This is a genomic window from Rhizobium aouanii, assembly GCF_037002925.1.
In the GTDB taxonomy this organism is placed as follows: domain Bacteria; phylum Pseudomonadota; class Alphaproteobacteria; order Rhizobiales; family Rhizobiaceae; genus Rhizobium; species Rhizobium aouanii.
The window spans coordinates 1-56724 of record NZ_JBAMYD010000004.1 but is presented as its reverse complement, the minus strand read 5'-3'; the positions used below and the strand labels follow the sequence as shown (position 1 = coordinate 56724).

General features: G+C 62.0%; 55 protein-coding genes and 1 pseudogene (1 of these 56 only partly in view). 29 read left to right on the top strand and 27 right to left on the bottom strand.

The window, feature by feature from the left end:
* The 7 genes from V8P77_RS08355 to minE all read left to right on the top strand — a co-directional run.
* Positions 1–2 carry a 2-nt sliver of a PDR/VanB family oxidoreductase gene (locus V8P77_RS08355; protein ID WP_335911657.1) on the top strand. It extends 964 nt beyond the left edge of the window, so a 2-nt sliver of its 966-nt coding sequence is all that appears in the window; the start codon falls outside the window, past its left edge; its stop codon straddles the left edge of the window (only 2 of its three bases are visible, at positions 1–2).
* Positions 3–33: 31 nt separating this feature from the next.
* The gene (locus V8P77_RS08350) at positions 34–1074 is read left to right on the top strand and encodes a heme-dependent oxidative N-demethylase family protein (protein WP_335911655.1); all 1041 of its coding nucleotides are present in this window, start codon (positions 34–36) and stop codon (positions 1072–1074) included.
* Positions 1075–1114: 40 nt separating this feature from the next.
* Positions 1115–2452: a trimethylamine monooxygenase gene (locus V8P77_RS08345; RefSeq protein ID WP_335911653.1), complete on the top strand. Its 1338-nt coding sequence runs from the start codon at positions 1115–1117 to the stop codon at positions 2450–2452.
* Positions 2453–2577: 125 nt separating this feature from the next.
* A complete protein-coding gene (locus V8P77_RS08340) occupies positions 2578–3180 on the top strand; it encodes a methyl-accepting chemotaxis protein (RefSeq protein ID WP_062940228.1) in 603 nt (200 codons plus the stop codon).
* 209 nt (positions 3181–3389) lie between these two features.
* Positions 3390–4109 (top strand): septum site-determining protein MinC, encoded by a 720-nt coding sequence (gene minC, locus V8P77_RS08335; RefSeq protein ID WP_168268094.1) that lies wholly within the window; start codon positions 3390–3392, stop codon positions 4107–4109.
* Positions 4110–4194: 85 nt separating this feature from the next.
* A complete protein-coding gene (gene minD, locus V8P77_RS08330) occupies positions 4195–5010 on the top strand; it encodes a septum site-determining protein MinD (protein WP_025397600.1) in 816 nt (271 codons plus the stop codon).
* Positions 5007–5267 (top strand): cell division topological specificity factor MinE, encoded by a 261-nt coding sequence (gene minE / locus V8P77_RS08325; RefSeq protein WP_003548116.1) that lies wholly within the window; start codon positions 5007–5009, stop codon positions 5265–5267. The genes minD and minE overlap by 4 nt, the downstream gene beginning before the upstream one ends.
* A 41-nt stretch (positions 5268–5308) precedes the next feature.
* Here minE and V8P77_RS08320 read toward each other — a convergent pair whose 3' ends face one another.
* The 4 genes from V8P77_RS08320 to V8P77_RS08305 form a co-directional block, all read right to left on the bottom strand.
* A complete protein-coding gene (locus V8P77_RS08320; protein ID WP_020052803.1) occupies positions 5309–5689 on the bottom strand; it encodes a DUF6481 family protein in 381 nt (126 codons plus the stop codon).
* A gap of 246 nt (positions 5690–5935) precedes the next feature.
* A complete protein-coding gene (locus V8P77_RS08315) occupies positions 5936–6160 on the bottom strand; it encodes a hypothetical protein (protein ID WP_163880880.1) in 225 nt (74 codons plus the stop codon).
* Positions 6161–6289: 129 nt separating this feature from the next.
* Positions 6290–6499: a cold-shock protein gene (locus tag V8P77_RS08310; RefSeq protein WP_003548109.1), complete on the bottom strand. Its 210-nt coding sequence runs from the start codon at positions 6497–6499 to the stop codon at positions 6290–6292.
* A gap of 337 nt (positions 6500–6836) precedes the next feature.
* On the bottom strand, positions 6837–9206 hold the full coding sequence (locus V8P77_RS08305; protein ID WP_335911614.1) for a trimethylamine N-oxide demethylase: 2370 nt from the start codon (positions 9204–9206) through the stop codon (positions 6837–6839).
* A gap of 248 nt (positions 9207–9454) precedes the next feature.
* On the opposite strand from V8P77_RS08305, the gene V8P77_RS08300 reads away from it, so the two are divergent.
* Complete coding sequence (locus tag V8P77_RS08300) at positions 9455–11239, top strand: trimethylamine N-oxide permease (RefSeq protein ID WP_335911612.1); 1785 nt, start codon at positions 9455–9457, stop codon at positions 11237–11239.
* Between the two features lie 109 nt (positions 11240–11348).
* Here the strand turns inward: V8P77_RS08300 and V8P77_RS08295 are convergent, their stop codons facing one another.
* The 6 genes from V8P77_RS08295 to V8P77_RS08270 all read right to left on the bottom strand — a co-directional run bounded on the left by V8P77_RS08295 (position 11349) and on the right by V8P77_RS08270 (position 17785).
* Entirely contained in the window at positions 11349–12380 is a 1032-nt protein-coding gene (locus V8P77_RS08295) for an aldo/keto reductase (protein WP_335911611.1), read from the bottom strand.
* 90 nt (positions 12381–12470) lie between these two features.
* Entirely contained in the window at positions 12471–13295 is an 825-nt protein-coding gene (locus V8P77_RS08290; RefSeq protein ID WP_335911610.1) for an aldo/keto reductase, read from the bottom strand.
* A gap of 64 nt (positions 13296–13359) precedes the next feature.
* Entirely contained in the window at positions 13360–14328 is a 969-nt protein-coding gene (locus V8P77_RS08285; protein ID WP_335911609.1) for an aldo/keto reductase, read from the bottom strand.
* Between the two features lie 52 nt (positions 14329–14380).
* Positions 14381–15277, bottom strand: coding sequence for an NAD-dependent epimerase/dehydratase family protein (locus V8P77_RS08280; RefSeq protein WP_335911607.1), 897 nt, complete (start codon positions 15275–15277; stop codon positions 14381–14383).
* A gap of 119 nt (positions 15278–15396) precedes the next feature.
* Complete coding sequence (locus V8P77_RS08275) at positions 15397–16299, bottom strand: LysR family transcriptional regulator (RefSeq protein ID WP_335911606.1); 903 nt, start codon at positions 16297–16299, stop codon at positions 15397–15399.
* A gap of 535 nt (positions 16300–16834) precedes the next feature.
* Positions 16835–17785, bottom strand: coding sequence for a LysR family transcriptional regulator (locus tag V8P77_RS08270; RefSeq protein WP_335911605.1), 951 nt, complete (start codon positions 17783–17785; stop codon positions 16835–16837).
* A 95-nt stretch (positions 17786–17880) separates the two neighbouring features.
* Here V8P77_RS08270 and V8P77_RS08265 point away from each other — a divergent pair, with 95 nt between their 5' ends.
* The 9 genes from V8P77_RS08265 to V8P77_RS08225 are packed head-to-tail and all read left to right on the top strand — an operon-like array spanning position 17881 to position 27211.
* On the top strand, positions 17881–18744 hold the full coding sequence (locus V8P77_RS08265) for a dioxygenase family protein (RefSeq protein WP_335911604.1): 864 nt from the start codon (positions 17881–17883) through the stop codon (positions 18742–18744).
* On the top strand, positions 18741–19799 hold the full coding sequence (locus V8P77_RS08260; RefSeq protein ID WP_335911602.1) for a maleylacetate reductase: 1059 nt from the start codon (positions 18741–18743) through the stop codon (positions 19797–19799). The genes V8P77_RS08265 and V8P77_RS08260 overlap by 4 nt, the downstream gene beginning before the upstream one ends.
* 47 nt (positions 19800–19846) lie before the next feature.
* Positions 19847–21127, top strand: coding sequence for an ABC transporter substrate-binding protein (locus tag V8P77_RS08255; RefSeq protein WP_335911600.1), 1281 nt, complete (start codon positions 19847–19849; stop codon positions 21125–21127).
* Between the two features lie 52 nt (positions 21128–21179).
* Complete coding sequence (locus V8P77_RS08250; protein ID WP_335911599.1) at positions 21180–21899, top strand: ABC transporter ATP-binding protein; 720 nt, start codon at positions 21180–21182, stop codon at positions 21897–21899.
* A complete protein-coding gene (locus V8P77_RS08245) occupies positions 21899–22618 on the top strand; it encodes an ABC transporter ATP-binding protein (RefSeq protein WP_335911598.1) in 720 nt (239 codons plus the stop codon). The genes V8P77_RS08250 and V8P77_RS08245 overlap by 1 nt, the downstream gene beginning before the upstream one ends.
* Positions 22605–23468 (top strand): branched-chain amino acid ABC transporter permease, encoded by an 864-nt coding sequence (locus tag V8P77_RS08240; protein ID WP_335911596.1) that lies wholly within the window; start codon positions 22605–22607, stop codon positions 23466–23468. The genes V8P77_RS08245 and V8P77_RS08240 overlap by 14 nt, the downstream gene beginning before the upstream one ends.
* 9 nt (positions 23469–23477) lie before the next feature.
* On the top strand, positions 23478–24563 hold the full coding sequence (locus V8P77_RS08235) for a branched-chain amino acid ABC transporter permease (RefSeq protein ID WP_335911594.1): 1086 nt from the start codon (positions 23478–23480) through the stop codon (positions 24561–24563).
* Positions 24556–26310 carry an FAD-dependent monooxygenase gene (locus V8P77_RS08230; protein WP_335911593.1) on the top strand — a complete coding sequence of 585 codons (1755 nt, stop codon included), beginning with the start codon at positions 24556–24558 and terminating at the stop codon, positions 26308–26310. The genes V8P77_RS08235 and V8P77_RS08230 overlap by 8 nt, the downstream gene beginning before the upstream one ends.
* Before the next feature lie 7 nt (positions 26311–26317).
* Positions 26318–27211, top strand: a complete 894-nt coding sequence (locus V8P77_RS08225; RefSeq protein WP_335911591.1) for an intradiol ring-cleavage dioxygenase — start codon at positions 26318–26320, stop codon at positions 27209–27211.
* A 222-nt stretch (positions 27212–27433) separates the two neighbouring features.
* Here V8P77_RS08225 and V8P77_RS08220 read toward each other — a convergent pair whose 3' ends face one another.
* The 7 genes from V8P77_RS08220 to V8P77_RS08190 are packed head-to-tail and all read right to left on the bottom strand — an operon-like array spanning position 27434 to position 33805.
* On the bottom strand, positions 27434–28087 hold the full coding sequence (locus V8P77_RS08220; RefSeq protein WP_335911589.1) for an HD domain-containing protein: 654 nt from the start codon (positions 28085–28087) through the stop codon (positions 27434–27436).
* Between the two features lie 17 nt (positions 28088–28104).
* Positions 28105–28770: an HAD family hydrolase gene (locus tag V8P77_RS08215; protein WP_335911588.1), complete on the bottom strand. Its 666-nt coding sequence runs from the start codon at positions 28768–28770 to the stop codon at positions 28105–28107.
* Positions 28767–29882 (bottom strand): ABC transporter ATP-binding protein, encoded by a 1116-nt coding sequence (locus V8P77_RS08210; protein ID WP_335911586.1) that lies wholly within the window; start codon positions 29880–29882, stop codon positions 28767–28769. The genes V8P77_RS08215 and V8P77_RS08210 overlap by 4 nt, the downstream gene beginning before the upstream one ends.
* An 8-nt stretch (positions 29883–29890) precedes the next feature.
* Positions 29891–31171: an extracellular solute-binding protein gene (locus V8P77_RS08205; RefSeq protein WP_335911584.1), complete on the bottom strand. Its 1281-nt coding sequence runs from the start codon at positions 31169–31171 to the stop codon at positions 29891–29893.
* A 26-nt stretch (positions 31172–31197) separates the two neighbouring features.
* Positions 31198–32034: a carbohydrate ABC transporter permease gene (locus V8P77_RS08200; protein ID WP_335911583.1), complete on the bottom strand. Its 837-nt coding sequence runs from the start codon at positions 32032–32034 to the stop codon at positions 31198–31200.
* The gene (locus tag V8P77_RS08195) at positions 32034–32975 is read right to left on the bottom strand and encodes a carbohydrate ABC transporter permease (protein WP_335911582.1); all 942 of its coding nucleotides are present in this window, start codon (positions 32973–32975) and stop codon (positions 32034–32036) included. The genes V8P77_RS08200 and V8P77_RS08195 overlap by 1 nt, the downstream gene beginning before the upstream one ends.
* A complete protein-coding gene (locus tag V8P77_RS08190) occupies positions 32972–33805 on the bottom strand; it encodes an MBL fold metallo-hydrolase (protein ID WP_335911580.1) in 834 nt (277 codons plus the stop codon). The genes V8P77_RS08195 and V8P77_RS08190 overlap by 4 nt, the downstream gene beginning before the upstream one ends.
* A 159-nt stretch (positions 33806–33964) precedes the next feature.
* On the opposite strand from V8P77_RS08190, the gene V8P77_RS08185 reads away from it, so the two are divergent.
* The 3 genes from V8P77_RS08185 (at position 33965) to V8P77_RS08175 (ending at position 36826) form a co-directional block, all read left to right on the top strand.
* Positions 33965–34909: a LysR family transcriptional regulator gene (locus tag V8P77_RS08185; RefSeq protein WP_335911578.1), complete on the top strand. Its 945-nt coding sequence runs from the start codon at positions 33965–33967 to the stop codon at positions 34907–34909.
* Between the two features lie 111 nt (positions 34910–35020).
* A complete protein-coding gene (locus tag V8P77_RS08180) occupies positions 35021–36175 on the top strand; it encodes an NAD(P)-binding domain-containing protein (RefSeq protein WP_335911576.1) in 1155 nt (384 codons plus the stop codon).
* Positions 36176–36826 (top strand): HD domain-containing protein, encoded by a 651-nt coding sequence (locus V8P77_RS08175; protein WP_335911574.1) that lies wholly within the window; start codon positions 36176–36178, stop codon positions 36824–36826.
* A 23-nt stretch (positions 36827–36849) separates the two neighbouring features.
* Here V8P77_RS08175 and V8P77_RS08170 read toward each other — a convergent pair whose 3' ends face one another.
* The 3 genes from V8P77_RS08170 to V8P77_RS08160 form a co-directional block, all read right to left on the bottom strand.
* Positions 36850–37383: a GNAT family N-acetyltransferase gene (locus V8P77_RS08170; protein WP_335911573.1), complete on the bottom strand. Its 534-nt coding sequence runs from the start codon at positions 37381–37383 to the stop codon at positions 36850–36852.
* 18 nt (positions 37384–37401) lie between these two features.
* Positions 37402–38220 carry a bifunctional allantoicase/(S)-ureidoglycine aminohydrolase gene (locus tag V8P77_RS08165; RefSeq protein WP_335911572.1) on the bottom strand — a complete coding sequence of 273 codons (819 nt, stop codon included), beginning with the start codon at positions 38218–38220 and terminating at the stop codon, positions 37402–37404.
* 115 nt (positions 38221–38335) lie between these two features.
* Positions 38336–38989 carry a glutathione S-transferase gene (locus V8P77_RS08160; RefSeq protein WP_335911570.1) on the bottom strand — a complete coding sequence of 218 codons (654 nt, stop codon included), beginning with the start codon at positions 38987–38989 and terminating at the stop codon, positions 38336–38338.
* A gap of 123 nt (positions 38990–39112) precedes the next feature.
* Here V8P77_RS08160 and V8P77_RS08155 point away from each other — a divergent pair, with 123 nt between their 5' ends.
* The gene (locus V8P77_RS08155) at positions 39113–40327 is read left to right on the top strand and encodes a polyhydroxyalkanoate depolymerase (RefSeq protein ID WP_335912179.1); all 1215 of its coding nucleotides are present in this window, start codon (positions 39113–39115) and stop codon (positions 40325–40327) included.
* A 31-nt stretch (positions 40328–40358) separates the two neighbouring features.
* Here V8P77_RS08155 and V8P77_RS08150 read toward each other — a convergent pair whose 3' ends face one another.
* From V8P77_RS08150 to V8P77_RS08125, 6 genes are all read right to left on the bottom strand, one after another.
* On the bottom strand, positions 40359–42194 hold the full coding sequence (locus tag V8P77_RS08150; protein ID WP_335911568.1) for an ABC transporter ATP-binding protein: 1836 nt from the start codon (positions 42192–42194) through the stop codon (positions 40359–40361).
* 32 nt (positions 42195–42226) lie between these two features.
* Complete coding sequence (locus tag V8P77_RS08145) at positions 42227–43423, bottom strand: aminotransferase class V-fold PLP-dependent enzyme (RefSeq protein ID WP_335911567.1); 1197 nt, start codon at positions 43421–43423, stop codon at positions 42227–42229.
* A 68-nt stretch (positions 43424–43491) separates the two neighbouring features.
* The gene (locus V8P77_RS08140) at positions 43492–44004 is read right to left on the bottom strand and encodes a RidA family protein (protein ID WP_335911566.1); all 513 of its coding nucleotides are present in this window, start codon (positions 44002–44004) and stop codon (positions 43492–43494) included.
* A 50-nt stretch (positions 44005–44054) separates the two neighbouring features.
* A complete protein-coding gene (locus V8P77_RS08135) occupies positions 44055–44924 on the bottom strand; it encodes an ABC transporter permease (RefSeq protein WP_335911565.1) in 870 nt (289 codons plus the stop codon).
* On the bottom strand, positions 44924–45865 hold the full coding sequence (locus V8P77_RS08130; protein ID WP_335911564.1) for an ABC transporter permease: 942 nt from the start codon (positions 45863–45865) through the stop codon (positions 44924–44926). The genes V8P77_RS08135 and V8P77_RS08130 overlap by 1 nt, the downstream gene beginning before the upstream one ends.
* An 80-nt stretch (positions 45866–45945) precedes the next feature.
* Positions 45946–47472: an ABC transporter substrate-binding protein gene (locus V8P77_RS08125; protein WP_335911563.1), complete on the bottom strand. Its 1527-nt coding sequence runs from the start codon at positions 47470–47472 to the stop codon at positions 45946–45948.
* A 227-nt stretch (positions 47473–47699) separates the two neighbouring features.
* On the opposite strand from V8P77_RS08125, the gene V8P77_RS08120 reads away from it, so the two are divergent.
* The 8 genes from V8P77_RS08120 (at position 47700) to V8P77_RS08085 (ending at position 56455) form a co-directional block, all read left to right on the top strand.
* On the top strand, positions 47700–48284 hold the full coding sequence (locus V8P77_RS08120) for a DUF1349 domain-containing protein (protein WP_335911562.1): 585 nt from the start codon (positions 47700–47702) through the stop codon (positions 48282–48284).
* Positions 48285–48509: 225 nt separating this feature from the next.
* The gene (locus tag V8P77_RS08115) at positions 48510–49643 is read left to right on the top strand and encodes a transporter substrate-binding protein (protein ID WP_335911561.1); all 1134 of its coding nucleotides are present in this window, start codon (positions 48510–48512) and stop codon (positions 49641–49643) included.
* Complete coding sequence (locus tag V8P77_RS08110; protein WP_335911560.1) at positions 49640–50221, top strand: ANTAR domain-containing response regulator; 582 nt, start codon at positions 49640–49642, stop codon at positions 50219–50221. Before V8P77_RS08115 ends, V8P77_RS08110 begins: the two co-directional genes overlap by 4 nt.
* Positions 50221–51069 carry an ABC transporter permease gene (locus V8P77_RS08105; RefSeq protein WP_335911559.1) on the top strand — a complete coding sequence of 283 codons (849 nt, stop codon included), beginning with the start codon at positions 50221–50223 and terminating at the stop codon, positions 51067–51069. The genes V8P77_RS08110 and V8P77_RS08105 overlap by 1 nt, the downstream gene beginning before the upstream one ends.
* Positions 51069–51989 (top strand): ABC transporter permease, encoded by a 921-nt coding sequence (locus tag V8P77_RS08100; RefSeq protein ID WP_130747641.1) that lies wholly within the window; start codon positions 51069–51071, stop codon positions 51987–51989. Before V8P77_RS08105 ends, V8P77_RS08100 begins: the two co-directional genes overlap by 1 nt.
* 25 nt (positions 51990–52014) lie before the next feature.
* Positions 52015–53634, top strand: a complete 1620-nt coding sequence (locus tag V8P77_RS08095; RefSeq protein WP_335911558.1) for an ABC transporter substrate-binding protein — start codon at positions 52015–52017, stop codon at positions 53632–53634.
* A gap of 191 nt (positions 53635–53825) precedes the next feature.
* Positions 53826–54770 (top strand): acetamidase/formamidase family protein, encoded by a 945-nt coding sequence (locus V8P77_RS08090; protein WP_335911557.1) that lies wholly within the window; start codon positions 53826–53828, stop codon positions 54768–54770.
* A complete protein-coding gene (locus V8P77_RS08085) occupies positions 54767–56455 on the top strand; it encodes an ABC transporter ATP-binding protein (RefSeq protein ID WP_335911556.1) in 1689 nt (562 codons plus the stop codon). The genes V8P77_RS08090 and V8P77_RS08085 overlap by 4 nt, the downstream gene beginning before the upstream one ends.
* On the opposite strand, the pseudogene V8P77_RS08080 reads toward V8P77_RS08085, so the two are convergent.
* A pseudogene (locus V8P77_RS08080) lies at positions 56428–56724 on the bottom strand (hypothetical protein); the annotation flags it as partial. The gene V8P77_RS08085 and the pseudogene V8P77_RS08080 sit on opposite strands and share 28 nt — an antisense overlap.

The window sequence follows — 56724 nt, the reverse complement described above, 5'->3', positions numbered from 1 at the left end:
AGCGGCATCGGAAGCGGAACAAGGAGACCGGACATGGCAATCGTCTTCAAGCAGGAAACCTTCCGGAACGATTTCAGCTATCGGAACAGCCCCGAAAACATCCGGCGTTTCCCGTTTCCCTTCGATCGCGACGAATACATGTATTCGGTCAATATGGAGCCGCATGTGCATGGCCGGGCGGGGACCGTCTACGAAAGCCTGATCGATGTCGACGAGCATTACGTCGCCGAGATGCACGACCGGGCGCTGGTGCTGAAGGAAGATCCGCTGCGTTGCCAGGCGCTGCCGCACATGATGAGCGCGCAATGGGACACGCTGGAACTTTTGATGGAAGAGCAGGCGGCGGGTTACCCCGACCATTTCACGCTGATCCGCAACGGCGACCAGTGGCGCTGGATCAACCGTCCACTCGGCATCGACGACAGCTTCACTTTCGGCGACGCCTCGACGCTGCCCTATGAGCCCTTCGAATATATCACCCGCCAGGCCCAGGGCGATTTCTGCATCGTCGACCAGCGCGACAGCAATCTCTGGATGGATGCCGGCATGGTGACGACGCAGGCCGACTGGTCGCTCGATTTCGATATCGGCATGAACTTCATGGAATGGCACGGGCCGGTGCCGCTCGCCCACCAGATCGGCGTCTTCGACCGGGCGCTGAAATTCCTGCTGAACCTGCAGCAGGGCAAGCCGACACGACGCTTCAACTGGACGATGACGATCAATCCGCGGCTCGACACCAGCCCGGAGAATTATCACAAATGGGGTCCTGACCGCACGACGGTGACGCCGGACAATGTCGGCGAGAAGGTGCATCTGCGTGTCGAATTGCAGAGCCTCTGGCGCCTGCCGCGCTCGAACGCCATCCTCTTCGTCATCCGCTGCTACCTGATGAACATGGAAGAGCTCGTCACCGTGCCGAAATGGGCGCGCCGCCTCCCGCGCGTGCTGAAGACGCTGCCGCCCGAGCTCATCGATTACAAGGGCCTCACCCGTTTCCGCGAGACGACGATCGACTGGCTTTCCAAATATGACGACGGGGCGCCGACCAGCCCGGGCATCTATCCGGACTGACACGCAGGACAATGCGATATAATCAAGAGGGGAATGCTTCATGACAAGAGTAGCCGTCATCGGTGCCGGGCCTTCCGGGCTGGCGCAGCTGCGCGCCTTTCAATCGGCCGCCCAGAAGGGCGCCGAAATCCCGGAGATCGTCTGCTTCGAAAAGCAGTCGGACTGGGGCGGGCTCTGGAACTATACCTGGCGCACCGGGCTCGACGAATATGGCGAGCCGGTCCACGGCAGCATGTATCGTTACCTCTGGTCGAACGGCCCGAAGGAATGCCTCGAATTCGCCGATTATTCCTTCGAGGAGCATTTCGGCAAGCCGATCGCCTCCTATCCGCCGCGCGCCGTGCTCTGGGATTACATCAAGGGCCGCGTCGAGAAGGCGAATGTCCGCCACTGGGTGCGCTTCAGCACGCCGGTGCGCATGGTTCGCTTCGACGATGAGACGAAGAAATTCACGGTGACGGCGCATAACCGCATCGAGGACCGGATGTATGACGAGGAATTCGACTATGTCGTCGTGGCATCAGGTCATTTCTCGACGCCGAACGTGCCCTATTTCGAGGGCGTGAAGACCTTCAACGGCCGCGTGCTGCATGCCCATGATTTCCGCGACGCGCTGGAGTTCAAGGGCAAGGACATCCTGATCGTCGGCCGCAGCTATTCGGCCGAAGACATTGGCTCGCAATGCTGGAAATACGGTGCGAAATCGGTGACGACGAGCTATCGTTCGAAGCCGATGGGCTTCAAGTGGCCGGAGAATTTCGAGGAGCGGCCGCTGCTGGTGAAGCTCGAAAACCGCACCGCGCATTTCCTCGACGGCTCGACCAAGGAGGTCGATGCCGTGATCCTCTGCACCGGCTACCAGCACCATTTCCCCTTCCTGCCCGACGATCTCCGGCTGAAGACGGCCAACCGCCTCTGGGCCGACAGCCTCTACAAGGGCGTCATCTTCGACAAGAACCCGCAGCTCTTCTATATAGGCATGCAGGACCAGTTCTACACCTTCAACATGTTCGACGTGCAGGCCTGGTGGGCGCGCGACGTGATGATGGGCCGCATCACCCTGCCGCCGGAAGAGGAGTTGAAGGCCAATTTCGACATGTGGCGCGCTCGCGAGGAAACGCTCGAGGATGCCGAGCAGATGATCTGGTATCAGGGCGACTATGTGAAGGAACTGCTCGCCGAAACCGACTATCCCAATTTCGACGTCGAGGGGACCAACCAGACCTTCATGGAGTGGGAACACCACAAGGCCCACAACATCATGGGCTTCCGCGACCATGCCTACCGATCGCTGATGACCGGCAATATGTCGCCGACGCACCACACGCCCTGGGTCGAGGCGCTCGACGATTCCATGGAGGAATATCTGCGCAACTGATGCGGCGGGCCTGCATCGCCGGAGGAGGGTGTTGGTGCACTCTCTTCCGGCATATCGTCGCCAGCGCCTTTTGAAACCAGACGACATAAATCCATCTGCAACTCTTCTCTTCGGATGTGGCCTTCATGGATTTTCAAACGAGCATTCTCGGGCGCATGAGCGGTTTTCTCTATCGCTGCCGTGCCGATGAAAACTACACGATGCTGGAGATGACCAACGGCATCGAGCGCATCTTCGGTTATCCCGCCGACGAAATCATCGGCAACCGCACGCGGACCTTCACCTCCATCATGTACGAGGAAGACGTGCCCCTGATGGACGAAATCGTCGGACGGGCGCTGGAGAAGCGTACGGACTGGACGATGGAGTACCGCATCCGTCATGCCATGGGGCATCTCATCTGGGTCACCGAGACCGGCGGCGGCATCTGGGACGAGAAGGGTGAGCTTCTCTATCTCGAAGGCAGCATCATCAACATCGAATCACTCTACCAGCGAATCGATGACCAGACCGCCGACATGCGCGTCACCGCTTCGAAGACCAATGAAATCCTGCAATCGCTGCGTTACCTGAAGCTGCTAGCCGTCAATGCCGGCATCGAGGCCGCCCGCGCCGGCACGGCCGGATCGGGTTTTGCGGTGCTTGCCGCCGAGATGCGCACGCTCGCCAACTCCTCGGAAGAGGCCGCACGCGCCATTTCCAACGCACAACGCAAGGCGGAAGGCTGAGCTTTACCAAAGCAGCGGCAGATTTGCGGCTCACGTTCAAAGCCGCATTATTAACCGTTCGGCCCTTCCGAAGATTGCAACGCTTTTCCAATGACTTGCGGTAATCCTGCGCTTAAACAATCTCAGGTGATTGTCGGTGATAATAAGGTCGCGTTAACATTTTGTTAACCATAGCAGCGGTAGACATGGTCAACGATTTCTTCACATAGATGACCAAAGTGCTAACAGACGCTCGCTCTATCCGCATCAAGGGCCGCTCATTCCTCGCGGTCATGCTGTCTCCGGATCTTCCGATCGATGATTGGTTGATCAGGCTGGACGATCTGGCCGCGCGTTCGGCCGGCTTCTTCCTCGGACGGCCTGTCGTGCTCGACCTGACGGACCTGCAAATCGACCGGCCGCAGCTGAAGGACCTGATTGCCGAACTTGCCAAGCGCAATGTCAGCATCATGGGCATCGAGGGCGCGCGGCCCTCGATCCTCGGATCCGGCATGCCGCCGGCGCTTAAGGGCGGTCGGTCGGTTTCCGATATCGAGGTTCAGGCAAAGGAGCCTGCCGATCTACCCGGCAAACCGGCAGTGGCAGAGACCCGCCCGGCCATGCAATCGATCGTCATCAGGGAGCCGGTGCGCTCGGGGCAATCGGTGATCTTTCCGGAAGGCGACGTCACCGTCATCGGATCGGTGGCCTCGGGTGCCGAGGTCATCGCCGGCGGATCCGTCCATATCTATGGCGCCTTGCGTGGCCGAGCCATGGCGGGATCCATCGGAAACGCATCGGCGCGGATCTTTTGCCGCAAGCTCGAGGCCGAGCTGGTTGCAATCGACGGCATCTACAAAATGGCGGAAGACATGGCGCCCAATCTTCGCGGACAGGCTGTTCAGCTCTGGCTCGAAGACGACGCGATCATGGCAGAGAAACTGATCTGACGACGGCGCCGCGCGCCTCTTCGTGAGCCGCAAAGGACGCTTTAACACTTTGAATTACTGGGGCCACGGCAAAGGAGAGACAATGATGGGGAAAGTGATCGTCGTCACGTCAGGCAAGGGCGGGGTTGGCAAGACAACCTCGACCGCCGCATTGGGAGCGGCGCTGGCGCAACGCAATGAAAAAGTCGTCGTCGTCGATTTCGACGTCGGCCTGCGCAATCTCGACCTCGTCATGGGCGCCGAACGCAGGGTCGTCTACGACCTGATCAATGTCATCCAGGGCGACGCCAAGCTGACCCAGGCGCTGATCCGCGACAAGCGGCTGGAAACGCTGTTCCTGCTGCCGGCCTCGCAGACACGCGACAAGGACAATCTGACGGCCGAGGGCGTCGAGCGCGTCATCAACGACCTGAAGCGCTATTTCGACTGGATCATCTGCGACAGCCCCGCCGGGATCGAGCGCGGCGCAACGCTCGCCATGCGCCACGCCGATGTTGCCGTGGTCGTCACCAATCCCGAGGTGTCGTCGGTGCGCGATTCGGATCGCATCATCGGCCTGCTGGATGCCAAGACCGCCAAGGCCGAGCGCGGCGAACGGATGGAAAAGCACCTGCTGCTCACCCGCTACGACGCCAACCGCGCCGAACGCGGCGACATGCTCAAGGTCGACGACGTCCTGGAAATCCTGTCCATCCCGCTGCTTGGCATCATACCCGAAAGCATGGATGTTCTGCGGGCATCCAATATCGGTGCGCCGGTCACGCTGGCAGACAGCCGCAGCGCGGCTGCGATGGCCTATTTCGACGCTGCTCGCCGGCTCGCCGGTGAAGTTGTGCCGATCGCCATCCCAGAGGAAAAGAGGAATATTTTCGGCAAGATCTTCGGACGGAGGGCGGCATGAATATTTTCCGTCTTTTCAACAAGCAGAGAACCGCACCGGCTGCCCGCGAACGGCTGCAGGTCCTTCTCGCCCACGAACGTTCCTCGGCGGGGTCGGACCTGGTTACCCTGCTGCGCGAGGAAATCCTGGCGGTGATCGCAAAGCACGTGCAGCTCGACCACGACAAGGTGCAGGTGACGATCGATCGCAACGAGTACGTCTCGACCCTTGAGATCGACGTCGAAATCCCGCTGAATGCAGCCGTGCAGGCCGCTTGAAAGAGAGCGCTGCCTGTTGCGACAACAGGCGGCGCTGACGATCAGGACTTCCTGGCTTTGCGATTGGCGTAACGCAGGTCGCGTTCGGCCTTTCGGGCGGCTTCATCGGCAATCACACGAGCAATCCGGTCTTTGTCAGCCGCTTCGCGCGCGTCGGCATCGGCGCGTGCTGCGGCCTCGGCGGCAGCCTGACGTTCGGCCTCGGCGGCCTGAGCCCGCTCCAGCTCCTCGAGCTTGACCCGTTCTCGCTGAGCGCGACGTTCTTCCCTGGCCGCGGCAATGGCTTGACGCTCCGCCTGCTTTGCCAGCCTTGTCGGTTCGGCTGAATCCTTGGCGCTACGATACGCATTGAGGAGAGCCGCCTTGGCTTCGGCAGCGGCGCTGCGGCGATCGGAAAGCTCGTTGTTTCTGGCGTTTTTCAAATCTGTTTCCTGACTGTTTGACTTCGACCCTAGAGCATGATGCCGAAAAGTGTGCGGTTTTCGGACGACATCATGCTCTAACTCTTTAATTTAGAACAGGATTCAGAGTTTAGGCCGACCCGGCCTAAAATCATCCTGTTCCAGGGCGCCGCACGCCATCAGACGCGCAAGGGCGCTGCAATACTTTGAACTGCTGCATGGCTTTATCCTGAAATCGAATCCGATTTAAGAAATTATGCAGTAGTGTCAGATTTTCTTTTTTCGCTTCGCGCCGGGAGCAGTAACCCCTGTCAAGCGATCCTGCAATTCCTTGGCCTCACGCGCTTCGCGTAATCGCAAGGTTTTTTCCTCGCGGGCACGTACGGTCGAATCGATCTCTTCGACCGCCCGGCTTCGCGCCAGGAACTGCGATTGCACGTTTCCGAAGGCAATCTCCGCCTGCTTGCGTGATTTGCTGTGTGACTCTGTCATATCAATCCTGGATTTATGAGCCCGCTTGGCGGAACGCAGCAAAAAGGCCAGGCAACTTGCCTGACCTTGATAGTATCATACTTTCGACAGTGCCGGTACATCCGCGGTCAAAGGAAAGCAGTTTTCAGTTTAAGCGGCTTGGAGATTGCAAGCGGACATTTTGCCCGACTTGTTATCGCGCTCCAGCTCGTAGCCGATCTTCTGGCCTTCGACGATTTCGCGCATTCCAGCACGCTCGACGGCAGAGATGTGGACGAAGGCGTCAGCGCCGCCGTCATCAGGCTGAATGAAGCCGAAGCCCTTGGTGGAATTGAACCATTTAACTGTGCCAGTGGTCATAACAAACCCTTTCATAGCAATTGACGACCGCACGTGCGGAAGCACGACGGATGATGATCTCGATTTTGAAGAGGGAAGTTCGTCCAGGGCACGTTGCCAGCGTGCGATAACAAAAGTCAAACAAGCAATATCGACTACCGAGATATAGTCACGCGACCCGTATTTGTCAACTTTTAGTTTTTCAGAGCCGCCCACTCACTATGAGGTTGCATAGCGGCCGCCTTGCATGCCGCCGCTAGCGCATCGTGCTTTCCGAAAGGACGCATGGCGTTCTAAACGTGCGGCTTCATCAACACCGCGAGAAGCGGATCGGTGGCCTCGACCTTAAAAGCAGGCACTATGAGCGCGGCCGCGTCTTCTGAGGGTCGTAATGCGAAAGCGGCACGACCGTCGCCGGCAGGCGCTTCTGGTGGCCGTCGAGCTTGCCGATCTCGACCTCGGTGCCGGGGCTTGCATGCATCACGTCGATGCGGGCGAGCGCGATCGTCTTGCCGAGGATCGGCGAGCGCGTGGCGCTGGTGATAACGCCCACCTGGCCCCGGCCGATATGGATGCAATCGCCATGGCCGACGGCCTCGTTGGCCTTGATGTCGAGGCCGACGAGCAGATGGCGCGGATGCTCCTTGCGCCGGATCAGCGCCTCGCGGCCGATGAAATCGTCCTGTTTGGATTTCAGCGGCACCGTGAAGCCGATCCCAGCCTCGAACGGGTCCGTCTGGTCGGTGAATTCATGATGGGCAAAGATCAGAGCCGCCTCGATGCGGACCATGTCGAGCGCCTCCAGCCCCATCGGCTTCAAGCCGTGCGGCTGGCCGGCGTCCCAGACGGCGTCGAACACCGTCAGCGCATCCTTCGGATGACAGAAGATCTCGTAGCCGAGCTCGCCGGTGTAACCCGTGCGCGAGACGACGATTGGGGCACCCTCGAAGCCGCCGATGCGGCCGACGGTGAAACGGAACCATTCGAGCTCGCCGATATTAGGCTGGCGCGGCGCCGTCCAGATGATCTCCTTGAGGATATCGCGGCTCTTCGGCCCCTGCAGGGCGATATTGTGCATCTGATCGGTCGAGGAGCGGACCCAGGCCTTGAAGCCCTTTTTCTCCGCCTGCTGGCGCAGCCATATGCCGCTGAAATCATCGCCGCCGATCCAGCGGAAGTTCTTGTCGCCGAGCCGGAACAGCGTGCCGTCATCGATCATGCCGCCGTTTTCGTAGCACATGGCGGAATAGACGACCTGGCCGGTCGACAGTTTGCGCACGTCGCGCGTCAGGCAATATTGCAGCAGCTCCTCGGCATCCGGCCCCGTCACCTCGAATTTCCGCAAGGGCGAGAGATCGATGACGGCCGCGCGCTCGCGGCAGGCCCAGTATTCCTCGATCGGCCCTTCGCTGGAAAAGCGGTTCGGCAGCCAGTAGCCGCGATATTCGGTGTAGTCCCGCGTCAACGCGGAGAGGCGGGGATGGAAGGCGGTTTCGCGCGTCAGTTCGGCGTCTGCATCTGGGGTCATGCGATAGGCCACCGCTCGTGAGAATTTCTCTTTTCCGGAAAAGGTGCGGACGTGGATATCCGTCGGATCCCAGCCGTTCGCCGCGTCGATATCGTCAGGGCAAGACGAGGAGACGCAGACGAGATCGGTCAGCGCCCGCATCAGCACGTAATCGCCGGGACGCGACCAGGGCTCGTCGAGATAGAGCTGGTTGTTGTGATCGATATTGGTGTTGTAGAAATAGTTCAGCGCTTCCCAGCCCTTGCGGCCGGCAATGCCGTAAGGCGCCAGCGTCGCGTTGAAATTATCCGTGCAGTTGACGTGGCCGGGATAACCCATGTCGTCGTAATAACGCGAATTGCAGGCGGTCGCGAAAGCGTCGTGACGCCCGACCGTATCCTGGACGATCTCGACCAGCGGTTCGAAGTCACGGTCGAAGGCCTTGGAGGGCAGACCCGGCATCGGATAGCTGCGGCCGAGCAGTGTGCGGGTGACGGTGGAATCAAGCGCGAGGTCGAGACCCTTGTCGACCTTGCGGGCGGCAAAAGCCTGGAAATCGGTGCACTGGCGTCCATAGACGTCGATGATCTGGATGAATTCGCCGGCACGCACGAAATAGGCTGCGGCGGTCGCCGCCCGGATGCGGATATCCTCGACCGGATCGGCGGCCGGTTCCGGCAAAGCGGAGGCGTAATCGCGGATCAGCAGGCTGCGCTGGATCCTGATCTCGATCGGCGTCGCCGTATCCTGCGCCTCCGGCGACATGGCGCTGGCCGGTGCCGCGACGATCAGCAGGCCCTTCATGGAAATCGTGAAATCCGCCTGGCTGCCCGGGGTCGAACCCGCCCCGAAGATGCTGAGCGCGCCGGCCGCTGCCAGATCGGCGCCGCGACGCTGAAGCGCTGCACGCGTGCGGGCAGCACTCTCATCCTCCGCTTGAAGAATGGCCTTCAAACCATCGGCTGAATTGCTGAACGCCGTTCCGAGACCGGCCGCGAGAAAACGCCCTTTCTCGTCGAGGAAGGAGATCTCGCAGACCTGGCCGCCCTCGCTGTCGATGACGCTGACGCGGTCTCCCGGCTCGACGCGCATGACGACCGATCCGCCGCCCTTTGCCTTGTAGCGCTCCGTTCCCTCCGGCAGGGTGGGAATGCCGGGATAATGCACGAGGCTCGGAGCGGCCGGCCGCAGGCCTGTCATAGCAGGATGAAGTTCTCGCATTCTGCCCTCATGGGGATCTGTCATGCCCTCAGGCATGCCGACACAGGTTTACAAAATGGCTGTGGAAAGTAAAGTGATGTTGACTAAAAAGAAAATATCTTCACTATGCATAAAGAGTTCAGACTCGGGAATCCGTCGGGAACACGGATCGCCAAAATCATCCGGGCGGGCTTGAGACTGTCAGGGAGACACGTTCAGGGAGACGTACAAAGATACGTCCGGAACAAATAGAATGGGGAATTTCACCGATGACAGACGTTGTGGAGGCCGGGATTGCATCCGGCACCGAAGGTAAGCTTGTACGCGCGCTCGACTGGAAGGGCGCATTCTGGGTGGCTGCGGGCGTGCCGCCGCTTGTTCTTTTCTCCATCGGCGGGATTGCGGGCACGACGGGCAAGCTCGCCTTCGTCGTCTGGATCATCTCGATGGTGATGGGTTTCCTGCAATCCTTCACCTATGCCGAGATCGCCGGCATGTTTGCCAATAAATCCGGCGGCGCTTCTGTCTATGGCGCCACCGCCTGGCTGCGCTATTCGAAATTCATCGCGCCGCTGTCCGTCTGGTGCAACTGGTTTGCCTGGTCGCCGGTGCTGTCGCTCGGCTGCGCCATCGCCGCCGGCTACATCCTCAACGCGTTCTACCCGATTCCGGCAGCGGATTCGCAAATGGTCCTCGACTGGATCTCAGCGCACGCCGCTTCCGTCACGGCCGACAGCCCCCGCGTCGCCGAATATATTGCAGCCCATGCCGGCACGACGCCAGATGACGCCGTCAAGGCATTGCTCGGCACCGACGGTGTCGCCGCCCTGACGCCGGCGATCCGCAGCTGGTCGCTCTTCAGCTTCAGCATTCCCTTCCTTGCCACCGCCAATATCAACGCCACCTTCTTCATCGGCGGCATCCTGATGCTGATCATCTTCGCCATCCAGCATCGCGGCATTTCGGAAACGGCAAGCGTGCAGAAGTGGCTGGCCATCATCGTGCTGGTGCCGCTGCTCATCATCGGCCTTTACCCGATCGTCAGTGGCCAGATCCTTGCCACCAACGTCACCGGCCTCGTGCCGCCGACAGCCGCCTATGCCGCTACCGACGGCACCTGGAGCAACGGCGGCTGGACGCTCTTCCTCGGTGGCCTCTATATCGCCGCCTGGTCGACCTACGGCTTCGAGACGGCCGTCTGCTACACCCGCGAACTCAAGAACCCGAAGACCGACACCTTCAAGGCGATCTTCTATTCCGGCCTTGCCTGCTGCCTGTTCTTCTTCCTCGTGCCCTTCGCCTTCCAGGGCGTTCTCGGCCATGCAGGCATGCTGGCCCCCGGCATCGTCGATGGCACGGGTGTTGCCGAAGCGCTCGGCGGCCTGATCGGCGCCGGCCGCGTCGTCACCCAATTGCTCGTCGTACTGATGATCATGGCGCTCTTCCTCGCCATCATGACGGCGATGGCCGGTTCCTCGCGCACGCTCTACCAGGGCTCGAAGGATGGCTGGCTGCCGAAATATCTCGACCACGTCAACGAGCACGGCGCGCCGACGCGCGCCATGTGGACCGATTTCGCCTTCAACCTCTTCCTGCTGGCGATCGCCTCGGATGTCGGGGGCTACTTCTTCGTGCTCGCCGTCTCGAATGTCGGCTACATCATCTTCAACTTCCTGAACCTCAACTCCGGCTGGATCCACCGGATGGATTCCGGCCATATCGAACGTCCCTGGAAGGCGCCGACCTGGCTGATCGGCCTCAACACCGTGCTGGCTTTCGTCAATGCGCTCTTCCTCGGAGCGGGTGCCAAGGTCTGGGGTTATTCCAATGCGCTCTGGGTCGGCTTCATCTTCGCCGCCCTGATCCTGCCGGTCTTCGCCTACCGCCACTATGTGCGCGACGGCGGTAAATTCCCCGCAGGCGCGATGGAGGATCTTGGCCTGGTCGGCCAGGATCTCGGCGTCAAGAAAGCCGGCATCCTGCCCTATCTGGCGCTCGCCGGCGGCCTGGCGATCGTTCTGATCGCCAATGTGGTGTTCCAGCTTCCGGCCTAAAATCGCCTCCCAAGCAGAAAGGCCGCTAAGCCGCCATGGAAACATGGCGGCTTTTTCATTGGTGGTTGCAGACCGGGCGAGACGACTCATCCGGTTGCAGACGGAAGGCTCAGCGGCCGCGCTCGATCTTGCGATGGCGTTGGTTGATGCCGCCCTTGCCATAGGGATAGTCGAACGGCTGGGGCGCACTCACCTCGTTGAGCCGGGCCATGTCGTCGTCGGAGAGTTTGAGCTTCATGGCGCCCAAATTGTCGGCGAGCTGTTCCGGCGTGCGGGCGCCGAGGATGACGGAGGTGATCGCCGGCTGCGCCGCCGTCCAGGCGAGCGCCACCTGCGCCATGCTGACCCCATGCGCCTTGGCGATCTCCTCGACGACAGCGATGATCGCCCAGGTTCGCTCCAGCGCATTGCGCGGCGCATAGGATTCGCCGCCGCGATTGGGGTTTTCGCCGAGGCGGGTGGCGCCGGTCGGCATCTCGTCGCGCTTGTATTTGCCGGTCAGCCAGCCGCCGCCGAGCGGCGACCACGGCAATAGGCCCATGCCGGCATCCTGGCAGGCCGCGACGATCTCGAGTTCGATGTCGCGCACCAGCAGGTTATATTGCGGCTGCAGCGTCACCGGGCGGGTATAACCGCGCGCCTTGGCGATCTCCGAGGCCTTGGCGATGTGCCAGCCGACATAGTTGGAGAAGCCGTAATAGCCGATCTTGCCGGAGGAAACCGCATCGTCGAGGAAACGCAGCGTCTCCTCGATCGGCGTCAGCGCGTCCCAGGCATGCATCTGGTAAAGATCGATCTGCTCGAGGCCAAGGCGGCGGAGCGAATCGTCGAGGGCCTGGCCAAGATGCCGGCGCGACAGGCCGATATCGTTGGGGCCGTTGCCCATCGGAAAACGCCCCTTGGTGGCAACGATCGCCTGGCGGGCCTCGGTCGGGCGCGCCTTCAGCCAGCGTCCGATGATCTCTTCCGACTTGCCGGCGCTATAGACATCGGCGGTATCGATGAAATTGCCGCCCCAGGCGAAATAATCGTCGAGCAGCTTGTGCGAGGCGGCCTCATCGGCCTCCGCGCCGAAGGTCATGGTGCCGAGGCAATAGGCGGTGACGACGGTCCCGCTCGGACCGAGCTTGCGATAATCCATGTTTATCTCCTCTTTGAACACAACCGCGGCATCAACGGCGGCTGTCATTTCGATGTTGACGGCGGTGAAGGAAAGAACAGCGAACTACCTTCACACGTCCCAAACGGGGCACCAATCGCCGTTTACCAGCCGCATGCCCTTCTCGAGGCCTTCAATCCGTTTGATCTCGGCCGGCGTCAGCGTGATCTTGCGGGCTTCGAAATTCTGTATGATGCGGCCCCTCTTGCTGGAAGACGGGATAACGACATGCCCCTTGGCGATGAGGAAGGCGAGCGCGATCTGGTCGCTGGTGGCGCCGCGGGCCTTGCCGATCTCTTCGAGAACCGGGTCGCCGACGACGGCGCCGCGGGCGAGCGGCGAATAGGCCGTGACCGCGATACCGAGCTTTTCGCAATAATCGATGATCGGCCGGTTCTGCATATAGACATGGCACTCCACCTGGTTGGTGGTGATCGTGCGGCTGCCGAGCAGGCGGATGCTTTCGTCGATCAGCGCTTTGGTAAAGTTCGAAACGCCGATCTGCCTGGCAAGGCCGGCATCGAAAACCTCGGCGAACTGACCGAGATAATCCGCAAGCGGATATTTATTATGCGGCGACGGCCAGTGCAGCAGCAACAGGTCGACCTGGTCGACGCCAAGCTTTTCCAGGCTTTCCCTGACCGACGGCATGACGGCTCCGGGGCCGTAATTGTCGGGCTTCACCTTCGTGGTGATGAAGATTTCGTTGCGCGCCACCGCGGCGTCCTTGATGCCGCGGGCAACATCCTGCTCGTTGCCGTAGCCCTGGGCGGTGTCGATGTGGCGGCATCCGGCTTCGAGCGCCCAAATGACGCCCTGATGGGCTTCATCGGCCGAGCGGTTCCATGTGCCGTACCCCATCTGCGGGATGCCGGCGACCATTGCTTCTTGCGTCATATTCTCTTCCTATGCAGCATTTCAAAATCTTACTGCTCGTCTGAAAAGCCGCGCGGCGCTGTCGTCAGAAACCGGCGACGTGCAGCGGTTTGTAGGGGGCTTCGAGCGCCTTGACGTCATCACCGGTGAGTTCGAAGTCGACCGCGGCGATCGCATCTTCGAGATGGCTCATCTTGCTGACGCCGACGATCGGCGAGGTCACGACCGGCTTCTGCAGCACCCAGGCCATCGCGACCTGCGCCATGGACGTCTTGCGCGCCTTGGCGACGGCTTCGACGGCCTCGACGACGTCCCGATCGCCGGTCTTCTCATACATGCTCTTGTTGTAGCGGTCGGTGGTGGCGCGCTTGGTCTCGGTGCCCCAGGGACGGGTCAGCTTGCCGCCGGCAAGCGGGCTCCACGGCAGGACGGCGATACCCTGGTCGCCGCAGAGCGGCAGCATTTCGCGTTCTTCCTCGCGATAGGTGAGGCTGACCTGGTTCTGCATCGAGACGAACTTCGTCCAGCCGTTGACTTCGGCTGCATGCTGGAGCTTGGAAAACTGCCAGGCCCACATCGAGGATGCGCCGATATAGCGGGCCTTGCCGGCGCGCACGACGTCGTTCAACGCCTGCATGGTTTCTTCGACCGGCGTGAACGGGTCGAAGCGGTGGATCTGGTAGAGATCGACATAGTCGGTGCCGAGGCGGCGCAGGCTGTTGTCGATCTCAGTAAGGATCGCGGCGCGGGAAAGACCCTGGCCGTTCGGGCCGGGACGCATGCGGCCGAACACCTTGGTCGCCAGCACGATCTCCTGGCGGGGCGCCAGTTCCTTGAGCAGGACGCCGGTGATCTCTTCGCTGGTGCCCTGCGCGTAGACATTGGCCGTATCGAAGAAATTGATGCCGGCATCCCAAGCGCGCTTGAAGAGCGGCCGCGCCTCTTCGAGCCCGAGAACCCACGGGCGTTCGTCCGTCTGCTTGCCGAAGGACATGCAGCCGAAGCAGATGCGGCTGACTTCAAGCCCTGTCTTGCCAAGTCTTGTGCTCTTCATGGTCTTTCCTCCGAGGTGTTGGTTGGCGGTGGCGGAAATGCGCCTCGCGGCATCATGCGCCGGTAACGTATTTCCGCCAGTTGTGTTCTTCCTTGAAACCGAGAACCTCCCGGATCTTCCGGTTCGAGAGCGGCGCTTCGAATTCGCCGAGCTCCCGGAGAATCGGCGTGTTCGGCGCCCATTTGCCGAGGAAATCCCGCGTTGGCTCGCTTGCCGTGATCGTGTCGTTGACGGCATTGAAGACCTGGAAACCGAGGCCGTCGGCCTGCAGGCAAAGATCGACGATCTGCCCGAGATCGCGGGCATCGATATAGCTCCAGGCGTTGCGCTTGCGCGATGGCGGGTCGGCAAGGAAGCCTGGAAAACGCTCATATTCATGCGGCTCGATGACGTTGGCGATCCGCAGGGCGTAGATGTCGATGCTGCTGCGCATCGCAAAGGCGCGGGCCGTCTTCTCGTTGACGACCTTGGAGAGCCCATAGCTGTCCATCGGGTCGATGTCATAGTCTTCTTCGAGCGGAAAGGAATGGAAATCCTTGTCGCCCTCGGCAAAACAGACGCCGTAGGTCGTTTCGCTGGACGCGATGATCACCTTCCGAATACCGAGCTTCACCGCCGCTTCGATGACGTTATAGGTCGAGATCGCATTGACCGAAAAAGTCTGGTTGTCGGGCTTGAGCAGCAGGCTCGGTATAGCCGCAAAATGCACGACGGCATCGACCTTGGCCGGTCCGCCCGGCGTTTGCAGATCCTCACCGCTGAAATGCATCGACAGGGCATTGAAGGTCTGGCCGCTGTCGGTGAGATCGGTGATCAACGTGTGCACGCCGGGGCAGTTCAAGGGAACGAGGTCGAGGTTGCGGACCTCGTGTCCCTTGTTGACTAGATATGGAACCGCATGGCGGCCGGCCTTGCCGCTGCCGCCGGTAAAGATGATCCGCTTGCTCATGTGATCTGTCCGCTTCCTGATGAAGGTTCGATAGAAGCGGTACAACGCGGGAGAGCGATGAATCAATAGAGTGGAAATCACTGAACCGATGAACAAGGCTCATCGATGGGAAACAGCCGCTACAATCCGTTCAAGCCGCGAACGATCTTGATCAACGCGTCGACGCCGAAGGGGAGCTGCCGCCGGCTGGAATAATACATCGAAAACGGCGGGCCTATCGATGCCCATTTGGGAAGAACGACTTCCAGGCGCCCCGCGGAAACGTAGGGGCTTGCCAGCCTTTCCAGGCAATAGGACACGCCGGCACCTTCCAGCGCAGCATTGATGGCAAGATCGGTCTCGCCTGATATCAGCGCTCCGGGAACGTCGATCTCGCGCCGGTCATCGCCGCGTTCGAATTCCCACTTGTAGATCTGGCCGCGGCCCGTCCGTATCCGGATGCAATGGTGGGAATTGAGGTCCTCCGGCATGACGGGGCGACCATGAATTCTGAGATAATCAGGAGCAGCGACCGCGACCCATTTTAAAGGAGAAGTGAGAGGAACTGCGATCATGTCTTCCGGGATGGTGCCGCTGTACCGGATACCGGCATCGAAGCCGTCCGCGGTCACATCGACGAACTGGTCATCCACGGCGACCTCAAGTTCGACATTCGGGAAGCGTTGCTGGAAGACCGGAATGGCTGGCCGCAAAAGCAGAACGGCGGCATCTTTCAGAACATTGATGCGAATGCTGCCGGCGCCGGCTTGATAGTGCCCGTTCAAGTCCTCCAGTCCGGAATTGATAAGCTCGAGCCCGGCAGAAATCTTCTCAGCGAGCGCTGTTCCGGCGGCGGTTGGCGCAACGCTGCGGCTGGTTCGATTAAGGAGTCGAACGCCCAGCCTTTGCTCAAGCGCCTTCATGCTGTGGCTCAGGGCGGAAGCCGTTACTTCCAGGTGATCCGCCGCTTTCCGGAAACTACGGTACTGGACTATCGCGAGAAAGATCGACAGCTCGTGAATTTCATTGCGCTTGAACTGCATGTTGATCTCAGGAGGCTAGTTCGGCGATACTTCGCAACCGGTCTTGAAGGCTCTAGCTCGTTCGGTACAACTCAGCACTCGGATGCTGGTTTACCGGCTCGGACTATGCGGCGGTGGTGTTGTGATAACGCGACGGCAACGGCCGTGCTAGCCTCGTCTATTCGCGCTGAGTCGAATTAACGCATACCCCGCCCCGCCAATTTGAATCAAAAGGTCAGCCCTCATCTCTCTGTCCGTGACGACCTTAATTTTGGTCCATTTGTCTATCTTGGTATCCGAAGGTACGGGCAAACCCTCTCGCAGCAAGAGGGTAAGCTCAGGCGCTTTGTCCGATTTATAGATGCAAATCCTCATCGCACGCGCCTAACTGCCCCAGATTTATGACGGTTATATTGCGCCGCATTATCAGTTATTGCAATGCCGCAAAGCCGTTCTCTGCAGATGGACCGCAGCCAGCCGTGCGGTCCAGCCGGGAGACCACTTCCAGTACTTATTGATTTCCTGATATCACCGGGGATCCAGGGGAAACCAGCGTCTAGGCTCCCCAGACCACGGATTGTTCGTGCCGCTTGATCAGATGTTTGAGATTTTCGAAGCTCGTGCGGATGTGGCGGGCGAAGTGATCGACGGCGGGCGTGCGGGGTGCGTCCGAACGCTTCAGCAGACCGAGTGCGCGTTCCGGATGGGGGATGGGGACGGGCAGGGCGGTGATGGATTTTTCGTTGCGCAATGCGAAGACGACGCTGTGCGGCAGGATGGTCAGCGCATCGGCCGCCTTCATGTAGTGGACGACGCTCATCAGAGAGCCGCCCGAATAGCGGATCTTGACCTCGGTTGCGCCGAAAGACAGGAGCATGCTGCGCAGATCGGCAAGCAGCGGGCTGCCTGGCGGCGGCGCCACCCAGGGAGAATCCAGCAGGTGTGCCGGCTGAGGCCGCCGCTTCAACAGCAGTGGATGGTTGACCCGGCAGGCGATGACGTTGCGCCCGGGCAGGATCTGCTGGAATTCGAGGCCGGAGCCCTCGTCGAGAATATCGATCGGACAGATGGCGAGGTCGATCTGGTCGGCATTGAGCGCGACGCGGAGGTCTGGGAAGTAACCATAGGTCTGGTCGATGCGCACGTCCGAATGCTGATTCTGGAATTCTGCGATCATGCCGGCGATCAACGCATCCATGAAAAAAGGCGTACCGCCGACACGCACCACGCCGCTCCTGCCGGCCCGAAAGCTTTCGACGACATCAAAGGCCTTGCGCGATGCCGACAGCATGGTCTGACCGTGATCAGCCAGCGCTCGACCGAGCGGGGTTGGTTGCAGCGGCCGTCGACCCTTGACGAACAGCGGTTCGCCAATGCGGGCTTCGAGCATCGAGAGCGTGCGCGAGACGGCCGGCTGCGATAGGCCGAGCAGGGCAGCTCCCTCGGTGACCCCACCGGTTTTAACGACTGCCGCAAGCTGGACAAGATGACGTTCGTCTATCTTCATAACGATATGATATATTAATCGCGAATAAAATCATTACCGGTCCGTCGCATTTGTATTAATTTTCTCTCCACCAGCCAATGCCCTGGAGGAGACGCATGATGCCGGGTCCGACGGCGCTGAATTTCAGCGAGACCACCTCGCATGACATTTTCGCGCAACGACTTCCGCAATCGAAGGATGACAGCCTGCCGCAGATTCTGGCGGCTGCGGTGACGCATCTTCATGCCCTCATCCGGGAATTGCGGCCGTCCCAGGCGGACTGGCGCAAGGTGATCGAATTTCTGACCGAAGTCGGCCATGCCAGCGACGAGCGGCGCCAGGAGTGGGTGCTGCTGTCGGATCTGCTCGGCGCTTCGGCGCTGGTCGAGGAAATCAATTCACGCCGTCCGAAGAGCGCCACTCCCAATACGGTGCGCGGACCCTTCTTCCGCGCCGACATTCCGCAGCTGCCGCTCGGCAGCAATATCTCGCTCGATGGCATCGGCGAGACGCTGGAGGTTTTCGGCCGCGTGCAGGATCTTGATGGCGATCCGATCGCGAATGCCGAAATCATCACCTGGCAAGCCAATGCTCAAGGGTTGTACGAAAACCAGCAGCCGGATCTGCAGCCGGAATTCAACCTGCGCGGCGGCTTCCGCACGGATGCGGATGGACGTTTCCACTATCGGACGGTCAAGCCCTGCGGCTACGGTGTGCCGGACGACGGTCCCGTGGGGAAACTTCTGCGGCAGGCGGGCTATCCGCTACGCCGCCCCGCGCATCTTCATTTCATCATAAGGGCCCCGGGCTTCGAGACGATCACCACGCATATCTATGACGGCAGCGATCCCAATCTGGCCGAAGACGCGATCTTCGCCGTCAAACCGGAGCTGGTGCGAAGCTTCGAGCGGCAGGGCAAGGGATGGCTGTTGGACCTGACCTTCGTCATGGTCCGCGCCAGGCAGGGAGCCGACACATGAGCCGCGAATTCATCTATAGCGGCAGCCCCGCCCATATCGTCTTTGGAGAAGGCAAGAGCGCTGCCGCCGGCGAGTGGGTGGAAAAGCTCGGCTGCGCCAAGGCACTCGTCCTCTCGACGCCGCAGCAGAAGGCGGACGCGGAAGCGCTGGCGGCGCGGCTGGGCTCTCTCGCCGTCGGCGTCTTTGCCGGCGCCGTCATGCACACGCCGGTCGGTGTCACCGAAGAGGCGATGGAAGTGGTTCACGAGAGGAAGGCCGATTGCGTCATTTCGCTCGGCGGCGGCTCGACCACCGGGCTTGGCAAGGCGATCGCCTATCGCACGGATCTACCGCAGATCGTCATTCCGACAACCTATGCCGGATCGGAAGTGACGCCTATCCTCGGCCAGACGGAGGGCGGGCGCAAGACGACAGTACGCCATCAGAGCATCCTGCCAGAGGTGGTGATCTACGACCCGGCGCTGACGCTTGGCCTGCCGGTCGGCATGAGCGTCACCTCGGGATTGAATGCCATGGCCCATGCGGTCGAGGCGCTCTACGCTGAGGACCGCAACCCGATTTCGACGCTGATGGCGGCCGAAGGGCTGCGGGCCTTCAAGACCAGTCTGCCCGCCATCGTCGCTACGCCTGAGGCTGCCGATGTCCGCGCCGATGCGCTCTACGGCGCCTGGCTCTGCGGCACCGTGCTCGGCACGGTCGGCATGGCGCTGCACCACAAGATCTGCCACACGCTGGGCGGCACTTTCGATACACCGCATGCCGATACGCATGCGATCATGCTGCCGCATACCGCCGCCTACAATGCCGCGGCCGTGCCGGAGCTTCTGGCGCCGGTCGCCGATATCTTCAGCGGTTCGGTCGGCGGCGGGCTTTGGGATTTCGCGAGACAAATCGGTTCGCCGCTGGCGCTGAAGGATCTTGGCTTGAGCGAAGCCGATCTCGATCGCGCGGCCGGGATCGCCACCGAAAATCCCTACTGGAATCCAAGGCCGATCGACCGGCAATCCATTCGTGCTCTGCTGCAGGATGCCTGGGAGGGCAAGCGGCCGGCATAGGCTGACACATCACACTCTGGGAGGAGGGGAAAATGGGAGGAGGAAACATGTTTACGAGACGCGATTTTCTGAAGACGACGGCCGCCACCGGGGCACTGGCCGCCACATCCGGGCTCGCCGCGCCTGCGGTCGCGCAGGATGCTGCAATCAAGCTCGGTTATGTCAGCCCACAGACGGGGCCGCTTGCCGCCTTCGGCGAAGCCGACAAATTCGTCATCGACAGTTTTCTGGCGACCACCAAGGCGATGGGGCTCAACTATGAGATCGTCGTCAAGGACAGCCAGTCCAATCCGAACCGGGCAGCTGAAGTCGCCAAGGAACTGATCGTCACCGACGAGGTGAACCTGATCCTCGTCGCCTCGACGCCGGAAACCACCAATCCGGTGGCGACAACCTGCGAGGCCGAGGAAATGCCCTGCATTTCGACGGTGGCTCCCTGGCAGCCGTGGTTCATCGGCCAGCAGGGCAATCCCGGCGACCCGGCCTCCTGGAAACCATTCAACTACGCCTATCACTTCTTCTGGGGCCTGGAGGACGTCATCTCGGTCTTCACCAATATGTGGGCGCAGATCGAGACCAACAAAAAGGTCGGCGGGCTCTTCCCTAACGACGGCGACGGCAATGCCTGGGGCGACAAGGTCGTCGGCTTCCCGCCGGTGCTGGAAAAGATGGGCTACGGCCTGATCGATCCCGGTCGCTACCAGAACATGACCGATGATTTCTCGGCGCAGATCAACGCCTTCAAATCAGGCCAGTGCGAAATCATCACCGGCGTGGTCATCCCGCCTGACTTCACCACCTTCTGGAACCAGGCAAAGCAGCAGGGTTTCGCCCCGAAGATCGCCTCGATCGGCAAGGCGCTGCTCTTCCCGCAGACCGTGGAGGCGCTCGGCAACGCCGGCCATAATCTGTCGTCGGAAGTCTGGTGGACGCCGAGCCATCCGTTCAAGTCGTCCCTGACGGGAGAAAGTGCCGCACAGGTGGCAGCCGCCTTCACCAAGGCGACCAACAGGCCCTGGACGCAGCCGATCGGCTTTGCCCATGCGCTGTTCGAGCTGGCGGTGGATGCGATGAAGCGGGCCGGAGATCCGACAGATGGGGATGCGGTCGCAGAGGCGATTGCGGCGACCAAGCTCGATACGCTGGTCGGGCCGATCGCCTGGGACGGCAAGGGCCTGCCGCCTTTCGCGGCCAAGAACATCGCCAAAACGCCGCTCGTCGGCGGCCAGTGGCGGTTGAAGGACGGCGGCGGCTACGATCTCGTCATCACCGATAATAAGACGGCGCCGAACATTCCGGTCGGCGGCAAGATGGAAGCGATTGCCTGATTTTTGGCGCGGGGCCTGCTAGAGGCCCCCGCCTGTTCTGGGAGGAATGGGTTTGGCAATTCTCGAACTCGATTGGGTCTCGAAGAAATTCGGCGCATTGACGGTCGCCGAGCAGATTTCCTTTGCCGTCGGTGAAGGCGAGGCGCTCGGAATTATCGGGCCAAACGGCGCCGGCAAGTCGACACTGTTCAATCTGATCACCGGCAATATTCCCGCCGATAGCGGCAGCATCCGCTTTCTCGGCAGCGACGTGACGCGCACGCCGCCGATGGCGCGCTGCCTGTCGGGCATGGGCCGCACCTTCCAGATCCCGCAGCCGTTCGAGAAGCTGACGGTCTTCGAAAACCTCTTGGTCGCCGGCGCTTTCGGATCGCGGCGGCGCGAGGCCGAGGTGTCGGACCGCTGCGCCGAAATCCTGGTCGATACCGGGCTGATCGACAAGGCGAATGTGCTGGCCGGCAGCCTGTCGCTGCTGCAGCGCAAGCGGCTGGAACTCGCCCGGGCGCTGGCGACGGAACCGAAGCTGCTGCTGCTCGATGAAATCGCCGGCGGACTGACCGAGGGCGAGTGCCGGTCGCTGGTCGCCACCATCCGCGCCATTCATGCGCGCGGCGTTGCCGTCATCTGGATCGAGCATGTGCTGCATGCGCTGAATTCCGTCGTCGAGCGGCTGCTGGTGCTGCATTTCGGCAAGGTCATCGGCATCGGCAAGCCGGAGGACATCATGGCGTCGCGCGATGTGCGTGAAATCTATCTGGGGATCGAGATCTGATGGCGCTGCTCGAAACCAGAGGCTTGACCGCCTCCTACGGCGATTTCCAGGCACTGTTCGGCGTCGACATCATGGTCGGCGCCGGCGAGACCATCGCCATCATCGGCGCCAACGGCGCCGGCAAGACGACGCTGATGCGCTCCATCTCAGGCGTGCTCGCCAATGCGCCGGCGTCGATCCTCTACCGCAACGAGCCGATCGGCGCGCTGCCGGCGCCTGACATTCTGGCGCGCGGCATCGCCATGGTGCCGGAGGGGCGAAAGCTCTTTCCGTCGCTGAGCGTCGAGGAAAACCTGCTGATCGGCAATTATGGCCGCAAGGTCGATGGCCCGTGGACGCTCGAAAGCATCTTCGCGCTGTTCCCGATCCTGAAGGAACGGCGCAACAATCCGGCCACAGCACTTTCCGGCGGGCAGCAGCAGATGGTGGCGATCGGCCGCGGGCTAATGTCCAATCCGGCGGTGCTGCTCTGCGACGAGATCAGCCTTGGCCTTGCGCCCGTCGTGGTCCGCGATATCTACGCCGCCTTTCCCAGTATCCGCGAGACCGGCGCTTCGATCGTCATCGTCGAGCAGGACATCGCCCAGGCGCTGAAGGTGGCCGACCGCGTCTACTGCATGATGGAAGGGCGGGTGACGCTGTCGGGCCGCGCCGCCGATCTCAGCCGAGACGACATCCACAAGGCCTATTTCGGGACGGACCATCATGAACTGGCTTGATACCATTCTCCAGGGCGTGCTGCTCGGCGGGCTCTACGCGCTGTTTGCGGCGGGCCTGAGCCTCGTCTTCGGCATCATGCGGCTGGTCAATCTCGCCCATGGCGACCTGATCGTGCTGGCCGCCTTCCTGATTCTGATCCTGGTGACGACGCTCGGGCTCAATCCGTTCGTCGCCGCCGCTATCGCGATGCCGTCGATGTTCGCCATCGGTTGGGTCCTGCAATATTTCCTGCTCAACCGCACGCTCGGCAAGGATATCCTGCCGCCGCTGCTCGTCACCTTCGGCCTGTCGATCGTCATCCAGAACGGCCTGCTCGAAGGGTTTTCCGCCGATAGCCGCCGCGTCTTTGCCGGCAGCCTCGAGAGCGCCTCCGTCAATCTCGGCCCGGTCACCGCCGGCATCATGCCGCTGATGACCTTGTTTTCGGCGGTCGCCGTCATCGTCTGTCTCAACCAGCTGATCTATCGCACGTCCGTCGGCCGCGCCTTCCGGGCGACCTCGGACGATCCGGTGACGGCGGAGCTGATGGGCATCCGGCCGCAGCGCGTCTTCGCCATGGCGACGGGGCTTGCCATGGTCGTGGTGACGATCGCAGCGCTCTATCTTGGCACGCGAGCCAATTTCGATCCGACGTCAGGGCCGGCGCGGCTGATCTATGCCTTCGAAGCGGTGATCATCGGCGGGCTCGGCTCGCTCTGGGGCACGCTCGCCGGCGGCATCATCTTAGGCGTTGCCCAGACGGTGGGTGCCGCGATCAATCCGGAATGGCAGATCCTTGCCGGCCATCTGGCATTCCTCGCCGTTCTCCTGTTCAAGCCGCGCGGCCTTTTCCCGCGCGCGGTGAATTGAGGTGTATCGATGACCATGGCCATTCCATCCTTCACAGTCGAGACACGCACCAGGGCATCTGCATTGTCCACGATAGCTGTGATCGCTCTCTTGCTGCTTGCCCTCGCCGCGCCCTTCATCGTCTCGCGCGGTGTCATCCAGGACCTGTTCTTCATCCTCACCATGCTGGTGCTGGCGCAGAACTGGAACCTGCTTGCCGGGTATGCCGGGCTGATCTCGGTCGGCCAGCAGGTCTTCGTCGGTTTCGGCGCCTATATGATGTTCGGCTGCGTCATCCTGTTCGGCGTTGATCCGGTCGCGGCCATCCTGATTGCCGGCGTATTATCAATCGCCCTTGCCATTCCCACAGCCTTCTTCACCTTCCGGCTCTACGGCCCCTATTTCGCCATCGGCACCTGGGTGGTGGCCGAGGTCGTGCGGCTGCTGCTGGCTCAGTGGAAGGCGCTCGGCGGCGGCACCGGCACCTCGCTGCCGCGCGATGCGACCCGCGAGATGATGGGTGTCGGCACGATGCGCGACCTTTTCGGCATGAAGGCCTCTGAGGCCGGCGATGCGCTGACCTATTGGCTGGCGCTGATCCTCGCCGTCGCGACTATCGGCTTCATCTATAGGCTGCTGCGCAGCAAGCAGGGTCTCGGCCTTGCCGCCGTGCGTGACAATGAGCAGGCGGCCCGCGCCGTCGGCGTCGATGCGCGGCGGATGAAGACGCTGGTCTATCTCGCCACCGCCTTCATGACAGGCATCGCCGGGGCGCTGATCTATCTGCAGAAAGCGCGCATTTCGCCGGATGCCGCCTTCTCGGTCACCGACTGGACGGCCTATGTCATCTTCATCGTCGTGATCGGCGGCATCGGCACGATCGAGGGACCGATCCTCGGTGTCATCATCTTCTTTCTGCTGCAGAACCTCTTGGCCGACTACGGCTCCTGGTACCTGCTGATGCTCGGTCTTCTCGGCATCGCCATCATGCTTTTCGCGCCGCGCGGCCTCTGGGGATTGTTCTCCGGCCGCACCGGCATTCAGCTTTTCCCGGTTCGCCGCGTCCTGAAGGGCGGGCCGCTCAATCTCACGCATAGGGGAGGGCCTCATGGCTGACATTACCACCGACGTACTCATCATCGGCACCGGTCCGGCGGGTTCGGCCACCGCGGCCCTGCTTTCGTCCTACGGGGTCGAGAACCTGGTGATCAACCGCTATCGCTGGCTCGCCAGCACGCCGCGCGCCCACATTACCAACCAGCGCACCATGGAAGTGCTGCGCGATCTCGGCCGCGACGTGGAGGACGAGGCCTATGTGTTCGCGGCAGAGCAGGACCTGATGGGTGAGAACGTCTTCTGCACTTCGCTCACCGGCGAGGAGATCGGCCGGATGAAGAGCTGGGGCAAACATCCGCTGTCGCGCGCCGAGCACCAATTGTCGTCGCCGACCCATATGAACGACCTGCCGCAGACCTTCATGGAGCCGCTTTTGTTCAAGACGGCCTGCTCGCGCGGCAGCCAGTCGCGCATGTCGACGGAATATCTGAGCCATGCGCAGGATGAAGACGGGGTAACGACGACCTGTCTCGACCGGCTGACCGGCAAGGAATTTACCGTCCGCTCGAAATATCTTGTCGGCGCCGATGGCGGCAATTCCAAGGTGGCGGAACATGCTGGTCTCACCTTCGAAGGCAAGATGGGAGTTGCCGGTTCGATGAACATCCTGTTCAAGGCAGACCTTTCGCGACTGGTCGCCCATCGACCCTCGGTGCTTTACTGGGTGCTGCAGCCGGGCGCCGATGTCGGCGGCATCGGCATGGGGCTGGTGCGCATGGTCAGGCCCTGGGACGAATGGCTGATCGTCTGGGGTTACGACATCAACCAGCCGGCGCCTGAGGTGGATGAAGCGCATGCGAGAAAAGTCGTACGCGACCTCGTCGGTGATCCCGAGCTGGAAATGACCATCAAGTCGGTCTCGACCTGGACCGTCAACAACATGTACGCCACCACGATGTCGAATGGCCGCGTCTTCTGCATGGGCGACGCCACCCACCGCCATCCGCCGTCGAACGGCCTTGGCTCCAACACCTCGATCCAGGACGCTTTCAATGTCGCCTGGAAGCTCGCCTTCGTCCTGAAGGGCGCCGCCGGTGAGAAACTTCTCGACAGCTATCAGGCCGAGCGCGCGCCTGTTGCAAAGCAGATCGTCACCCGCGCCAATAAGTCGATCGAAGAATTTGGCCCGATCTTCAAGGCGCTCGGGCTGCTCGATTCCATCGACCCGGTAAAGATGCAGCAGAACATGGATGCCCGCTGCAACAACACTGTCGCAGCCGAGGAGCAACGCGCCGCGATCCGCAAGGCGATCGCCTACAAGGTCTACGAGTTCGATTGCCACGGAGTCGAGATGAATCAGCGCTACCGCTCCGGCGCGGCAATCACTGACGGACAAGCCGAGCCTGTATTCACCAAGGACCCGGAACTGCATTGCCAGCAGACGAGCTGGCCCGGTGCGCGGCTGCCGCATGCCTGGGTCTTCTCTGCCACCGGCGAGAAGGTTTCGACACTGGATCTCACCGGCCACGGCAAATTCACCGTACTGACCGGGATCGGCGGGCAGGGCTGGGTCGAGGCGGCCCGCAGTCTCGGCAAGGAATTCGGCATGGAAATCGTCGCCCATGTCATCGGCCCCCGCCAGCCGTGGCAGGATTTTACCGGCGACTGGGCCAATATCCGCGAAATCCGCGACAGCGGCATCCTGCTGGTTCGCCCGGATCACCACGTCGCCTGGCGGTGCGAGGCGATGGCCGACGATCCGGCGGGTCAGCTGCGCCGCGTGCTGACAGCAATTCTTGGAAAGTGAGGCCGTGATGGACGCGCATGAAAAGGGTTTCTTCACCGAAGAGAACTCCGTCGAGGTCGTCACCGGCCGCAACAAGAACGCCAAGGACGAGCGGCTGAAGCTGGTCATGGAAGTGGTCACCCGCAAGCTGCATGAGGCAGTGAAGGAGATCGAGCCGACCCAGGACGAATGGATGCAGGCGATCCTGTTTCTGACGCGCACCGGCCAGATGTGCAACGAATGGCGGCAGGAATTCATCCTGCTGTCGGACGTTCTCGGCGTCTCGATGCTGGTCGATGCGATCAACAACCGCAAGCCGTCGGGCGCATCCGAAAGCACGGTGCTCGGCCCCTTCCATGTCGAGGGCGCGCCGGAACTGGAAATGGGCGCCAATATCTGCCTCGATGCCAGGGGCGAGGACATGGTGATCGGCGGTCGCATCCTCGATACGGCGGGACAGCCCATCAAGGATGCTGTGATCGACGTCTGGCAGGCCAATGACGAGGGTTTTTACGACGTGCAGCAGCAGGGTATCCAGCCGGATTTCAACCTGCGAGGCGTCTTCCGCACGGGTCCCGACGGCCACTACTGGTTCCGCGCCGTCAAGCCGAAATACTATCCGATCCCCGACGACGGCCCGGTCGGCCAGATGCTGGACCGCCTGGGCCGCCATCCCAACCGTCCCGCGCATCTGCATTACATTATTAAAGCAGCCGGCTTCGAGACGCTGATCACCCATATCTTCGACCCAAACGATCCCTACATCAACTCCGACGCGGTCTTTGGTGTGAAGGAAAGCCTGCTTGCTGAATTCACGCGCACGCATGATCCGGACCGTGCCAAGGCCTATGACTTCGAGGGTGATTTCTGGGAGGTCGAGCATGACTTCGTGCTCGCCCGCGTCGGCGAAAGACGCGTCTAGCGGCTTGAATGTGGAACCGTACCTGGGAACCATCAGGTCGCTCCACACCAGCCTAACGACATTGAACTTGAGGTGCGGTAAGCAATGACGCGAAACGAACCGCTGCTGGCCAAGCTAATGCCAGAGTTCCATAACACAGATTACGCCGCTTTTGCAATTATAAGTTGATACATACTTTCTTCCAGGCGCAACTTTGCGGCGCATCTTTTCAATGCCGCGAGGTCACCAATTGCAGGGCTGCTGCAACTCTTCGCCAAGCGCCTTCAAGAAGTTGCGGATCGTCTCCGTCCGTCTTTCGGCAATCGCCCGGCCGGATTGCGTCTGCATGGTCTCCGGCAGCTTGAGCAGTTTCACGGCGAAATGGTCGATCGCAAAGCGGCGGTCGTCGAGCGGACGCTCGGCGGCAAACGGATCGGCGCCGTCGAAAAGCATGGTTCCGATCTTGCCGGCAATAAGAAAGGTGCGCGCCATGCCGATGGCGCCGAGCGCATCGATACGGTCTGCGTCCTGAAGGATTTTCGCTTCGAGCGTGATCGGCGCGACATTGGCGGAGAAGCTGTGAGCGATGATCGCATGGCGTATGGCCTCGATTCTCTCCTCCTCGAAACCCAACTCCTGCAGAACCGGCACGGCGGCATCGGCCGAAAGGGCCGATGCCTTCGCCCTGTCAGGCGAATTCTTCGGCAGATTGACGATATCGTGCAGGTAGGCGGCCGCCACGAGAACAGAACGGTCTGCCTCCCCTTCCATGTCGGCGATCTCGAGAGCAACCGATTTAACCCGCCTGATATGATGGACGTCGTGGCTGGCATCGTCATCGCCGGCGAGCCTTGCGAATGCCGTTTCGAAATGGTCGGTCAAAGCTGTGAGATCCATAGTCTCTCTCCTTGCTGTCAGGCTTTCGCGGTATCGCGGGATGAAAGGAACAAGGCTGCCGCCTCGCGCAGGTTGTCGACGACAGGCGCGCCGGTGCCTTCGAGGCGATCGCGCGACTGCATGCCGGTGGCAACGAGGATTGCGGCCAGCCCAAGCGACCTGGCAGCCTCATAGTCATCGATCGTATCGCCGATCAGGCAGGTATCATATTGCTCCAGCCGGAGCGCCCGGCAATGCTGGCCGAGGCTTTCGTGTTTCGTCGGATGGCCAGCGCCGGCGAAACCTTCGATCAGCGTGAACCTCGGGCGAAGACCATGGCTGTCGATGAGCCTGTTCAACTGTTCCTGTGGCGCCATCGAAAGCAGCGACTGCGAGGCTGCGCCGGCGACGATCTCGAGTGCGACGACGGCGTCTGCCGCCAGGGGCAGTTCGTGCATCAGGGCGCCGTAGCGATGATCGTAGCGCGAGCCGAGATGATTGAGATCGGCGGCTGTCGCCTCGCGACCGAGCAGCGTTGAAAAATACCGGGAAAGAGGCCGGCAATAGTGATGACGCACCTCTTCGATCGTGACATCGGGAGCACCGAGTTCTGCGAGCGCCTCGATGGTGATCCGTGCGGTGATCTCGAAGTCGTCGAGCAGCGTGCCGTTCCAATCCCAGACGACATGGCGGTAGTGCCTCATGGATCCCGTGCCCCGCTCCTGCGCCGTCCGCTCGCCGAGAAAAAGTGGAGATGCTCCGCATCGACCATGAGCGCCAGCCGCTGACCGGCAGGCACCGGCACGGCGAGACGGGCCCGCAGCACCTGATTGGCCGCCGAGAGATGAACGAGGCTGTCGGTCCCAAGCAGCTCACTTCTGACGACATCGGCGTTGAGACACAGCGATCGCGGATCGGGTGGACCGACCCGCATATCTTCGGCGCGAAAGCCGAGGATCAGCCGTTCGCCTGCGGCGATCTCATGACCAGCAGGCAGCCGCATCTCGCCACCGTCGCCGAAACGCAGGTTTGCACCCGCCCCTTCCGCCGCAATCAGATTCATCGAGCCGAGAAAATCGGCGACGAAGATCGATGCCGGACGGCGGAAGATATCGCCGGGGGCACCCTGTTGCTCCACCGCCCCCTCGCGCAGGATGATGAGATGGTCGGCAAGCGCCAGCGCTTCGGTCTGATCATGGGTGACGTAGACGGTGGTCGCGCCGATCTGCCGTTGCAGAAGGGCAAGCTCAGTGCGCATCTCGACACGCAGCTTGGTGTCGAGATTGGAAAGCGGCTCGTCCATCAGCAGCACCCGTGGGCCGCGCACGATCGCCCGAGCAATGCCGACACGCTGGCGCTGCCCGCCGGAGAGCTGAGCCGGCACACGCTCCAAAAGAGTTTCGATCCGCACCAGCCGGGCGGCAGCCTCGACGCGGCGCAGGCGTTCCGCCTTGGGGACGGCCGCCATCCGGAGCGGAAATGCGATATTTTCCGCGACGGTTTTGCTCGGATAGAGCGCGTAATTCTGGAAGACCATGGCAACGCCGCGTTTCTGGGCATCGACATTGCCTACGTCGGCATCGCCGAAGCGAATGGCGCCGCTGCCGATCGGCTCCAGACCGCACAGGCATCTGAGCAGCGTGGTCTTGCCGCAACCGGACGGGCCGACGATGACGGTGATCCTGCCGGCCGGGCAGGAAACGGTCAGGCCGTCCAGAACCGGCCGCGCAGCGCCCGCATGGGTCTTCGAAACATTGTCGACGAAGATGGGCGGCGGCGCAAAGCCGCCGCCGGCCGAAAACCGAATATGCTGCATCATCTGTCCTATTGGCTCGAAAGCAATCCGGCCATCGTCGTTGCAAGCTTCTGAAGTCCTTCGCTCGCCGTGACGGTGCCGGTCAGGATTTCATACTGGATGTCACCGAAAGCAGTCTGGAACTCGCTGTTGTTCTTGCCGGGCAGCGAATACCAGCCGATGCTCGGCTGCGTATTGATCGAGGCAAGCGTCGGGTTCTTGGCATAATAGTCACCCAGCAGATCGGCTTTTTCCGCAGCGGTGCGGTTATGCGGCGACGACGCCGTCGCCATCACGGTCTTTGCCACGTTCTCCGGCGTGATCAGCGACAGCAGCGCCTTGCAGGTCGCGGCCTGCTTTTCGGGATCGGTCGCCAGCATCACGAAGCCGTTGCTCGAAGCCGTCACGACGCGCGCGCCGCCATCCTTGATCGGCATCGGTGCGAGACTGACGTGGAAATTGACCTTGCCCGTCAGCGCCGGAAAGGACGAGGAGGAAATCAGCAGCATGCCGACGTCGCCGGACTGGAAGAGCGCTGCGAACTGCCCCCAGAAGGAACTGGGAGCAATCGCCGGCATGTAGCCCTTTTCGACGAGGCCGCGCATGAACTGCATCACAGCGATGCTTTCGGGGCTCGACACCGCAGGTTTGCCGTCGGCACCGACGATCCGCCCGCCGGCCGAGCGCAACTGTGCCTCGAAAAGATAGTCGTTCGGCATATACATGAGAACGCCGAACCTGTTGGCGGACTTGTCGGTCAGCTTGGCGGCAGCCGCCTCGATCTCGGACCATGTCTGCGGCGGCCGCGACGGATCGAGACCGGCAGCCTTGAAGGCGTCATCATTGATGAAGAGCGCCGGCAGCGTCGTATACCAGGGCATGGCATAGAGCTTGCCGTTGACCTTGAAACCTTCCAGAAGCCCGCTATCAAGCTGGGCAGCAAGCTCCGGTGCCGATGACAAGCAGCTGTCCAGCGGCTGCGCCCGGCCTGAATCGACATAGGCGCGCAAGACGGCACCAGTGACGCGGACCGCATCGGGCGCAGTGCCCGCGACGATATCGGCAAGCACTTTCTGTGTCGTATCGAGGTCGGAACGGTTGTCGAGCTCGAAATTCACCTTCACATCGCTGTTCTTCTCGGCAAAGCCGCTGAAGATGTCCTTGAGCACGTTGCCGTTCTGGCTGGCCTGGCCCGAGACGATGCGAACCTCGGATTGCGCCAGCACCGTTGCGGGCGCGGCCAGCGCGATGGCACAGGAGAATATCGCTGCCTTCACCGCAAGACGGAACGTTGTGGAACTGTTTTTCATCTCTACCTCCGAAGGGTTGTTGAATCTCAGTCGACCTGGCCCGAAGACATCGCCATTCCGGCCATGAACTGCTTCTGGGCAAGCAAGAATCCGATCAAAAGCGGAACGACCGTCAGCGTCGCGGCCGCCATCTGCGGCCCGTATTCCGAGCCGAGGTCCTGGTTGAGAAACTGCACGATGCCGAAGGGAACGGTGGCAGTGGCATCGCTGCGCAGCACGAAGGATGGCCAGAAGTAGTCGTTCCAATGCGAAACGAAGCTGAAGACGCCGAACGTGGCGATCGCCGGCCGGGCCATCGGCAGCACGATCGCAAACAGGATGCGGGTTGGCGAAGCCCCGTCCAGTCGCGCCGACTCGAAGACCGAAGCCGGGATCGACAGAAAGAACTGACGCAGCAGGAAGACGCTGAAGGCGGAGCCGACAAAGGGCAGGATCAACGCCCCGAGACTATTGATCAGCCCGAACTCCGAGAGAAGCACGAACACCGGGATGGCAGTGACCTGATAAGGAATGAGCATGGCGCCAAGAACAAGCCACAGGCCCGCAGTCTGCCCGTGGAAATGCAGCCGCGCCAGCGCATAGGCTGCCGGGATGCAGATGATGAGTTGGCCGATGAAGATGGAGACGACGACGACGATGCCGTTGAAATAATAGCGGGCAATCGGCACTTCGGCGAAGACCCGACGATAATTGTCGAGCGTAACCGGACCGAGACCAAGCATATTCCCCGAGAAGATCTCGTCCGCAGGCGTCAGCGACGTTCGGAGCATGAGCCAGAAAGGCAAAAGCATGAAGACGGCGCCGATGGCCAGCACTGTGTGAAGGCTGATCTGGCGCGTCAGAGCCGTCGGACGATCCGTCATCATCGCCGCCCCGCTGCTTCGAGCGTCGACGTTGCCCGCATCTGGACGAAGGCGGCGACAAGGGCGAGCGCGAGCAGGATGAGCGCCACCACCGCACCGCCGCCAATGTCGAAGAAATAGATGCCGCGCTGCCACATGAGATAGGCAAGCGTCTCCGTTCGTTTCGACGGGCCGCCGCCGGTCATGGTGGCTATCGTATCGAACACACGAAGCGCATTGATGCTGCTGACGACGGTGGCGAAGACGGTTGTCGGGCCGAGCGCCGGCCAGGTCACGTGCCAGAAGCGGCCCCATGCGCCGGCGCCATCGACCCTTGCGGCCTCGGCCACATGTCTTGGGACGGCGGCAATGCCGGCGAGATAAATGATCGTCACGAAGCCGATTTGCTGCCAATTGCCGACGATGGCGACGGCCGGCAAGGCGAGCGTCGGCGAATTCAGCCAGTCACTGAGGCCGAGCCAATGGCCGATCGTCAGATCAACGACACCTTTGCGCGCCAGAAACATCCACCGCCAGACCACGGACATGGCAACGAGGGTTGCTGCGACGGGCAGGAAATAGACCGCGCGCCAGAAGGCAGTGCCGTGTGACAGAGCGTCGATGGCGAGCGCCACCAGCAGGCCGAGGACCAGCGACGTCGGCACCGTCATCGCAACGTAGAGAAAGGTGACGCAGATGCTGTTTGCTATCTCGCCACGGCCGATCGCCAGGCTGAAATTGGCAAGGCCGACGAAGCGGTGCGTGCCGGCCAGGATATCGATATTGAAGAAGGCAAGACCGATGATCAGGAGGCCGGGCAGGATCGTGAAGGCGGCCAGCAGAAACAGCAAGGGCGCCATGAAGAGATAGGGTGCAGCCCTTGCCCAGCGTGCCGGCGCCGACGGCGGCAGCGGCGTCAGGATCGAAGTGAGGCTGCCGATCGATCCGGGCGCGGCACTCATAACAGAAACATCCGCTCGTCGGCGGCAATGCGGATATCGCCGCCGAATTCCGCAGCTGCCGCCGCCCTTGCGCTTTCGCCATCGGCCGGCGAGCCGAGATGACAGAGGACGAGGGTCTCCACCCCGGCGATCCGGGCAAGACGGCCGGCCTCACGCGGCGTCATATGAGCGCCTCCGGGTGCGTTGGCACTAGAGAGATGCGCATCCGCAAGCAGCAGCACTGCGCCGGCGAAAAACTCGGCAAGCTCCGGCCGCCAACGCGTATCGCCGGTATAGGCAAGCGTCCTGCCGCCCGCCTCGAGGCGCATGGCCGCCGTCACGATCGAATGGTCGGCCGGCGCGGTGGTGACGCGGATGTCGCCCTCGTTCCAGGTATCGCCCGGAACATATTCTTCGATGTCGAAGACCGTCAGCAGCCAGTCTTCGCCTTTTTTCATGATCTCGCGCAGAGCGGCATGGCCCGGACCACGATCCTCCTCGCCGAAACGCCAATTACGATGGTCGAAGAGGCCGGAGAGTTGTTCGAGGAAGCGCCGGCCGCCGGGAGGAACCCGCAGCGGCAGCCTGCTCGTCCGGCCGGCGCAGACCCATTCGTTCAGCAATCCATAGCCGAGCGGTATCAGGTCGAGGATATGGTCGGGATGCATATGACTGATGATGACGGCATCGAGCCGGCAGGTTTCGCTTGCCGAAAACAGTGCCGTCGCGATGCCCGGTCCGCAGTCCAGCAATATCGCCTGCCCCATGCCGCTCAGGCGATATCCCGAGCATGGCAAGCCGAGCACCGGATAGCCTCCTGACGAGCCCAGAATGTCTAATCTGACTTGCATCGTTTGTCCGGTCGCCTCTTGCCGTGTCCCTCAAGCGGCACAGCAGGTATTGGGCGGATGTATCGGACGGATGACATTTAAATCGGATTGTCATCGGCACTATAGAAAGCATCTATAGATCAGGTCCCTGCGTCACAAACAACAAGGGGATTGAACCGGATGTCGGACGCCACGCTTTCGCCTGCCATCCTGCGCCGCATGCGCAGGCTCAGCTTGCGGCAGCTGATCTATTTCGTCGAGCTGCAGCATCATGGCAGCTTCAGCCGTGCTGCCGTCGCCCTTGCCATCAGCCAGCCGACGCTCAGCCAACAGATCGCCCAGCTGGAGGAGGCGCTTGGCGTCGCACTCCTTCAGCGCGGCACCAAACTGCTGCGGCTGAGCGATGACGGGGAACTGTTCCTCGTCCGCTGCCGCCGCATTCTCGGCATGCTGGGCGACGCGATGGAAATGCTCGACGGCGAGCGAAGGACGAAGACGCTGAGGCTCGGCATCCCGAGCTATCTCTCCTATTCCGCCGTCACCGAGCTGCTGCGGCAATTCCGCCAGCGCCAGCCGGCCGTCATTCCCTATCTCGCCGAAATGCCGGCGGAAGAAATGAGCCAGTTTCTGAACGAGGGGGAGCTGGATGCCGGTTTCCTGACACTTCCAACACCGGCAAAGCTCATGGAGGACATGCGCTCGCAAACGATCTGGGAAGCACCCTATCGTGTCTGCCTCTCGCGGCAGCATCGGCTGGCGTCAAAGAAAGTCCTTCGTGCCGAGGACCTTGCCGAACTCGACTTCGTGCTTGTGCCGCGCGACTATCACCGCACGCATTACGACTATCAATTGAATGCCTTGAAGGGTCTCGGCATAGAGCCGCGGATCATCGATACCGACGTCAGCACGACCCAGTCGCAGATGGCGCTGGCCGCCGCAGGGCTCGGCGCCTGCCTGATTTCTCCGGGAACTGCGGCCATTCCGGACGATCTTGTCTTGAAAGAGACGGAAGCTGCGATCGGAACGCATGCCCTCGCGCTGTTCTGGCCGCCGGCCAGCAAGAACCCGCTGCTGAAATCTTTTTGCGACTGCGCGAGGAGTTTTGCTGCTCAGGCAAAACGGTAAGCACATGTCATTGGCCGGGCGCTGCCGGCAAACAGGTCACATGCCTGAAACACGGTCATCGTATCACTAAATGGATGACGTAATTTTGTGCAGTACCCGAAGGGCAAGATCATGGCTATCGTGCAGTCATTCCGCCAGGGGCATCATCTCGTTCAGCCTGGCCACGACGTCCAGGGATTTTTCAACCAGGTTTGCGCGTCCCTTTCGACGCGCCGCGCCAATCTTGTCATGGTCTGCCACGCGATCGGCAGCCTTCCGCCTTTCCTGCAAGCGTTGGAGCAGGTGGCCGATATCTCGGGCATTCTGGTAAAACCGAAGTCCGCCCAGACCGACATATTGCGCCGGATCTCGCGCTACCACCGGACGGAAATCCTTTCGCGGGAAATCTGCGAGTCGCCGTTCAAGACACAGGAGCTTCTCGACGGCATGACGGGCGGACGGGAAACCATCCTCGTCGATATCGGCGGCTATTTCTGCAACGTGCCGGCCTGGAAACAGCAAGGCTTCCTGCAGAATATCGTCGGCATCGTCGAAGATACCGAGAATGGCCATCAACGTTATCAGAAGTCGGACCTCTCAGGCATGCCGGTTGTCTCGGTCGCCCGCAGCACGACCAAGCAGCTTGAAGACTGGTGGGTCGGCCGGGCGATCGTCTTTTCGGCCGAGCGGCAGCTGCGCCATATCGGCGAAACTTTCCATGCGAAGAAAATCACCGTCCTCGGCTTCGGCAAGATCGGCTTCAGCATCGCAGACACCCTGCTTCGCCATGGCTACGACGTTTCGGTCTTCGACACCGATCCCTGCAAGCGGGTTTTTGCCAAGTGTCTCAACTATGCCATCCCTGAGCGTGACCGTGCGATCTCCGGCGCCGACGTCATTTTCTCGGCAACCGGCAATCGCGCTCTCAGGCTTGCCGATCTGAACCGGAAGAGCCGGCCGACCTTCGTCTTCTCGGCGACCTCAGCCGACGACGAATTCGATATTGATTTCAGCACGGCGACGAAAACCTACGGCGAGTTCTGGCAATTCCCGCGCCGAGACGACAGGATGGCGGATTTCTTCGCCAATCGCGGCAATGCGATCAATTTCATCGACGGTGGAGAAATCGGGCGCTACGCGCATATGGTGCAGTCGGCAATCGCTCACGGCATCGACGCGATCCTCTGCGGCGAGTATGCGCTCGGCACGATCTCCGAACTCAGCCAAACCAGGGAGCGGCTGATCTCGTCGGCCTATATCTCCGAGTTCGAGCAGGATCGCGGCTGAATGTCGACATTGGAAATTCGTCTCGAGGCCTTCGTCAAGACATGTGTCGGCATCGATCCCGCCCATGACCTGCTTCACGTCAAGCGGGTCGTCGGAAGCGCAAAGGCGTTTGCGGCGGAAGAGGAGGAACCGGCCAGACAGGATGTGCTGATTGCCGCCAGCTGGCTGCACGACGTCATCCGTCGCGAAAAGGACGGCGGCATGCGAGCGCCGTCATCGGTGCATTCAGCCTCGCTTGCCGCAGAATTCCTGCGCGAATATCAGCTTCTCGACGATGCTGATATAGAGCGGGTCTATCACGCGATTGCAGCTCACAGCTACACGGCGGGCATCCCGCCGGAAACCATAGAGGCGAAGATCCTGCACGATGCCGACCGGATCGACGCGCTTGGCGCCATCGGTATCGCCCGCTGCATGATCGTCGGTGGCCGCTTCGGTGCGGCCCTCTATCATGAGGGCGAACCCATCCCCGAGGCTCGCGATATCGACGACAGGAAATTCATCGTCGATCACTTCTACAACCGGCTGTTCACGCTCGAAGACACGTTTCTGACGAAGGCCGGCAGCCGCGAAGCGGCGCATCGTACCCGCTACATGCGCGCCTATATCGAGGAGCTCGAACGCGAGATGCCGGAGACGCGTCTTTCGTAATTGGTGCCGATGTGTAGCTGGGTTTAAATACCGTTTGATGACCGCAGTTCGTAGAGCACGTGATGGCGCAACGGATGCCCTTCGGCTAAATTGGGATGATCGAACTCACCGATCCGGTTCATCCCCAGTCGTCTCATCAAACCCCAGGAATTGCTGTTTGCGGGCACCGTGAAGCTGACGATGCGGTCAAGCTTCAGCGTGTTGAACGCAAAGTCGAGCGACCGTTCTGCGGCCTCGCGCGCATATCCGGCACCGTGCCGCGACGCTGAAAGCCGCCAACCGATTTCGACTGCAGGGGCAAACGGCAAAGCCGGCGAGACCTTGGCAAGACCGCACATGCCGATCAACTGACCGCTTGCCTTCTCCTCCAGCGCCCAAAACCCCCAGCCATGATCCTCGAAGTGCCGGTCGATACGGTCGAGCATCGCATCCGACTGTTCCTCGGTCAGAGGATTGAGATATCGGACGACGTCGGGTTCGGCATTGATCGCAGCGAAAGGCTTGCGATCCTGCTGTTGCCAGGGTCTCAAAATCAGGCGTTCAGTTTCGAGCTGCATCGTCCCTCACCATCGCTCCTACCAGAGCGTCATGTGACGGTTGACATCCTTGTAGAGCAGGTAGCGGAACCGGCCGGGGCCGCCGGCGTAACATGCCTGCGGGCAGAAGGAGCGCAGCCACATGAAGTCGCCGGCTTCAACCTCCACCCAATCCTGGTTCAGCCGATAGACGGCCTTGCCTTCCAGCACATAGAGACCGTGCTCCATGACATGGGTTTCCATGAAGGGGATCACGGCACCCGGCTCCAAAGTCACGATATTCACGTGCATGTCGTAGCGGACATCGGCCGGATCGATGAACCGGGTCGTCCCCCAGCGTCCATCGGTATCAGGCATTGCCGAGATGGGATGTTGGTCCTCATGCGTGAAGATCGCCGGCGGCAGCTCCAGCCCCTCGACCTCCTGAAAGGCCTTTCGAATCCAGTGGAATTTTGCCGCCGTCGAGCCGCCGTTTTTCAGGCGCCAGACCGAGCCCGCCGGAAGATAGGCGAACGAACCGGCGCGCAGCGCATGGCTGGCGCCGTCGAGCTCCACGGTCATCTCGCCTTCGACGACGAACAGAACCGCTTCGGCCCGCTGGTCGGGCTCCGGCCGGTCGCTTCCGCCGCCGGGCTGAACCTCCATCACATATTGCGAGAAGGTCTCGGAGAAACCGGAAAGCGGCCGGGAGAGAACCCATGCCCGTGTCCCCGTCCAGTGAGGAAGGACGCTGGTGACGATATCGGTCATGACGCTGCGCGGGATGACCGCATAGGCCGTGGTGAAAACGGCTTTGCTGGAAAGCAGCTCGGTTTGCGGCGGCAGTCCGCCGAGTTTCGAATAATAGTCTCTGTTCATCGGTCCAGGCTTCGCGGCTTTTGGCACTGCATCTGCTTTATGCGCCGCTCATCCTCCAGGCAACTCTTAATTCGGCCCGTGAAAGTCGATGCGGAGCCGCACCGCCGCATTCCCTTCAGAACTCGACTTCCAACTCGACAATCTCGTCCGGCTCGACCATCGCGCCTTCGGTCCACTCGCCCAACAGCGGCCAGGACAGCACCGTTTCCACATAGGCTGCAAGCTGCGGTTCGAGCTCCACCGCATAGGTGCGGAAGCGGGTGCAGACCGGCGCATACATCGCATCGGCCACGGTCGGCGCGGTGCCGAACAGCCAGGGGCCGCCGCTTGCCTCGAGGCATTCGGTCCAGATCGCCTTGACGCGCTCGACATCGGGCCGCGCGCCCGAAAATATCTTGAAGCTCGCATGCCGCGCCTTGAGGTTCATCGGCAAGGCCGAACGCAGATTATGGAAACCCGAATGCATCTCGCCCGAGACCGACCGGCAGCGGGCGCGCGCCGCGCGCTCAGTGGGCCAGAGCCCCGCAGTGGGCGTCACTTCGTGGAGATATTCGGCGATCGCCAGCGTGTCCCAGACCGTCACATCGTCATGGGTCAGCCTCGGCACCAGAACCGATGGTGAAAGCAGAAGCAGTTCCTGACGCGCTTCGTCATCCATCTCCACAAGGACTTCGGTGAAGTCCAGCCCCGCCATCCGGCACAGCAGCCAGCCGCGCAGAGACCAAGAGGAGTAGTTCTTCGAGGAAATCGTCAGTGCAGCTTGCGACATCGGGCTCGTATCCTTGTCGGACAATGTTGCTTCTTCCTCGATAATCTTCTCGCATGGCAGGACATATTCCACTAGCATTTTTTGCACCGCCGCATCGATGCGGCAGTGCGGGAGATTTCGGCCATGCTCTACCAGGCCTATCAGTTCCAGGACGATCTCATCGCGCCGCTCCGCGATCTGGCGCGGCGCCTGCAGATCTTCTCCGCGACAGCGCTCTGGGGATCCGGCAGCGAAATGGGACGGCACTTCGCCGCCGCGCTGGAGATAATCTCACGCTTCGAAATCACCCACCAACGTCCGGATTTCGCCATAGACTCGGTCATGATCGGCAATCGCGTGGTCCCCGTCACCGTCGAGACCGTACTCGACATGCCCTTCGGCACGCTGCTGCGCTTTGCAACGGACACCGATGCAAAGCGGCCGCGGGTGCTGGTCGTCGCCCCGCTGTCCGGCCATTTCGCGACGCTCCTGCGCGGCACGGTGCAAACCCTGCTGCGCGATCACGACGTCTACATCACCGACTGGGCGAACGCCCGCGACGTGCCGCTGTCGGCCGGACGCTTCGGCATGGACGACTATGTCGATTATATCATGCATTTCCTGGAGGAAATCGGCCCCGGCGCTCATATCCTTGCCGTCTGCCAACCCTGCGTACAGGCGCTGGCCGCCGTTGCCGTGATGTCGGAAGAGCGGCATCCCGCCACCCCGCGGACCATGACGCTGATGGCCGGGCCGATCGATCCGCGCGAGAGCCCGACGAAGGTCAACGAACTTGCCGTATCGAAGTCGCTCGCCTGGTTCGAAAACTCGCTGATCACGGGCGTTCCCTGGCGCTATCGGGGCGCCGGGCGGCGGGTCTATCCCGGCTTCCTCCAACTCGTCGCCTTCATGTCGATGAACATGCAGCGCCACCAGGACGCCCATCGCAAGCTCTACGACCATCTGGCCAAGGGCGAGACGGCCGAAGCCGGCAAGATCAAGAAGTTCTACGACGAATATTTCGCTGTGCTCGATCTCACCGAAGAGTTCTACATCGAGACCATCGATCGCGTCTTTCAGAAGGCGGAACTTGCGACCGGCGACTTGACCCACCATGGCCGCAAGGTCGACCCGGGCCAGATCCGCAACACGGCACTTTTGACCGTCGAGGGCGGCCGCGACGATATCTGCGCGCTCGGACAGACGTCGGCCGCGCACGATCTCTGTCGTGCACTGCGCCCGCATCTGAAGCGCCATCATCTTCAGGCCAATGTCGGACATTACGGCGTCTTCAGCGGCCGCCGCTGGGAGGGGGAAATCTACCCCGTCGTGCGCAACATGATCCTGGCGATCGAATAGCGCCGGCCAAATCCGAAACGCGATGCCAAGTCTACCGATCGGCCATCACCAGGTGGCCCGGCCCGACTTCGCGATAAGACGTGCTTGCAGGCTGATAGTCGACCGGGCGCATCGGGCTCTTGATTTCGTCATTCGCCACCATCCGCTTTTCATGGCGGCGGTCAGGATCGGGTACGGGCACTGCCGCGATCAGTTTCCTCGTATAGGGATGTTGCGGATTTTCGAAGACCGCGGATCGCGGACCGATCTCGACGATCTCACCGAGATACATCACCGCCACGCGGTGGCTGACACGCTCGACCACCGCCATATCGTGCGAGATGAACAGGAAGGCAAGGTTGAGGCTCTGCTGCAGATCGAGCATCAGGTTGATGACCTGGGCCTTGATCGAGACGTCGAGCGCCGAGACGCTTTCATCGGCGACGATGACCTTCGGCTGCAAGGCGAGCGCGCGGGCGATGCAGATGCGCTGGCGCTGGCCGCCGGAAAACTCATGCGGGTAACGCGCGGCCATCTCCGGCAACAGGCCGACCTTCACCAAAAGATCGGCGACGACGTCTTTCGCCTGCTTCGTACTGCCCATCCTGTGTTCGAGATAGGGTTCGGCGATCGCAGCACCGACCGTCATGCGCGGGTTGAGGCTGGCAAAAGGATCCTGGAAGATCATCTGTACGGATTTGCGCATCTCGCGCAGATCCCTCCTGTCGAGGCCGAGCACCTCTCTGCCCTCGACGAGAACGGAACCGGCCTGGGGCTCGATGAGGCGCATGATGGCGCGGCCGGTCGTCGATTTGCCGCAACCGGATTCGCCGACCAGCGACAGCGTCTCGCCGGCGTGAAGATCGAAGGAGACGTTTTCGACGGCATGCACCCGGCTGGTCAGCCGGCCGAACAGGCCGGAGTGAATGTCGAAACGCTTGGTGAGGTTCTTCACCTGCAGGACCGGCGTCGCTGCTACCGTATCGGCGACTTCGGCCGGAATGTCCGATTCACCCGTTGCGGTATTGACCACGGGAAAGCGCAGCGGCCTTTGCCGGCCCTGCATCGAGCCGAGCACCGGCACGGCTGAAAGCAGCGCTCTGGTATAGGGATGTTTGCCGCGGTGAAAAATATCGGCGGTGGCGCCGCTTTCCACCTGTTCGCCGCGATACATCACCACCGTCCGGTCGGCGATCTCGGCGACGACGCCCATGTCATGGGTGATGAACAGAACGGAGGTCCCCTCCTCGTCCTGCAGCATCTTGATAAGATCAAGGATCTGACCCTGGATGGTGACGTCGAGCGCCGTCGTCGGCTCGTCGGCAATCAGCAGCTTCGGCCGGCTGGCGAGCGCCATGGCGATCATCACCCGCTGGCGCATGCCGCCGGAGAAGCGATGCGGATATTCGCCGAAGCGCGAGGCGACCGAGGGGATGCGGACCTTTTCCAGCAGCCTTATCGTCTCGGCTTTGGCATCGGCCCTGCTCATATCGGAATGGCAGAGCAGCGCTTCGGATATCTGGTCGCCGATGGTGAAGAGCGGATTGAGCGAGGTCATCGGCTCCTGGAAGATCATCGCCACCTCGTTGCCGCGCACCTGCCGCATCGCATTTTCCGGCAAGGCCAGGAGGTCGCGTCCGCCGAGCATGACGCGGCCCTCGACACGGCTCGTATCCGCCTGCAGCAGCCGCATGATCGAGAGCGAGGTGACGCTCTTGCCCGACCCGGATTCGCCGACGATCGCCACCGTTTCCGCAGGAGCGACGGTGAAGGAGACGTCGCGCACGACCTGTTTCCAGACGCCGTCCACCAGGAAGGATGTCGTCAGACCTTCGACGGAAAGAACGTCGGTCGTCGTCTGGATCGGTTGGGTTTGGGCGCTGGCCATGGCGGTTCCTCTTGCGACGGGTAAGCGGCGGATCAATCCGGCCAGCGCAGTGCACCATCGAAGCGGTGCCTGCTGCGGTTTTCGATCGGCGTTGCGATGATCTCGTTGGAAGCACGTGCCTTGTCGAGTTCCTGCGCCAGGCGCTCCGCGACGATCGTCTCCTCACCCGGGTGCAGGTTGCATGGGTCGAGATAGAAATAGCGATGCTCCACCTCGTGATCGCGCACGATGATCGGCGGGCTGCCCTTGGCAAGCGCATCGGCCAGATCCCAGGCGGTAATATGCGCCTTCTCGGGATCGACGATCAGGCGCAGCCGATCGAGCGGATTATTGGTCGGATCGGGCTCGATCAGCGCGGTGAGGCCAGGGCGGCCGTCAAGGGTGCGCTTCCACAAGTTGAGATAGCCGGTCTCGCGTTCCCGGATGCCGGCATGATCGCGGTTTTCCCATGCTTCGAGTGCCGCCATGACGCCGAAGATGCTCTCCTTGCCGACCTTCATGCCGCGGCCGATGCCCATATTCTGCAGGAAGGCATGGCGCACCAACTCCTTCCTGCCGGCAACGATGCCCGAGGTCGGGCCGCCGAGGAATTTGTGGCCGGAGTAGAGGGCGATATCTGCCCCCTGCTCCAGGAAAATCCTGAGATCATATTCCGAGGCCGCATCGACGATGACGGGCACGCCCTTGGCATGAGCGATCTCGACGAATTCCTTAAGGTTCAGCAGGCCATAATCCACGACATGGTGGGAGACGACATAGACGGCAGCGGCGGTCTTGTCGGTGATGGCGTTTTCCATGTGGAAGCGATGCGTCGAGGTCGCCTGCCCGACAAGCACGACCTTGCCGCCGGCAAGCCGGATCGCCTGGTCGACCGGGGCGCCGTAACTGACGACATGGCCCATCTGCACCAGCACTTCGTTCTTCTCCGGCACCACATCCGGCAGCTTTTCGATCGCCAGCAGATTGTCGCCGGTGATCGCGCCGGCGACGGCGAGCGAAATGCCGGCCGAGCAGGAGGCGGTGACGAAGCCCGCCTCGCCGCCCGTCAGCCGGGCGATGACGCCACTTGCCTTGCGCTGCAGGTCGTTGATCTCGACGAAGTGCGGCAGGATCGATGCCATCGCGCTGATCGCTTCGGGAACGACGATCGAGGCGCCGAGGCTGGTCATCGTGCCCGATACATTGATGACGGGGCGCAGGCCAAGCGACGGGCGGATATCAGTGGACATGGAGATCTCCAGGATTCTAGGTCGAAAAACGAAACATGGCGCGGTCGATCAACTGTGTCGAACTCCCGTCAGCCGTGCAAGGCGACGATCGCCTCGATCTCGACGGTGATGTTGCCGGGCAGCGAGCCGAAGCCGACGGCCGAGCGGGCATGTTCGCCGGCCGCTCCGAAGACTGCGATAAGGAGATCCGAACAGCCGTTGATGACGCTCGGATGATCCTCGAAATCAGGCACGGCATTGACCATGCCGAGCAGCTTGACCACCCGCTTGACGCGGGAGAGATCGCCGAGCGCATCCTGCATGACGGCAAGCAGGTTGATGCCGGTCAGCCGCGCGTGACGGTAGGCCTCCTCGACACTGACCCCACCGCCGACCTTGCCGGCATGCATGAAGCCGTCGGCTTCACGCGGGCCCTGGCCGGAGAGATAGAGCATATTGCCTTCGATCACGTGCGTCACGAAATTGGCGATCGGCGGCGGCGGCGGCGGAAGCGCAATGCCGAGGGCGGCAAGCCGTTCGTAAGGCGAGTGCTCGACCTTGCCGGCGGCGGTGGGAAACTGATTCACGCAAACTCCTGTCATGCAATTTTCGATTTGGCGAATTTCGATTGGGCCGACGCTTGGCCGGCGGATTAGAGATCCTTGCGCAGTCTGGGATCGAGCATGTCCCTCAGGCCGTCGCCGACCATCTGCAGCGACAGCACGGAGAGGATGATGGCGACACCCGGAAACAGCGTCATCCAGTCGGCCTGGCCGATATACTGCCGGCCGGCGGCGATCATCGTGCCCCAGGTCGGAATTTCGGGGCTGACCCCGAGGCCGAGGAAAGACAGGCCGGCTTCGGCAAGCATTGCGCTGGCGAAGAGGAAGGTGGCCTGCACGAGAATCGGCGACAGCAGATTGCGCAGCACATGTCGCGTCATGATATGGAAGGTCGAGATGCCGAGCGCCCTCGCCGCCTCGACATAGGGCAGCTCGCGAATGACCAGTGTCGAAGCGCGCACGATGCGCGCAAGCCGCGGCGCATAAACAATCGACAGCGCGATGATCACAGTCGTCAACGACGGGCCGAGGGCGGCGACGAGCGCGATCGCCAGCAGAATATCGGGGAACGCCATCATCGCGTCGATCAACCGGGCGATCGGCGTGTCGAGCTTCTGGAAAAAGCCGGCAAGCAAGCCGAGCGTCACGCCGATCACGGCTGACAAGGTCACGACCGCAACACCGACGAGCAGCGACAGGCGGCCGGCGAAGATCGTACGCGAAAAGACGTCGCGGCCGAACTCGTCGGTGCCGAAGAAAAAGGTGCCGCTCGGCGGCTTCAGCCGGTTGACGATGGAAAGCTTCGACGGCGAATAGGGCGCGACAACAGGCGCAAGGACCGCCAGAAGCACGAAGATCGTCAGGATCAGCAGACCCAGGGCGACCGTCTTGCGTATGAGCAGGCGCCTGGCAAATTTGCTGCCCTCGCCTTCGACGGGTTTGATTGCGATATCGGCCATCAGTAGCGCACCCTCGGATCAACAAGCAGATAGAGCATGTCGATCGCAAAATTGATCAGCACGTAGAGAGCTGCGATGACGAGCAGCGCCCCCTGGATGACGGGATAGTCGCGGCGCAGGACCGCCGAGACGACGAGATTGCCGACACCCGGCAGGCCGAAGACGGTCTCGGTGACGACGGCGCCTGAAATCAGCACCGCTGCCGTCAGGCCGATCACCGTCAGGATCGGGATCAGCGCATTCTTCAGCGCGTGCTTGAGAATGACCCGGCGCTCGATCAACCCCTTGGCGCGGGCCGTGCGAATATAATCGTCGCCGAGCACATCGAGCATCGACGCGCGGGTGAAACGCAGAATCAGCGCCGAAGAGACAATGCCGAGCGCAAAGGCAGGCAGCGTCAGGTGATACATCCGATCGAGAAAGGTCGAGCCCGGACCGCCATAGCCCGAGACCGGGAAGAGGTTGAGCCTGACGGCGAAGAACTGCATCAGGATCAGGCCGAGCCAGAAGCTTGGAATGCTGGCGGCAAACATGGCGAGCGTCGTTGCCGCCTGGTCGATGAAGGAGCCGCGCCGATAGGCGGCATAGATGCCGATCGGCAGGGCGATGATGCTGGCGATTGCGAGCGAAAACAAAGTCAGGAAGAAGGTCGGCTCGGCCCGGTCGAGCAAGGCCGAGGTGACAGGCATGTTGAGGAAGATCGACTGGCCGAGATCACCTCTCAGCATCTGGCCGATATAATAGACATATTGCAGGCCGAGCGACTGATCGAGGCCGAGCCGGGCCCTGAGGTCGGCAATATCCTGCGGCGTCGCATCCGGCCCGAGCATGACGGCGGCCGGATCTCCCGGGGTCACGCGCACGATGACGAAGACGATCGTGACGACGAGAAACATCACGACGATCATGCCGAACAGGCGCTGGAGGATGTAGCGTATCATGAATGCCTGGCAAACCTTTGCAGATGCTGCAAAAAAGAAGACCGATACCGACCAGGGATGGCCGGTATCGGTGGCGATGCTTACTTCTTGATCGAAGCATTCCAGAAATAAGGCCACGGAGCCGGATCGACGCCTTCGAGCTTGGTCGACTCTGCCGAAACGGCATTGAAATCGCCGATCTTCATGAAGGGGGCGTCGGCATAGATCGCCTTCTGGACATCGGCCCAGAGCGCCACGCGCTTCTTCGGATCGACTTCCGAGGTGAAGGCATCGACGGCGGCCTTGCGGGCCGGCGTATCCCACCAGCCCGGCGAGCTGGTCGAGAGCGAACCGATCAGGGCAGGCTCCGGCAGGAAGGGGCTATGGGTGATGTAGATATCCCAGAGCTTCGGATCGGTGCGGCGCTGCGTCAGCGTCGCCCAGTCCACAACCTGCATATCGACGGTGAAGCCGGCAAGCTTCAGATATTCGGCGGCGACCTGCGCCATCTTGTAATGGAACTCGTACTGGCGGCTGGTCAGGATGCGGATCGGCTCGCCATTGTAGCCGGCCTTCTTGGCGGCGGCCGCCGCCCCTTCCGGATCGGCGACGTTATAGGCGCCCTCGACGCCGGCATCCGTCGACCAGGCAAAGGTCTTGGGATAGATGGCACCGTCGAGCGCGTAGAAATCCGTGCTGCCGAAGGCCGCGGCCAGCATATCCTCCATGCTGAGCGCCTGACGGATCGCCTTGCGGACCTCGACATTCCCAGCAATACCTTCCTTCGTATTGAAGACGAAGACCGGATAACCGAAGGGCTTCAGGATGATCGGCTGCGAGGCGGTGGAGGCCTTCAGCTTGTCGTAGGATTCCACAGGGATCGAGTCGACATAGTCGTATTGGCCGGAAACGGCGGCCTCGACGCGGGTGTTCGGATCCGGCACCGGCACGAAGCGGATCTCGTCGAGATACTGGTGGCGGGCGCCGCCATAACCATTGCTGTCGCCTTCACGTGACTTGTAGCCATCGAATCGGACGAGCTGGATATATTGATCGGCCTTGCGCTCCTTCAGCATATAGGGACCGGTGCCGATGAAGTCCTTCATCGGCTCGTCCTGCTTTTCGGACGGGATGATGATCGCGGCCGAATTGTTGAAGGCGAGCAGCGAGGTCAGCGGCGCATAGGGCTGCTTCAGCGTGATCGTCACGGTCGCCGGATCGACGGCGGTGACCTTATCGATGAAGCCGGCCACCTGCTTGCCGCGCGAGGCGATCTTCATCCAGCGGCCAAGCGAAGCGACGACATCTTCCGAGGTCATCTCGCTATTGTCGTGGAACTTGATGCCGGTCCTGAGCTTGATCGTATAGGTTTTGCCGTCGGCACTGATCTCAGGCAGGCTTTCGGCGAGCAGCGGCGTGACGTTCCAGCTCTTGTCGAAGGTGTAAAGCGTTTCGAAAATGTGCTGCGTGACGATGCCGACGAGATCGGCTGTCGACGACATCGGATCGAGCGTCGGCGGCTCGCCGATCGTCGCGACATTGATGACCCCGCCCTTTTCCTGGGCCAACAGGGTCGAAGGCAGGGCGACAAGCGCGGTGCCGAGGAGGAATGCGACAAGTGTTTTCATGTGAAGGCTCCCGGTTTAATTCCACAGTTATGTAATTCATCTTTTTGTAACAGAATAAGAGATGGATCGGTCCTGTCAAGCATGAGCGACGGATTATGCCTGGCGCGACAACCGGGACGCCGGAAAAATACACACTCATCGGCTGCGCCTGCCTGCACTAAGCCCGCGCATTGTGCCAAGGTGAGGCGATGGCCCTGCGGTGGGCGTCAACGGAACGGGAGAACAGGATGAGCATCGATTTCAACGACGGCAAATGGCTGAACGAGCCGGCACACTGGCAGGCGAACGAAGCAAGCCTTACCCTGACCACCGATGAGAAAACCGATTTCTGGCGAGAAACTCATTACGGCTTTACCCGCGACAGCGGCCATTTCCTCGCCTTCCCCACGGCCGACGGCTTCACCGCGCAGATCCGCATCCAGGGCGAATTCCGCACGCTCTACGACCAGGCCGGCTTGATGGTGCGCATCGACGAGAAACGCTGGGTGAAAACGGGCGTCGAGTTCACCGACGGCGAACCCTTCCTCAGCACGGTCGTCACCGACGGCAGGTCCGACTGGTCGGTGTCACAGCCCTTCAAGGAGTTGGAGGATTTCCGCATCCGCGTCACCCTCGCCAACGGCGCCATGCGTATCCAGACCTCACGCGACGGCAGCTTCTGGCCACTGCTGCGGCTCGCCCCCTTCCCGGCTGCCGCGCGCTACGAGGTGGGGCCGACCGCCTGCACACCGGAGCGGAGCGGACTGAGGGTGCGCTTTTCGGAGTTTTCGATCGGACCGGCGACCACCAGGGATCTGCATGATTTGAGCTAGTGTCCTTTCGCGGCTCCACCCCGGGGAAAGAACAAGATCAAATGACTGCGAGCGCAGCGCAGGACGCTTGACAAACACAAGCTGCCTGTATTTTACTCAAGCCTGCGGATTAGGCAGAAGGCCTGCCGCATTGACATGACTCCGATAGTCTCCGGGCAGTTTCGCCCCATGACGCCTCATCGCTCGATGGGACCAGCGTCGTGGGGTTTTTGATGTGGTCACTTCATGAACGACGCGCTGAAAATCGGCATCCTCTTTTCGACCACCGGGCCCTACGGCTCGATGGGCCGCGACGCGCGCGACGGCGCCGATTTCGCGATGGCCGAATATGCCGGCGTCGAAGGACTGGCGCTCGAACCCATCTTCTTCGATCCGCATGCCGATCTTGCCGCCTATTTGGACGGTGCGCGCAGTCTTCTGCGGGCCGGCTGCCGCCATATCGTCGGCACGATCACGTCTGCGGCACGCAAGGAAGTTATCCCGCTCGTCGAGAAACATGACGGCCTGCTCTGGTATATGTGCCCCTATGAAGGTTTCGAGGCCAATGAGAACGTCATCTATGTCGGCGGCTGCCCGAACCAGCATCTGTTGCCGCTTTTCGAGCACCTGATCCCGCGTTACGGCGCAAGGCCCTATCTCGTCGGCGCCAACTATGTCTGGGGCTGGGAGATGAACCGGCTCGCCCGCGAACTGATTACCAATGCCGGCGGCGAAGTACTTGGCGAACGTTATCTTCCGCTCGAGGAAACCGCCGTCGAACGCATCGTCGCCGAGATCGCGCAGCGCCGCCCGAGCTTCATCCTCAACAATCTGATCGGCCCCTCGAGCTACGCCTTCCTGGAAGCGATCAGGGCCCTCGGTGATCGCGACCCGGCCTTCCGCGCGGAAAACTGCCCGGTCGTGAGCTGCGACCTGATGGAATGTGAACTCGACGATATCGCCGCCGGAGCTGCTGCCGGCCAGCTTTGCGCCGCTTCCTATTTCGACAGTATCGCGACCCCCGAAAATGCCGCCTTCAAGGCCCGTGTCACTGAGCGTCACGGCGCGGAGCGGCGTGTCTCCAGCGTCTTTGCCAGCGCCTATACGGCCGTCCGGCTCTGCGTCGACGCGATCGTCGCTGCTGGCGGTGACGAGCCCGACGCCGTCCGGCGCGAGCTCTACAATCGATCCTGGCCGACCCCGTTCGGCGCGCTTTCGATCGACCGCGAGACCAATCATGCCGCCCTGCCCTTCCATCTCGGCCGGATCAACGCCGACAACGGCTTCGATGTCGTCGCCTCGCGGCCGCCGCTTGCCGCCGACCCCTATCTGACCGGCCGCAACCGCCAGGCGTTTCCACGGCTGAGGGTGGTGTCATGAGAGAGACACCCAATTTCACCGGCTGGCAGGCGATGGTCCTGCACCGCGAGGACGGCAACACCGAAAAGCTGATCCGCCAGCTTCGCCTGCTCGGCATCCATGCAACGCTGCAATGGGCGCCGCTCTCGGCCGCGGCACTGCCCGATCTCGTCATCGTCGATGCCGACCAGGGCTGGGACGATCTGCTGCCCTGGAACGGCGAAACGCCGGCCTGCCCCGTCGTCGCCTTGCTTGGTTCGGAGGCGCCCGGCCGCATCGCCTGGGCGCTCGGACAGGGTGCCGGCGCGATCATCGCCAAGCCGATCGCCACATCGGCCGTCTATCCGGCGCTTGTCATGGCCGTCTCCATTCATCAGGAGCGCAAGGCGACCGTGGAAAAGCTGCAATATCTCGAAGAGCGCGTCCGGCTGCGGCCGCTCGTTCACGCCGCTGTCGAAAAGCTTCAGGCCGCACACGGCATCGACGAGGAGAGCGCCTACGCAATTCTGCGCAATTGCGCCATGCGCCGCCGCCTGCCGATGGAGCAGATATCAGCCTTCATCCTGGCGGGTGCCGAACCTCTGCCGGAGGCGGGCTGATGCATGTCTTGAAACAGATGATCCGCCAGCCGGCGGCGCTCTTCGGCCTGATTGTCGTCACGCTGGTCATCGGGCTCGCCATTGCAGCGCCGTGGATCGCGCCGTTCAGTCCAGACGAGCAGATGTTTGACGGCCTTTCGCTCGAAGGCGCGCCGCTGCCGCCGGGCGGTCCCTATCTCCTCGGCACAGACACGCTCGGCCGCGACCTCTTCTCGCGCCTGCTCTTCGGCGCCCGCACCTCGCTGATCATCGGCCTTGTCGCCAACGGCATCGCGGTGACGATCGGCCTGTTCGTCGGCATCGTTGCCGGTTATCTTCGCGGACTGCCAGGCAACATCCTGATGCGCTTCACCGATCTGATGATGGCCTTTCCGGCGCTGCTGCTCGCCATCGTGCTGGCAGCCCTTTTGAAGCCGAGCCTCTGGATCGTCGCCATGGTGATTGCGCTGGTCAACTGGGTCCAGGTCGCCCGCATCGTCTATACCGAAACCCGCGGCCTGGTGGAGCGCGATTTCATCATGGCCGAACGCTCGCTCGGCGCCGGCCATATGCGCGTGCTCTTCATGCATATCCTGCCGCACCTCATGCCGACGGCAATCGTCTGGGGAACGCTTGGCATCGCCACCACCGTTCTGCTCGAGGCCACGCTTTCCTTCCTCGGCGTCGGCGTCCAGCCGCCGCAGCCCTCCTGGGGCAACATCATCTTCGAGAGCCAAAGCTATTTCCAGGCCGCCCCCTGGCTGGTCTTCATTCCGGGCGCGATCATCCTTCTGACGGCGCTTTCCTTCAATCTGGTGGGCGACGCGCTGCGCGACATTCTCGACCCGACCCAGCGCGGGAGAGGCTGATGGCGTCACTCATACTCCGCAGGCTGGCACAGGCGGCTCTCATCCTGCTCGGCGTCGCGGCGATCACCTTCGTGCTGCTCTACGCGCTTCCCGCCGATCCGGCCCGCATGATCGCCGGCCGCAGCGCCACCGCCCAGACGGTCGCCAACATCCGCCATGAGCTCGGCCTCGACCAGCCGCTGCTGGTCCAATTCGGCACCTATCTCGGCAATCTGCTGCATGGCAATCTCGGCCGCTCCTATGCGCAGAAAACCGACGTCTGGACGCTGATCGCCGCCCGACTACCGGCGACGCTGACGCTGATGCTTGCCGGCATCTTCGTCGAGGTGGTGCTCGGCCTGACGCTCGGCACCATCGCCGCCGTGCGCCGCGGCGGCTTCGTCGACCGGCTGGTGATGATGGCCTCGTTTGTCGGCACCTCCGCGCCGCAGTTCCTCGTCGCCCTGCTGCTGCTCTACCTGCTGGCGGCAACGCTCGGCTGGTTTCCGATGAGCGGCTACGGCAGCTTCTCGCACCTCGTCCTGCCTGCCGTAACGCTCGGCATCTGTGGCGCCGGCTGGTACGCCCGCATGGTGCGCTCGTCGATGATCGACGTGCTGAACCAGGATTATGTCCGCACGGCGCGCGCCAAGGGTCTTTCCTCGAAGCGCGTCATCCTGCGGCATGCGCTGCCCAACGCCGTGCTGCCGATCATCGCCATGATCGGCATCGATATCGGCCAGTTCATGGGCGGCGTGGTCGTGGTCGAAGCGGTCTATGGCTGGCCCGGCATCGGCCAGCTCGCCTGGCAGGCGATCCAGCAGGTCGACATCCCGATCATCATGGGCGTCACCCTGACCTCGGCGCTCGCCATCATCATCGGCAATCTGCTTGCCGACCTCGTCGCGCCGGTCATCGATCCGCGCATCCGCACTCGCTGACAGCAACCAAAGAAGGGGAACCAAGATGTTCAAACGCTGGCTGCAACAGACGACCATGGCAACGATGGTGGCGCTCGCTCCATTGTCCGTCATGGCGCAGGAAACGCCTAAGCAGGGTGGCGATATCGTCGTCACCTACAAGGACGACATCACCACGCTCGACCCGGCGATCGGCTACGACTGGGTCAACTGGTCGATGATCAAGAGCCTCTATTCCCGCCTGATGGACTATGCGCCCGGCACGCCGAACCCGGTTCCCTCGCTTGCCGAAAGCTTCACCGTTTCGCCCGACGGCTTGACCTACACCTTCAAGCTGCACAAGGGCGTGAAGTTCTCCAACGGCCGCGAGGTCGTCGCCTCCGACGTGAAGTATTCGATCGAACGCGCCGTCGACCCGAAGACTCAAGGGCCCGGCGCCGGCTTCTTCGGCGCCATCAAGGGCTTCGAGGATGAAACCGGCGGCAAGACGACGACGCTCTCCGGCATCGAGACGCCTGACGATAGCACCGTCATCTTCAACCTCTCGCGTCCCGACGCCACCTTCCTTCACGTGCTCGCCATCAACTTTGCCTCGGTCGTGCCGAAGGAAGCCGTCGAGGCGGCCGCCGGCGACTTCGGCAAGAAGCCGGTCGGCTCCGGCACCTTCATCCTGAAGGATTGGACAATCGGTCAGCAGCTCGTTTTCGAGCGCAACAAGGATTATTTCGTCAACGGCGTTCCCTATATCGACAGCTTCAAGGTCGAGGTCGGCCAGGAGCCGCTGGTGGCGCTGTTGCGCCTGCAGAAGGGCGAGGTCGATATTGCCGGCGACGGCATTCCGCCGGCGAAGTTCCTCGAAATCAAGAACTCGGCCGACGGCGCGCAGATGATCGTCGACGGCGAACAGCTGCATACCGGCTACATCACCCTCAACACCAAGGTAAAGCCCTTCGATAATGTCAAGGTTCGCCAGGCGTTGAACATGGCGATCAACAAGGACCGCATCACCCGCATCCTGAACGGGCGCGCAACGCCTGCCAACCAGCCGCTGCCGCCGCTGATGCCGGGCTACGACAAGTCCTTCACCGGCTATGCCTATGACGTGGCGAAAGCCAAGGCGCTGCTTGCCGAAGCCGGCTATCCCGACGGCTTCGAAACCGTGCTCTACTCGACCAACACCGACCCGCAGCCGCGTATCGCCCAGGCGATCCAGCAGGATCTGGCCGCTGTCGGCGTCAAGGCCGAAGTCCGCGCGCTCGCCCAGGCAAACGTCATCTCGGCCGGCGGCACGGAAGGCGAAGCGCCGATGATCTGGTCGGGCGGCATGGCCTGGATCGCCGACTTCCCGGATCCATCCAACTTCTATGGTCCGATCCTCGGCTGCGCCGGCGCGGTTCCGGGCGGCTGGAACTGGTCGTGGTACTGCAACGCCGATCTCGACAAGCGCGCCGTCGCCGCCGACTCCATGTCCGATCCGGCAAAGGCAGCCGAACGCACCGCCGCCTGGGGCAAGATCTTCACCGACATCATGGCCGATGCGCCGTGGATCCCTGTCATCAACGAACGCCGCGTCGTCGCCAAGTCGCTGCGCATGGGCGGTGCTGACAACATCTACATCGATCCGACCCGCGTCATCAATTACGACGCGATCTACGTGAAGCAGTAAGCAGCCGTTCGTTGTCGGCTGCCCCTCATCCGGCTGCCGCCACCTTCTCCCCGTCGATACGGGGAGAAGGGATATGCCGCTCCCTCTTCCTCATCCTCAAGCGCTGCGTGGGCAAGTCCCCTCTCCCCGCTCGCGGGGAGAGGGTTAGGGTGAGGGGCGACCCACGCCGAAGCCAATTCCGGAGAATGACCATGTGCATCGCCTGCACCCACACCATCCACCGCGCCCAGCATAATTTCGGCTGGAACAAGGATTTCGCCCCCGCCGTCATCGCCAAGCCCGGCGAGACGATCCACTTCGAATGCATGGATTCATCGGGTGGCCAGCTCGGAAACGACGCGACGCTGGAAACGCTGAACGCGCTCGATTTTGGCAAGATCAACCCGGTCTCCGGCCCGGTCTATATCGAAGGCGCCAAGCCCGGCGATGCGCTGAAGGTGACGCTACGCAAGTTCATTCCCTCGGGCGTCGGCTGGACGGCCAATATTCCAGGCTTCGGCCTGCTTGCCAACCAATTCAAGGATCCGGCCCTGCACGTCTGGTCTTATGACGCCAACAGCATGGTGCCCGCCCTTTACGGCCCGGGAGGTCGCGTGCCGCTGAAGCCTTTCGCCGGCACGATCGGCGTTGCGCCCGCCGAGCCCGGCACCCACTCCGTCGTTCCCCCACGTCGCGTCGGCGGCAACATGGACATCCGCGACCTGACGGCAGGCGTGACGCTTTATCTGCCCGTCGAGGTCGACGGCGCGCTGTTTTCAATCGGGGATACCCACGCCGCCCAGGGCGATGGCGAAGTCTGCGGCACGGCGATCGAAAGCCAGATGAACGTCGAAGCGACGATCGAGCTCGTCAAGGACGCCAAGCTGCAAACGCCGCGCTTCACCACGACCGAATCGGTGACCCGCCATCTCGACGGCGCCGGCTACGAGGTGACGACAGGCATCGGCCCTGATCTGATGAGCGGAGCGCGTGAAAGCGTCATGCGCATGATCGATCTTCTCGGCGCCGAACACGGCATGAGCGCCGTCGATGCCTATCTGCTCTGCTCGGTCTGCGGCGATCTCCGGATCAGCGAAATCGTCGACCAGCCGAACTGGGTGGTTTCCTTCTACTTCCCGAGGATCGTGTTCGCGTGAACGAAGCCATGCCCGCCGCAGCACCGGTGCTCAGCCTTCGCAATCTGAGCATCGATGCCCGCACACCCGAAGGCCGCAAGCCGGTTCTCCAGGATGCCAGCTTCGAGCTTGCAAGCGGCGAGACGCTCTGCATTGCCGGCGAATCCGGCTCCGGCAAGTCGGTCACCTCGCTGTCGATCATGGGGCTCCTGCCGAAGGCCTCGCTGCGGGTCGCCTCCGGCAGCATCATGCTCGGCGAGCGCGACCTGCTCACGCTTTCCGACCGGGCGATGCGCGGCGTCCGTGGCGGCGATATCGCCATGGTGTTCCAGGAGCCGATGACCTCGCTGAACCCGGTCATGTCGGTCGGCAACCAGCTGACCGAGGCAATCCGCGCGCACCAGGGCAGCAACAATGCCGAGGCGGTGGCGCTGAAGATGCTCGATGCAGTGCAGATCACCGAGCCGGCGCGGCGGCTGAAGCAATATCCGCACGAGCTGTCCGGCGGCATGCGCCAACGGGTGATGATCGCCATGGCGCTCTCCTGCCGGCCGAAGGTGCTGATCGCCGACGAGCCGACGACGGCGCTCGACGTCACCGTACAGGCGCAGATTCTCAGGCTGATGCGCGAGTTGAAGCGCGAATTCGGCGCCTCGATCATCCTGATCACTCACGACATGGGCGTCGTCGCGGAAATGGCCGATCGCGTCGTCATCATGCAGAATGGCAGGATCGTCGAGCAGGGAACGGCGCTCGCCATCTTCCAGCGACCGAAGGAGGCCTATACGCAGCAATTGCTCGCCGCCGTCCCGCGGCTCGGCGCGCTTGCAGGCACCGACCACCCGCCGCGCATCACCCAGCGCGCCGTCGAGACGCTGCATCCGGACCGCACGCCGGTCCTGAACGTGCGCGACCTCACCGTCACCTATGGCAATGCTGCAAGCCGGCTTTTCAAGGGCAAGCCGCCAGTTGCAGCCGTCGATGGCGTTTCCTTCGATATTCTGCCGGGTGAAACGCTCGGCCTCGTCGGCGAAAGCGGCTCGGGCAAATCGACGACGGGCAAGGCCGTCCTCGGTCTCATCCCCTTCAAGGGCAATGTCCTGATCGACGGCCGCAACATTGCCGGCCTCAGCCAGCGCGAGATGCGGCCCGTGCGCCGCTCGGCGCAGATGATCTTCCAAGATCCCTATGCCTCGCTCGACCCGCGCATGGCCGTCGGCAAGGCGATCGGCGAGCCGATGGTCATCCACGGCATCGGCAACCACAGCGAACGGCAGGACCGCGTCGCCGAACTGCTGCGCCGGGTCGGCCTGACGCCTGATGCGGCGACGCGCTATCCGCACGAGTTTTCAGGTGGCCAGCGCCAGCGCATCTGCATCGCCCGTGCCCTGGCGCTGGAGCCCAAGCTGATCGTTGCCGACGAGAGCGTCGCAGCGCTTGACGTCTCGGTCCGCGCCCGGGTGCTCGACCTCCTGCTCGAACTGCAGGAAACCATGGGGCTCGCCTATCTCTTCATCTCCCACGACATGGCGGTGGTCGAGCGCATGTCCCACAACGTCGCCGTCATGCGCACCGGCCGCATCATCGAAACCGGCACACGGCGGGATATCTTCGAGAACCCGAGGGATGACTACACCCGCGCGCTGATCGCCGCGGTTCCGATCCCCGATCCGGAGGTCTATCGCGGCAGGGAAGCGCATGCGTGAGGCGGGCTTTGCCGGCCCATTAGGGCGAGGCCGCCCTTCGCCATCAAGCATACTTTTTGCATTAGCCTGGTTTTGACTTCGCGGGTAAACGAGTTCGACCGACGGGCATTTCTACTTTTCCCGTAGCGGATTAGTCGGTGCCTCAATGTCGTATTCTCGACGGTGACCTTGCCCCCAAGTTTTATCCAGTTTTGAGTTCGCTCCAGCGGTTTTTGGTTGCGGTATTTGGGGTGGTAGCGGTAGCGGCGGGTTGCGGTGCGGAGCCATTT

Bases quoted from the DNA above. Each gene is read 5' to 3' on its own strand.
- V8P77_RS08090 (WP_335911557.1), top strand. From the start codon at position 53,826: ATGTGCATCGCCTGCACCCACACCATCCACCGCGCCCAGCATAATTTC.
- V8P77_RS08105 (WP_335911559.1), top strand. From the start codon at position 50,221: ATGCATGTCTTGAAACAGATGATCCGCCAGCCGGCGGCGCTCTTCGGC.
- V8P77_RS08260 (WP_335911602.1), top strand. From the start codon at position 18,741: ATGAGCCGCGAATTCATCTATAGCGGCAGCCCCGCCCATATCGTCTTT.
- V8P77_RS08095 (WP_335911558.1), top strand. From the start codon at position 52,015: ATGTTCAAACGCTGGCTGCAACAGACGACCATGGCAACGATGGTGGCG.
- V8P77_RS08300 (WP_335911612.1), top strand. From the start codon at position 9,455: ATGACAGACGTTGTGGAGGCCGGGATTGCATCCGGCACCGAAGGTAAG.
- V8P77_RS08200 (WP_335911583.1), bottom strand. From the start codon at position 32,034: ATGACGGATCGTCCGACGGCTCTGACGCGCCAGATCAGCCTTCACACA.
- minD (WP_025397600.1), top strand. From the start codon at position 4,195: ATGGGGAAAGTGATCGTCGTCACGTCAGGCAAGGGCGGGGTTGGCAAG.
- V8P77_RS08225 (WP_335911591.1), top strand. From the start codon at position 26,318: ATGGACGCGCATGAAAAGGGTTTCTTCACCGAAGAGAACTCCGTCGAG.
- V8P77_RS08350 (WP_335911655.1), top strand. From the start codon at position 34: ATGGCAATCGTCTTCAAGCAGGAAACCTTCCGGAACGATTTCAGCTAT.
- V8P77_RS08110 (WP_335911560.1), top strand. From the start codon at position 49,640: ATGAGAGAGACACCCAATTTCACCGGCTGGCAGGCGATGGTCCTGCAC.
- V8P77_RS08295 (WP_335911611.1), bottom strand. From the start codon at position 12,380: ATGGATTATCGCAAGCTCGGTCCGAGCGGGACCGTCGTCACCGCCTAT.
- V8P77_RS08310 (WP_003548109.1), bottom strand. From the start codon at position 6,499: ATGACCACTGGCACAGTTAAATGGTTCAATTCCACCAAGGGCTTCGGC.
- V8P77_RS08180 (WP_335911576.1), top strand. From the start codon at position 35,021: ATGGCTATCGTGCAGTCATTCCGCCAGGGGCATCATCTCGTTCAGCCT.
- V8P77_RS08145 (WP_335911567.1), bottom strand. From the start codon at position 43,423: ATGTCCACTGATATCCGCCCGTCGCTTGGCCTGCGCCCCGTCATCAAT.
- V8P77_RS08175 (WP_335911574.1), top strand. From the start codon at position 36,176: ATGTCGACATTGGAAATTCGTCTCGAGGCCTTCGTCAAGACATGTGTC.
- V8P77_RS08120 (WP_335911562.1), top strand. From the start codon at position 47,700: ATGAGCATCGATTTCAACGACGGCAAATGGCTGAACGAGCCGGCACAC.
- V8P77_RS08270 (WP_335911605.1), bottom strand. From the start codon at position 17,785: ATGAAGATAGACGAACGTCATCTTGTCCAGCTTGCGGCAGTCGTTAAA.
- V8P77_RS08265 (WP_335911604.1), top strand. From the start codon at position 17,881: ATGATGCCGGGTCCGACGGCGCTGAATTTCAGCGAGACCACCTCGCAT.
- V8P77_RS08140 (WP_335911566.1), bottom strand. From the start codon at position 44,004: ATGACAGGAGTTTGCGTGAATCAGTTTCCCACCGCCGCCGGCAAGGTC.
- V8P77_RS08195 (WP_335911582.1), bottom strand. From the start codon at position 32,975: ATGAGTGCCGCGCCCGGATCGATCGGCAGCCTCACTTCGATCCTGACG.
- V8P77_RS08235 (WP_335911594.1), top strand. From the start codon at position 23,478: ATGACCATGGCCATTCCATCCTTCACAGTCGAGACACGCACCAGGGCA.
- V8P77_RS08305 (WP_335911614.1), bottom strand. From the start codon at position 9,206: ATGCGAGAACTTCATCCTGCTATGACAGGCCTGCGGCCGGCCGCTCCG.
- V8P77_RS08275 (WP_335911606.1), bottom strand. From the start codon at position 16,299: ATGCAGTTCAAGCGCAATGAAATTCACGAGCTGTCGATCTTTCTCGCG.
- V8P77_RS08230 (WP_335911593.1), top strand. From the start codon at position 24,556: ATGGCTGACATTACCACCGACGTACTCATCATCGGCACCGGTCCGGCG.
- V8P77_RS08315 (WP_163880880.1), bottom strand. From the start codon at position 6,160: ATGACAGAGTCACACAGCAAATCACGCAAGCAGGCGGAGATTGCCTTC.
- V8P77_RS08190 (WP_335911580.1), bottom strand. From the start codon at position 33,805: ATGCAAGTCAGATTAGACATTCTGGGCTCGTCAGGAGGCTATCCGGTG.
- V8P77_RS08215 (WP_335911588.1), bottom strand. From the start codon at position 28,770: ATGAGGCACTACCGCCATGTCGTCTGGGATTGGAACGGCACGCTGCTC.
- V8P77_RS08160 (WP_335911570.1), bottom strand. From the start codon at position 38,989: ATGTCGCAAGCTGCACTGACGATTTCCTCGAAGAACTACTCCTCTTGG.
- V8P77_RS08210 (WP_335911586.1), bottom strand. From the start codon at position 29,882: ATGCAGCATATTCGGTTTTCGGCCGGCGGCGGCTTTGCGCCGCCGCCC.
- V8P77_RS08135 (WP_335911565.1), bottom strand. From the start codon at position 44,924: ATGGCCGATATCGCAATCAAACCCGTCGAAGGCGAGGGCAGCAAATTT.
- V8P77_RS08240 (WP_335911596.1), top strand. From the start codon at position 22,605: ATGAACTGGCTTGATACCATTCTCCAGGGCGTGCTGCTCGGCGGGCTC.
- V8P77_RS08205 (WP_335911584.1), bottom strand. From the start codon at position 31,171: ATGAAAAACAGTTCCACAACGTTCCGTCTTGCGGTGAAGGCAGCGATA.
- V8P77_RS08290 (WP_335911610.1), bottom strand. From the start codon at position 13,295: ATGACGCAAGAAGCAATGGTCGCCGGCATCCCGCAGATGGGGTACGGC.
- V8P77_RS08245 (WP_335911598.1), top strand. From the start codon at position 21,899: ATGGCGCTGCTCGAAACCAGAGGCTTGACCGCCTCCTACGGCGATTTC.
- V8P77_RS08130 (WP_335911564.1), bottom strand. From the start codon at position 45,865: ATGATACGCTACATCCTCCAGCGCCTGTTCGGCATGATCGTCGTGATG.
- V8P77_RS08100 (WP_130747641.1), top strand. From the start codon at position 51,069: ATGGCGTCACTCATACTCCGCAGGCTGGCACAGGCGGCTCTCATCCTG.
- V8P77_RS08170 (WP_335911573.1), bottom strand. From the start codon at position 37,383: ATGCAGCTCGAAACTGAACGCCTGATTTTGAGACCCTGGCAACAGCAG.
- minC (WP_168268094.1), top strand. From the start codon at position 3,390: ATGACCAAAGTGCTAACAGACGCTCGCTCTATCCGCATCAAGGGCCGC.
- V8P77_RS08340 (WP_062940228.1), top strand. From the start codon at position 2,578: ATGGATTTTCAAACGAGCATTCTCGGGCGCATGAGCGGTTTTCTCTAT.
- V8P77_RS08185 (WP_335911578.1), top strand. From the start codon at position 33,965: ATGTCGGACGCCACGCTTTCGCCTGCCATCCTGCGCCGCATGCGCAGG.
- V8P77_RS08220 (WP_335911589.1), bottom strand. From the start codon at position 28,087: ATGGATCTCACAGCTTTGACCGACCATTTCGAAACGGCATTCGCAAGG.
- V8P77_RS08115 (WP_335911561.1), top strand. From the start codon at position 48,510: ATGAACGACGCGCTGAAAATCGGCATCCTCTTTTCGACCACCGGGCCC.
- V8P77_RS08255 (WP_335911600.1), top strand. From the start codon at position 19,847: ATGTTTACGAGACGCGATTTTCTGAAGACGACGGCCGCCACCGGGGCA.
- V8P77_RS08125 (WP_335911563.1), bottom strand. From the start codon at position 47,472: ATGAAAACACTTGTCGCATTCCTCCTCGGCACCGCGCTTGTCGCCCTG.
- V8P77_RS08155 (WP_335912179.1), top strand. From the start codon at position 39,113: ATGCTCTACCAGGCCTATCAGTTCCAGGACGATCTCATCGCGCCGCTC.
- V8P77_RS08345 (WP_335911653.1), top strand. From the start codon at position 1,115: ATGACAAGAGTAGCCGTCATCGGTGCCGGGCCTTCCGGGCTGGCGCAG.
- V8P77_RS08165 (WP_335911572.1), bottom strand. From the start codon at position 38,220: ATGAACAGAGACTATTATTCGAAACTCGGCGGACTGCCGCCGCAAACC.
- minE (WP_003548116.1), top strand. From the start codon at position 5,007: ATGAATATTTTCCGTCTTTTCAACAAGCAGAGAACCGCACCGGCTGCC.
- V8P77_RS08280 (WP_335911607.1), bottom strand. From the start codon at position 15,277: ATGAGCAAGCGGATCATCTTTACCGGCGGCAGCGGCAAGGCCGGCCGC.
- V8P77_RS08285 (WP_335911609.1), bottom strand. From the start codon at position 14,328: ATGAAGAGCACAAGACTTGGCAAGACAGGGCTTGAAGTCAGCCGCATC.
- V8P77_RS08150 (WP_335911568.1), bottom strand. From the start codon at position 42,194: ATGGCCAGCGCCCAAACCCAACCGATCCAGACGACGACCGACGTTCTT.